Genomic DNA, 54,525 nt, shown 5'->3' with positions numbered 1-54,525 from the left:
ACCGTCACGTTCGTCGAGGACGGCACGGAGAAGGTGCTCGCCGCCGCCGGCAACGGGCCGGTCGACGCCTTCACGAACGCCCTCGCCGAGCTCGGGGTGGAGGTCGACGTCCTGGACTACGCCGAGCACGCGCTGTCGACCGGTGGGGACGCGACGGCCGCGGCCTACGTCGAGTGCGAGGTGGCCGGGCAGGTGCTGTGGGGCGTCGGGATCGACCCGTCCATCACGACGGCGTCCTTCCAGGCCATCGTCTCCGCCGTCAACCGGGCGGTCCGCTAGCGGTGAGCGCCCCGGCGACCTGGCGGATGGACCTGCCCGAGGGGTGGGTCGCCTGGGAGCCGGGGACCTCCGACGCGGCGTCCCTCGCCGCCGACGCGACGACGACGGCGCGTGCCGCCGCGGCCCTGCGTCGCCGCATCCGCGTGGTCGAGAAGGAGACCACGCTGCTGCCCGGGGACGTCCGCCACGTCGGGGTGCGGATGACCGAGCCGCGGAGCGGGCAGGTGAGCGCAGGTCTGTACCTCACGCAGTGGCCGCGCCCGGTGACCGACGGCAAGCAGCTCACTGCCCGCCGTCACCTCGACGCGCTCCGGGCCGCGGAGCCGGCCCCGCACCGGGTCCACCGGCACCGCGAGGTGTCCGTGGAGCAGGTCCCGGCGGGCCAGCTCGTGCTGCGCAACGAGGTCTGGCGGCCGCAGCGGAAGCTGGGCTGGGTGGTCGAGCTGGAAGCGACGATCTTCCCGAGCCGGACGGACACGATGTTCGAGCTGACGGTTCGCTCCCGTCACCTCGACCTCCAGCCGCAGCTCATGGCCGAGCTCAGCCTCATGGCCCACGGCTTCCGGCTTGCGTGACCCTGTCCCGGGGTCGCGGACCGCTCAGCCGGCCTCCACCTCGGGCGGGGCGACCGGCCAGATGACGCGGGTGCGCCACGTCTCGGGGTCCGGGTCGGACTGGGGCCCGGCCTCGTAGAGCTCCCAGCTCTCGTCCTGCACCCGCACGTGGTGCTCCTCCGTCCAGCGCTCGATCTCCCGGTAGGTCTCGCGGAGCGCCTCGTAGCGGCCCCGGTGGGTGGCCTCGACGGCCCGTGCGGCCGGGAGCGTGCCGGTCACCAGGTCCCCTCCGCCGCTCCAGGGCTCGGTGAGCGGGAAGCCGGCCTCGACGTCGACGACGTCGGTGGGCTCGCCGCGGTAGCGCGCGAACGGCGCACCACCGATGTGGGCGCCGGCACGCTCGACCTCGGCGGCCACCGCGTCGAACACCTCCGCGAGGAAGGCGGGCAGCTCCGCCATCGGCACCCGGCGGCGCACGCCGGCGGTGGGTCGTTCCTCGACGTCGATGAGCGAGATCTCGGTCATGGTTCCTCCTGGGTGTCTCAGCCGTGGGCGTACTGGGGGAGCAGGCCGGCGAGCTCGGCGCCCCACGCGCGGGCACGGTCGAGCTCACCGGGCAGCAGCGGCCCCTCCGCGTCCTGGACGTAGAAGCTCTCCGGGGCCGCGACGAGGCGGGCTCCGAGGCGCTGCAGCACCTTCGCGGCCTTGCGACCCGCGTGGCCCGGCAGGTTGGGGCGACGGACGTGGGTGTCGAACGCGGCGGCGCGCACGTCGAGCGCCTGCGAGTCGGCGAGCCACTCGCGGATGCCCCGGTCGACCACCAGGCCGCCCCGCTTCGCGGCGTCCTCCCGCGTGCTGGGGCGACTCATGCCCAGCGCGTGCGTGGGGCCGCCGACGACGAGCAGCTCGACGTCGAGCTCGTGGGGCAGTGGTGCGGAGCCGACGTCGAGGAGCTCGACCTCGAGTCCGCGTCGCATCCCGTCCGCCACGGCTTCCGCGACGGCCCTGGTGTTCCCCAGTTCCGACTCGTACACGACGGCGGCATCCATCGTGCTCACCTCCTTGCGAGCCGAGCAGGCGCTGTGCCTTCCTCGACGGTAGCGCCCCGACGGGCCGGGGAGAAGGGGCTTTCGTCCTCGGCCGCGCGCTGCGTCGCACCGCGCCTACCGGCACCTCGCGGCCGCTGCCCGGCGAGCCGGTTCGCCGTCGTCTCCCGACCCGCGCGACAATGGGCCGGTGAAGCTCTACCGGGACGAGGCCGTGGTGCTGCGCACCCACAAGCTCGGTGAGGCAGACCGGATCATCACGCTGCTCACCCGTCGCTACGGGCGGGTGCGCGCGGTGGCCAAGGGCGTGCGCCGCACGAGCTCGAAGTTCGGGGCGCGGCTGGAGCCGTTCTCCCTCGTCGACGTCCAGCTCCACCTCGGCCGCAGCCTCGACATCATCACCCAGGTGGAGAGCCAGGCCGCGTACGGCCGCTCCCTGGGGTCGGACTACTCGCTCTACACGACCGCCACCGTCATGGTGGAGACGGCCGAGCGGCTGACCGAGGTGGAGGACGAGCCGGCACCGCAGCAGTTCCTCCTGCTCGTCGGCGCACTCCACTCCCTGGCCACCCGCCGCCACCCGGCGAGCCTCGTGCTCGACTCCTACCTGCTGCGGGCGCTGGCCGTCGCGGGCTGGGCGCCGAGCTTCGAGGACTGCGCCCAGTGCGGCACGGCCGGACCGCACCACGCCTTCCACGTCGCCCAGGGCGGGGCGATGTGCGACCGGTGCCGACCACCCGGCTCCTCGGCGCCGGCCCCCCAGACCCTCGAGCTGCTCGGTGCCCTCCTGTCCGGTGACTGGCCGGCAGCCGAGGCCTCGACCCAGCGCGAGCGCGACGAGGCCTCCGGGCTGGTGGCGGCCCACCTGCAGTACCACCTCGAGCGGCAGCTGCGGTCGATGCGTCACGTGGAGCGCGTGTGAGCCCGGTCCCGCCGCCCCCGCACCCCTCCGGTGCCCGCGCGCCCCGGATCGACGCGCGGTTCGTGCCCAAGCACGTCGCCATCGTCATGGACGGGAACGGCCGCTGGGCCAACGCCCGTGGCCTGCCCCGCGTGGAGGGGCACAAGGCGGGGGAGGCGAGCCTGCTCGACGTCGTCGCCGGTGCCATCGAGATCGGCGTCACGCACGTCTCGGCCTACGCGTTCTCCACCGAGAACTGGAAGCGGTCCCCGGAGGAGGTGCGCTTCCTCATGGGCTTCAACCGTGACGTGCTGCGCCGCCGCCGGGACGTGATGAACGAGTGGGGGGTGCGGGTGCGCTGGGCCGGGCGCCGCCCGCGGCTGTGGAAGTCGGTCATCTCCGAGCTCGAGGAGGCCGAGCGCCTCACCCGCGACAACGACGTGTGCACGTTGACGATGTGCGTGAACTACGGCGGGCGGGCCGAGATAGCCGACGCCGCCCGTGCCCTCGCCCGCGAGGTCGCAGCCGGGCGGCTCGACCCGGAGAAGGTCTCCGAGCGGACCATCGCCCGGTACCTCGACGAGCCCGAGCTGCCGGACGTCGACCTCTTCCTGCGGACCTCCGGCGAGCAACGGATCTCCAACTTCATGCTCTGGCAGTCCGCCTACGCGGAGATGGTGTTCCTCGAGGAGCACTGGCCCGACGTCGACCGCCGCAGCCTGTGGCGCGCTGTCGAGATCTACGCCTCCCGCGACCGCCGCTACGGCGGCGCCGTCGACGCAGCAGCCCCCTAGCCCCCCAACCCCACCCCCCATTTCGCGCCGAGAGCGGAGTTGTTACGCCCCGCCGCGCCCCCCACGCGTCGAGAGCGGAGTTGTTGCACCCCGCCGTGTCCCCCTTCGCGTCGAGAGCGGAGTTGTTGCGCCCCGCCGGCGATACCGCCGCGTCCCGCTTCCGGCCGGGAGCGGGTTGTCGTTCCGCCGTCTGCTGTCTGCAACAACCCTGCTCTCGGCGAAAGGGGGAGTTACGGTGGCGCGCCCGGTTGCAACAACCCTGCTCTCGACGAAAGGGGGGAGTCACGGTGGCGCGCCCGGTTGCAACAACCCCGCTCTCGGCGAATGGGAGGGGGCGCGGCGGCGCGCGGCCGCCCCGCGAGGGAGGCCGGGGTTACGGCAGGACGTCCTCGTCGGCCTGCTGGGCGCGGCGTCGGCGCAGCACGACGGCGGCGACGATCCCTGCAGTCAGGGCGACGAGCGTGGCGATGCCCCACGGTGAGCCGGCTGCGGCTGCCAGCGCCGCGTTCCACACCGCGAACCCGACGGTCGAGTAGATCGCGGCCCAGGCAACCGCTCCGGGAACCTGCGCGAGGGTGAAGCGGACCCACCCGATCTGCAGGATCCCGGCTCCCGCCATCACCATGCTCTGGAAGCCGACGGTGAGGTAGGCGAGGGGCACGATGACCAGGCCCCACCGCCGGATCGCGTCCACGCCGCGCTGGGCGCCGTCGCCGTTGAGCGCCCGGTGCGCACGCAGCCGCCACCCGCCTGTCGGGTGGGTGCGTCGTAGCGTCTGCACGGTGGCGATCCGGCCGAGCCAGTAGATGCCCTGCCCGCGCACCATCGCGCCGAAGAGGAGGAAGGCGAAGACCAGCCAGAAGGGCCAGCCGGTGAGGAACTCAGGCACGGTCGTCCGAGCGTGAGCACTCCGCGCACACGCCGAACAGGTCCAGGGTGTGCTCGATGGCCGTGAACCCGTGCGTGGCGGCCATCTCCTCGGCCCAGGTCTCGACCCCGCCGCCGCTGATCTCCACGGTCGTGCCGCACCGGCGGCACACGAGGTGGTGGTGGTGCTTGACGCTCTCGCAGCGGCGGTAGAGGGTCTCGCCGTCGTCCGCGCGGAGCACGTCGACCTCACCGGACTCGACCAGCGCCTGGAGAGTGCGGTACACCGTGGCCAGCCCGACGGTGTCGCCGGCGGCGCGGAGCGACTCGTGGAGCTGCTGAGCGCTGCGGAAGTCGTCGGTGCGCTCGAGCAGGTCGCTGACCGCGGCGCGCTGCCGCGTCATCCGGGGTCTCATGGTGCCTCGCGAACAAGCTCGACGTCGTCCTGGACGTCCGGGTGCGGGTCGGCCGCGGGACGGCGGCGCCCGAGCAGGGGACGTGCCAGCGATACTACGCCGAAGGCCCCGATCGCCAGGACGACGATGGTCGCTCCGGGTGACAGCGGGTGGACGTAGGTGACGGACAGCCCCGCGACGCTCACCGTGACGCCGATGCCCATCGCCAGCGCCATCGTCGCCCGGAAGGAACGGGTGACGAGCTGGGCGGTGGCCACGGGCACGATCATCAGGGCCGAGACGAGCAGGACCCCGACGACGCGCATCGCCACGGAGACCGTCAGCGCGGCCACGACGGCGACGACGACGTTGAGCAGCCGCACCGGCAGCCCGCTGGCCCGGGCGAACTCCTCGTCGTGGGACAGGGCGAACAGGGCGGGCCGCAGTCCCACACCGACCGTGAGGATGGCGACCGCCAGGGCGATGGTCAGCCACAGGTCGGTGAGCGTCACGGAGGCGATGGACCCGAACAGGTACCCGTTGAGGTTGGCGGTGGTGCCCCCGGCGATGCCGATGAGCAGTACGCCGCCGGCGATCCCGCCGTAGAAGAGGAGCGCGAGGGCGAGGTCGCCGCTCGTGCGGCCCCGCTCCCGGACGACCTCGATGAGGACGGCGCCGACGATCGAGGCGACGACGGCGCCCGGGACGGCGAGCGCGTCGTGCGGCGTCAGGTCCAGTGCCCCACCGACGAGCCAGCCCATCGCGACGCCGGTGAGCGCCATGTGCCCGATGCCGTCCCCGAGCAGAGCCAGCCGCCGCTGGACGAGGTAGGTGCCCATCACGGGGGCGACGAGCCCGACGAGCACGGCCGCGATCAGCGCCCGCTGCATGAGCGGGCTCGCCAGCATGTCGAGGAGCGTGCTCATGAGAGCTCGAGACGCAGCTCGGGGCTGTGCGGGTCGCCCGAGGTCTCGTCGTCGTGCGGGTGGAGGTGCTCGTGGTCCGGGCCGCTGTGATCGGCAGCCGCGCGTGGTGGGGGGCCGTCGTGGACGACGCGCCCGTGGCGCAGCACGACGGCGCGCTCGAGCAGGCCGGCCAGCGAGCCGAGCTCGTGGAGGACGACGAGCACACTGGTGCCCCGCTCACGCAGCCCGGTGAGGGTCGCGGCCAGCGCCTCCTGGGAGTCGCGGTCGATCCCTGCGAGGGGCTCGTCGAGGACGAGCAGGTCCGGGCGGCGCACGAGCGCCCGGGCGATGAGGACTCGCTGCTGCTGCCCACCCGAGAACACGCTGACGGTCTCGCGTGCCCGGTCCGCGAGCCCGACCTCGTCCAGGGCCGAGAGCGCGAGCTCGCGCCACCCGCGCGGCGGCCGCAGCCTGCGGTTGTCGAGCAGCCCCGAGCAGACGACCTCCAGCGCCGTGGCCGGGGTCCCCGAGGCCGCGCCGACGCGCTGCGGGACGTACCCGACCCTGCGCCACTCGACGTGCCGGTGGTCCGCGGCGACGTCCGTGCCGAAGAGCTCGACCCGCCCGGCGCTCACGGGCGCGATGGTGAGGAGGGCCTTGACGAGCGTGGACTTGCCCGAGCCGTTGGCGCCGAGCAGCGCGACCATCTCGCCGTCGCGCACGTCGAGGTCCACGCCCTGGAGGATCCTGGCGTTCCCCAGGGTGACGTGGAGGTCGCGCACGTGCACCGGCTGTGCCATGGGACCGTATGCTGTCACGTCCCGAGGGGCGGTGGTCGGTGCGGTCATGCCGTGCATCCCAGGGCCGTCTGCAGGGCGCCGAGGTTGGCGCGCATGACGTCGAGGTAGTCCGCGCCCTCGTCCTGCTGGTTCTCCAGCGGGTCGAGCACCGCCGTCCGCAGCCCGAGGTCCTGCGCGAGGGCCTCGCTGACGGCCGGGCTGAGCAGCGACTCGACGAAGATCGTGTCGACGTCGTGCTCGGCGACGACGTCGGCGATCTCGGCGAGCCGCGCGGGGGAGGGCTCGGAGTCGGGGTCGATCCCGGACAGGCCCTCCTGCCGCAGTCCGTGGTCGGCGGTGAGGTAGCCGTAGGCCTCGTGGGCGACGACGATCGTGTCGCGCTCGCAGGAGGCGAGCCCGGCGTCGAGCTCGTCGTCGAGCGCCCCCAGCTCGGCGACGAGGGTGTCGGCGTTCGCCCGGTAGGCGGCGGCGCCGTCGGGGTCGAGGTCGGCGAGCTCGTCGGCCAGCGCCTGGGCAACCTCGGCGAGCCGCGCAGGGTCGAGCCAGAAGTGCGCGTCCACCGGCTCGGAGCCGGTCGCGGTCTCGTCGGCGTGCTCGTCACCGGCGTGCTCGTCGTCGTGGTCGTGCCCGGTCTGTCCGGTGGTGAGGAGCTCGGTGTGCTCGGCGGCGTCGAAGGCGGGCACCCCCGTGACGTCGACGGCCTCGTCGACGGCGGTCTGGAAGCCGGCGAGGTAGACGACGAGTCCGGCCTCGGCCATGTCCGCGACGGTCCGCGGGGCCAGCTCGACCGTGTGCGGGTCGACACCCGGCGGCGTGAGCGAGGAGACGGTCAGCCGGTCGCCGCCGATCTCCTCGGTGACGTACTGCAGGGGGTAGAAGCTGGTGAGCACGGTGGGGGCGGTGCCGTCCCCACCCGCCGTCGCGCCGTCGTCGCCGTCGTCGGCCTGGAAGGCGGCGCACCCACCGAGGGCGAGGGCGGCGACGACGAGTGCGGGCAGTGCGCGGGAGCGGCTCATGAGACCGATTCTCAAGTGGAGTGAGAATCATTGTCAACTCGACGGCCGTGGGTGGTCGCCGACGGCATGCGTGCGCCACGGGTCCGCGCTCGCGAGGCCGCCTGCCCGAGGCGCCCAGCGGGGCAGGTAGGTTAGTGCGGTGCTCGCACCAGCCAGGTGCGGGACTGCCCAGTTCGCACCAAGCCAGGTGCGGGCCAACCGAGACTGGAGTGATTGACGTGGCCGCAGCGCCTTCCCGACTGGATTCCGTGATCAACCTCGCCAAGCGGCGAGGTTTCGTCTTCCCCAGTGGGGAGATCTACGGCGGCACCCGGTCCGCGTGGGACTACGGGCCCCTGGGTGTCGAGCTCAAGGAGAACATCAAGAGGCAGTGGTGGCGCACCATGGTCCAGGCGCGTGAGGACGTCGTCGGCCTGGACTCCTCGATCATCCTGCCCCGCCAGGTGTGGGTCGCATCCGGGCACGTCGGGGTGTTCACCGACCCGCTCACCGAGTGCCTCTCCTGCCACAAGCGCTTCCGCGCCGACCAGATGATCGAGGAGTTCGAGGAGAAGAAGGGCCGCGCACCCGAGGGTGAGCTGGCCGAGATCTCCTGCCCGAACTGCGGGACCCGCGGCAAGTGGACCGAGCCGCGCGACTTCAACATGATGCTCAAGACCTACCTCGGCGCGGTCGAGGACGAGTCCGGGCTGCACTACCTGCGTCCCGAGACCGCCCAGGGCATCTTCGTGAACTTCGGCCAGGTGATGACGGCTTCGCGCAAGAAGCCCCCGTTCGGCATCGCGCAGATCGGCAAGTCCTTCCGCAACGAGATCACCCCCGGCAACTTCATCTTCCGCACGCGGGAGTTCGAGCAGATGGAGATGGAGTTCTTCGTCGAGCCCGGCACCGACGCCGAGTGGCACCAGTACTGGATCGACGCCCGCACGGACTGGTACGTCGATCTCGGCGTCACGCGCGAGAACCTGCGTCTCTACGAGCACCCGCAGGAGAAGCTGTCCCACTACTCCACGCGCACCGTGGACATCGAGTACCGCTTCGGCTTCTCCGGCAGCGAGTGGGGTGAGCTCGAGGGCATCGCCAACCGCACCGACTTCGATCTCAAGACCCACACCGAGCACTCCGGGCAGGACCTGTCCTACTTCGACCAGGGCAAGAACGAGCGCTGGGTGCCCTATGTCATCGAGCCGGCAGCGGGCCTCACCCGCTCGCTCATGGCGTTCCTCGTCGAGGCCTACACCGAGGACGAGGCCCCCAACGCCAAGGGCGGGGTCGACAAGCGCACCGTGCTACGGCTCGACCCGCGGCTCGCGCCCGTCAAGGCCGCGGTCCTGCCGCTGTCCCGCAACGAGCAGCTCTCCCCGGTGGCGCGCGACCTGGCCGCCGAGCTGCGCAAGTACTGGAACGTCGACTTCGACGACGCCGGTGCGGTCGGCCGCCGTTACCGTCGCCAGGACGAGATCGGCACCCCGTACTGCGTCACGGTCGACTTCGACACCCTCGAGGACCAGGCCGTGACCATCCGTGACCGCGACACCATGGCCCAGGAGCGCGTCGCGCTCAGCCAGGTCCAGGGCTACCTCGCGCAGCGGCTCGTCGGCGCCTGACCTGGGCATCCTCGCCCACCGGGCGTGACGGCCGTGCCGTTGCGCCCGGTGGTCCCGCCCATGCCCCCCGGTGCGGTGTGACGGGGGCAGCCGCACGTCACCGGACGCGGACGACGGCGACGACAGGGCACTCGTGCAGCACTCCGTGCGCCACCGACCCGAGGCACAAGCCGGCCAGCGTGGAACGGCCCCGGCTGCCGACGACGAGGAGGCTCGCGTCAGCACTCTCGGCGGTGAGCGCCTCGACGGGGTGACGGGCGACCTCTCGGACGTCCACCGCCACCTCGGGGTAGCGGACGGCCCAGTCCTCGGCCAGCTCCGCCAGCGCCATGGCCTGCTGCTCGGCGGCCGCAGACAGGGCACGCCGCAGCCGGGGGTCTCCGAGGCCGTCGCCGCGAACGTGTCGCGCATGCACGAGTCGGACGCCGACGGCCAGCCGGGAGGCCTGGGTGAACCCGAACTCCACGACGCGGAGGTCGGTGTGACCGGGGTCGACGCCGACGACGACCGGCCCGTCGGGTACCGCCTCCGTGTCCCGGACGACGACCACGACGCCGTGCGCGCGAGCCGCGACCTTCTGCGACACCGACCCGAGCAGCCGACCGGAGATCCGGCCGAGCCCGCGTCCACCGACCACGACGGCGCTCGCGTGGTGCGGTGCCCGAACGAGCGCCACGGCCGGGTCCTCGAGGAGGATCTCGCTCGTCACCTCGAGCTGGGGGTGACGCTCCCGTGCACGCGCGCGGCAGCGTTCGACGGTGTCGGTCCCGAGCTCGTCCACGTCGATCTCGGGGCCGACCCCCAGGCCCTCGGCCTGCAGCGGGAAGCAGTGCAGCACGTGCAGACCGCACCCGGTCGCGGCCGCCTCCTCCGCAGCCCAGTCGACGGCTCGGCCGTCCTTCTCCGAGCCGTCCACGCCGACGACCACAGCCTCGTCGGGTTGCTGCGCCATGGCGACCTCCTCGTCCCGTGCAGAGGATGACATCCCGGCCGGGCGGGGGCAACGGTGGTCGCCCGGCAGCCGCGGCTGCAGCCGCACGGACAGGACCTTGACCCCTTGTGCGGGCCCACGCGGAGGCGAAGGCTGGAACCCCTCAGCTGCCCGACCTCAGGAGGGACCTCGCATGACCACCTCACGCAGAGCCTGGGCGGTGACCGTCCTCGCTGTCGCCTGTGTGCTCGCCCTGGGGGCCTGTGCCGCAGGCACGAACGTCGAGGAAGGGCCCGGCGGCTACGGCTTCTGGTACGGACTGTGGCACGGCATCATCCTGCCGGTCACCTTCGTCGTCTCGCTGTTCACCGACACGGTGAGCATCTATGACGTGGAGAACAACGGGAACTGGTACGACGCCGGTTTCGTCCTGGGCCTGGCGCTCTTCTCCGGCCCGGCGATGGCGCTGCGCGGCCGGAGCGGCTGACCGGCGGTCGGCCCCGTTCACAGGACGACCACGGTGGCGACGGCCAGGTAGATGGCCACGGTGAGGACGTCCTGGATGACCGTGGCCAACGGCCCGGCACCGAAGGCGGGGTCCTTGCCCAGGCGCTGGATCAACCACGGCAGGGCGAGTGCGATGACGCTCGCCAGGGACGACGCGGCCAGCAGGGCGATCGCCACGGCGGTCGCGACGTGCCAGTCACCCCACAGGGTGCCCACCAGCGGCAGCGCGAGCGCACCGAGGATGAGGCCGAGAAGCAGTCCGGTGACGATCTCCCGCAGAGCCACCCGGTGCAGCCGGATGCCGAGGGAGAGCCCTCGGATGACGAGCGTCTCGGTCTGGGTCCCGACGGCGTCGGCCATGTAGACGACGCCCGGGACGAAGTAGGCGATGAGCACCTCCTCGGCGAGCTGCTCCTCGAATCGACCGACCACCCCGGCGGCAACCAGCGCGCCGACGAGCCCGAGGAGCAGCCAGGGCAGCCGGTGACCGAGCCGTCGGAGCACCGGTTCCACGGTGGTCGTCTGGGCCGCCGACGCCGAGCTCGTGAACCCACCGATCCGCACCATGTCCTCGTCGTGCTCCTCGAGAAGCACACCGAGCAGCGCGGTGGCGGGCACGAGTCCGATGAACCGGCCGCCGTCGTCGGTCACGGCAAGCGTGGGTTCCTCGTGCTGGACAGCCAGCCACGCCGCACGCTCCTGGTCGGTTCCCGGCCCGACGACCGGAGGGTGGACGTCCATGATCTCGACGACGGGGGTCGTGGACGGCTCCGCGAGCATCCGTTCGAGCGCAACGAGGCCGAGCAGGTGGTCCTCCTCGACGACGGCGACCACGGCGGCGCTGTCGTAGCTGCACCCCCGCATCCGGTCGAGCACCGCCGTGACCGTGTCGTCGGGACCCGCGAGGGGCACGTTGCGGGAGACGTGACTCGCTGCCGTGCGCAGTGTGGTCTCCGGGGGAGTGTCGACGTCGACCATCGTGCACCTCTCGCAGACGGCGCTTGAGAACAAGGGGGACAACGGCACAATCGTCTCTCGCGGCCCACGCCCCGTGCTCGGTTTCCGCCACCCGATGCTGTGCCGCGACGGGGTCAGCGGCTCGAGACGGGATCGCCCGCTGTCCGGCTCCGGCCGCGGGTGGTGACCGCGTTAGCCCGGGCGCGCGAGGGAGGACCTGACAGGCTGGGGCAGTGACTGCACTGCAACGCCTCCGCGAGCGTTTCTGGTTCCTTCCCGCCGTCCTGTGCCTGCTGGCCGTGGTGGTGGCCGAGCTGCTCATCTGGGTGGACCGCACCGTCGAGCTGTCCATGCCCGGCTGGGCCGAGGTCCTGCTCTACCGGGTGGGGGAGAGCGGCAGCCGCGACATCCTCGGGGCGATCGCCGGTTCGTCCCTGGCCGTCGCGGGCACGACCTTCTCGATCACGATGGCGGTCCTGGCGCTCACCTCCTCCAGCTACGGGCCCCGGCTGATCCGCAACTTCATGACCGACCGGGGCAACCAGGCCGTGCTCGGCGTCTACGTCGCCACCTTCCTCTACGCGCTGCTCGTGCTGCGGTCGGTCCGCGCCATCGGGGACCCCGGCGACCCGGAGGCCGAGGTGTTCGTGCCGCACCTGGCGGTGAACTTCGCGGTGCTGCTGGCCGTGCTGAACGTCGTCGTGCTCATCTACTTCATCCACCACATCTCCGACTCGATCCAGATCTCCACGATCGCCCGGCGGGTGCGCAACGAGCTGCACCGGACGATCGAGCGGCTCTACCCCGAGGACGTGGGCCGCGACGAGCGCGAGGTCGACGGCGACGACTCCCTGCCGGACCGGCTCGAGGAGGAGGGCGTCCCGGTGCACGCCACCCGGCCCGGGTACGTCACCTCGGTGCGGGACGAGGACCTGCTCGCGACGGCCGAGGAGGCCGGCGTCCTGGTGAGCCTGTCGGTGCACCCGGGGCGCTACGTGCTGGAGGGCAGCGTGCTGGCCCTCGTCCACCCACCCGGCGAGGTGGGGGACGACCTGCTCGACGCGGTCCGCTCGGAGATCACCGTGAGCGACGCCCGCAGCCCCTACCAGGACATCTCGTTCGCGGTGCAGCAGCTGACCGAGCTGGCGGTGCGCGCGCTGTCACCCGGCACCAACGACCCGTTCACGGCGATCAACGCCCTGGACGACCTGTCCTCCGGCCTGTCGCTGCTCGCGCAGCGGGAGATGCCGTCCACCCACCGCTACGACTCGGCCGGCGTCCTGCGGGTGCACGCCCCGTACGTCGGGGCGGTCACGCTCACCTCCGAGGTGCTCGACAACGTCCGCTGGTACGCGGCCACCTCCCCGGCCGTGATGTACGCCGCGCTCACCCTGGTCCGCCGGGTCGGCCGCAGCGCCGCTCACCGCGCGGTCCGCGCCCGGCTGCTCACCCAGGTGAGGCTGCTCGAGGAGGCCTTCGAGCGCGCGGACCACCAGGAGCACGACGTCGAGGAGTTCGGTGCCAGGGCACGGGAGGCGGTGCGGGAGCTCACCCGGGTGTGACCCGTCCGCCGGCGACGTGTCGCACCGGGCCCGGCCCGGCCCCGTGGCTACTGTGGAGCGGGGCACCGTCCTGCCCGGGCGGCGTCGTGTCGCTGCCCACGCCCGCCGAACCGGAGTGATCACGTGGCCCTTGCGCCGTCCGTCCACGTCCACGACTCGGGTTCCGAGATCCCGCCGGAGCAGGCGCGCCGGGCACGCATCGTGCTCGCCGCGCTCGTCGTGCCGCTCCTCCTCGCGACCCTCGCCGGGCTGCTGTGGCTGTGGCCCACGGGGCAGAGCCCGGTCGGGTCCCAGCAGCTCCTCGCCGACGGCATGTCGATCGAGACGGCGGAGATCGTCGAGGTCACCGGGGAGCAGGGCGCCGAGGTCCGCGCCGAGCTGCTCACCGGGGTCGGGGAGGGGCAGGTCATCCCGGTCCAGGTGCCGCCCGAGGTGCTGGACAACGGCGCCGACGTCGGTGACCGCGTCCGCCTGCTCTTCTCCACGTCCGCCCTCGGCTCGGGCGTCCCCTACATCTTCTGGGACTTCGAGCGCACGGTGCCGGTGGCGTGGCTGGCAGTCCTCTACGCCGTCGTCGTCCTCCTCGTGGCCCGCTGGCGCGGCCTGGCGGCGATGGCGGGGCTCGCCGCCTCGCTCGCCGTCGTCGTCGTGTTCGTGCTTCCCGCGCTCATGACGGGAGCCCCACCGCTCGCCGTCGCGCTCGTCGGGGGCAGCGCGATGATGTTCTTCTCGGTCTACCTCGCCCACGGCCTGTCCATCCGGACGACGACGGCGCTCCTCGGGACATTCATCGGGCTCGCCGTGACCACGGGGCTGGCGATGTGGGGCACCCGGGCCGCGAACCTCACGGGCGCCACGTCGGACACCTCGCTCATGCTCCAGGGCACCTTCCCCGGCCTGCGGCTGCAGGACCTGCTGCTGTGCGGCATCGTCATCGCCGGGCTCGGTGCCCTCAACGACGTGACGATCACCCAGGCCTCGGCCGTGTGGGAGCTGCACGCCGCGGACAGCACCATGCCGCGGCGCCGGCTGTGGCTCGGTGGGATGCGGATCGGCCGGGACCACATCGCCTCCACCGTCTACACCCTCGCCTTCGCCTACGTCGGCACCGCGCTGCCGGTGCTCCTCATGGCCGCGTCCTACGACCGCGCGTTCGTCGACACGCTCATGGCGGGGGAGATCGCCGAGGAGGTCGTGCGGACCCTCGTCTCCTCCGTCGGGCTCGTGCTGGCCATCCCCGCGACGACGGCGATCGCCGCGGCCCTCGTGCGCACGAGCGCCGGCCGCGGGCCACTCCTCGCCGCTCGCCCGGCTCGCCCGGCTCCCCGGGTGTCCTCTGAGCTCCCCCCGCGCCGCGCCTCGGAGTGAGGAGATCCGGGGAGGTCGGCGACCGGCGCGCGCCGTGGGCGACCGGCGTGACGGCGCCCACGGTGACGGGGCCGGGCGGCTCGGGCGACAATGGGCCGGTGAGTGAGCTGCGGATCGGACCCATCACGGTCGGGAGCCCGGTGGTGCTGGCCCCGATGGCCGGTGTCACCAACCCGCCCTTCCGTCGCCTGTGCCGTGAGGCCGGTCTCGCGGCGCTCGACGACGACGCCCGCGCCACCGCGCGGCCCGGGCAGCACGCCCCGGCCGGGCTCTACGTCACCGAGATGGTGACCTCCCGTGCGCTGGTCGAGCGCAACCCCGAGACGATGCGGATGGTCGACCCCGACCCGCAGGAGCCGGTGCGCTCGGTGCAGCTGTACGGCGTCGATCCCGTGACGGTGTCGGCGGCCGTGCGGCTCCTCGTCGAGGAGGACCGCGCCGACCACGTCGACCTCAACTTCGGCTGCCCCGTGCCCAAGGTGACCCGTAAGGGCGGGGGAGCGGCGCTGCCGTGGAAGCGGGACCTCTTCGAGGCGATCGTCAGCGGTGCCGTCGACGCCGCCCGGCAGGGCGGGCGCCACCGCGACCGTGAGGTGCCGGTGACCGTCAAGATGCGCATGGGCATCGACGACGACCACCTCACCTACCTCGATGCCGGCCGCATCGCCGAGAACGCCGGCGTCTCCGCCGTCGCCCTGCACGCCCGCACCGCCGCCCAGCACTACTCCGGCGAGGCGCGGTGGGAGACCATCGCCCGCCTCAAGGAGGCGGTGCGCAGCGTGCCGGTGCTCGGCAACGGTGACATCTGGTCGGCCGAGGACGCCGTGGAGATGGTCGAGCAGACGGGGTGCGACGGCGTCGTCGTCGGCCGCGGGTGCCAGGGGCGTCCGTGGCTGTTCACCGACCTCGTCGCCGGGTTCGCCGGCTCGCAGCTGCGGGTGCGACCCGGGCTGGCCGAGGTCGCCGTCGTGATCCGACGCCACGCCGAGCTCATGGTCGAGTACTTCGAGAACGAGACCAAGGCGCTGCGCGAGCTGCGCAAGCACATGGCGTGGTACCTCAAGGGCTACGTCGTCGGGGGAGAGGCCCGGCGCCAGCTCGGCCTGGTGAGCACCCTCGCCGAGCTCGACGAGCGGCTCGCCGCCCTCGACCTGACCCAGCCCTACCCCGGCGAGGGTGCCGAGGGCCCGCGCGGTCGTGCCGGGTCGCCGCGCACGCCCCACCTGCCCGAGGCGTGGCTGGAGAGCCAGGACATCGACGAGCGCCTGCGTCAGCTCCTCACCGAGGCCGAGCTCTCCATCAGCGGCGGCTGACCCGCCCGACCTCCTCCGCCGCCACCCCCCACCTGGCGCCGAGAGCGGAGTTGTTGCGGCGGCTCGTGCACAACAACTCCGCTGTCGGCGCCGAGGGATGGGTGCGAGGCGGGGGCTGGCGCCCGTGCCGGCGCCGGCACCGGCGCCGCCACCGGCACCCCCCCTTCGCCGAGAGCGGGGTTGTTGCGGCGGCTCGCGCGCAACAACCCCGCTCTCGGCGCGAAGGGGGAGGGGTGGGCGCGAGGGGATGGGGCGTCAGCTGCGGGTGCGGTAGATGCGCATGGTGATCGGTGCGAACACCGCGGTGAGCACCGCCGAGGCGACGAGCACCCACGCGACGTCGGAGAACGTCCCCCCGCCGCCCATGAGACCGCGCACCGCCGTCACCAGGTGGCTCACCGGGTTGAGCTCGACGACGGTCTGCAGCACCGAGGGCATCGTGCGCGGGTCGACGAAGATGTTCGACGCGAAGGTCAGCGGCATGAGGACCAGCATCGACACGCCCATGACGGCGTTCGGGCTGCGCATGAGCAGACCCAGGATGGTGAAGATCCAGCTGAGCGAGAACGCGAAGACCAGCAGGAGGAGGAGCGCCAGCACGACGCCGGTCGCCCCGCCCTGCGGCCGGTAGCCGAGGAGCAGGCCGAGCACCAGGGTGACGCAGGAGGCGATGGTGTACCGCACCGTGTCCCCCAGGAGCGCCCCGACGATCGGTGCGGGCCGCCAGATCGGCAGCGAGCGGAAGCGGTCGAAGACGCCCTTGGTGATGTCGGTGTTGAGCGTGAAACCGGTGTAGACACTGACGACGAGCACGGTCTGCACCATGATCCCGGGGAGCAGGAACTGCAGGTAGGTGCGGGTGTCCCCGGCGATCGCCCCACCGAAGAGGTAGGTGAACATCAGGGTGAAGATAACGGGCGTGAGCGTCACGTCGAAGAGCTGCTCGGGAACGTGCTTGATCTTCAGCAGCGCCCGGTGGGCGAAGGTGAGGGTGGTGCTGACGGCGGAGGCCCGGTCGGGCCTGTCGGTGACGGCGACGGCCTCACGCAGCGCGGTGTTGGAGCCGATGTCGAGGGACCTCATGAGGTGGCCTCCGCTGTGCTGTGCTGGTGGTCGGACGTCTCGTCGGGCGGGTTGCCCGTGAGCGCGAGGAAGACCTCGTCCAGGCTCGGCTGGCCGAGGCTGAACTCAGGCACGTCGATGCCGGCGGCGTGCAGCGCCGTCAGCGCGCGGGCCGGGGAGTCGGGCGCCTCCTCGGGCACGCGGGCGGAGAGCCCGAGCCCGTCGGGGAGCTCGGTCACCGGGGTGCCGAGCACGTCGCCGAGGACGGCGCTCGCGGCGTCCCGCTGGGACCGCTCGGCCAGCCGGAGGGTCACCGTCCCCGTCCCCACGGAGGCCTTGAGCTGTGGCGCGGTGCCCTCGGCGATGAGCTTGCCGTGGTCGATGACGGCGATGCGGTCGGCGAGCTGGTCGGCCTCGTCGAGGTACTGGGTGGTGAGCAGGACGGTCGTCCCCTCCGCGACGAGCAGCCGGACGATGTCCCACACCTGGTTGCGGCTGCGCGGGTCCAGCCCGGTGGTCGGCTCGTCGAGGTACAGGACCTGAGGGCTCATCACCAGGCTGGCGGCGAGGTCGATGCGCCGCCGCATGCCCCCGGAGTACGTCTTCACGGCCTTGCCGGCGGCCTCACTGAGGTCGAAGGCGCCGAGCAAGTCCGCCGCCCGCCGCTTGGCGCGCGCGCCGCTGAAGCCGTAGAGGCGGGCCAGCAGCATGAGGTTCTCGGCGCCGGTGAGGTCCTCGTCGACCGAGGCGTACTGGCCGGTGAGACCCACGCTCGTGCGGACGGCGTCGGCGTCGGTGCGGATGTCGTGGCCCAGGACGCGGGCGGTGCCGGCATCGGGCGCGAGGAGGGTGGCGAGCATCCGCACGACCGTCGTCTTGCCGGCGCCGTTGGGTCCGAGGAGGCCGAAGACGGTGCCGCGCTGGACGGTGAGGTCGACGCCGTCGACGGCGGTCGTGTCCCCGAATCGTTTGACGAGGCCCTCGGCCTCGATCGCTGGAGCAAGGTCCATGGCGGCTCCTTCCGACTGGTGTGCCGCGGGTAGAGACCGCCGCTGCGGGCAGAACTCATCGGACCGGACGAAATCTACGCCGGTGGGTGAGATGGGAGAAGCGGATATCTCGGGCGCCGTCGGGCCCGCGGACATGCCGAGAGCCGGGCTCTGGGGGAGCCCGGCTCTCGGCGTGACGGACCGGGCGAAGTGGCCCGGTCCGACGTGTCAGCTCTGCTCGCGCAGCCAGACGGTCGTGTCGGACGGGACACCGCCGTCGGTCAGCGGGCCGCTGGCGAGCAGCACCTCCGCGCCCTCGGGGAGGGTGACGGGCTCGGTGCCGAGGTTGGCGACGACGACGACGGCGGGACGGTCACTCGCCGTGTTGCGCACCGCGACGACGTCGTCCCCCGCCTCGAGCAGCTCCAGCCCGCCCTGACCGAGGCCGAGCTCGGACCGCAGGGCCAGGATGTCCCGGTAGAGCCGCAGCGTCGAGCCCTCCTGCTGCTCCTGGACGTCGGGGGCGAGCCCCGCCCACGACTCGGGCTGCGGCAGCCACGTCCGCCCAGTGGGGGAGAACCCCAGGCCCGGGGCGTCCGAGCGCCACGGCAGCGGCACCCGGCAGCCGTCGCGCCCCTTCTCCGCGTGACCGGTGCGCCACCACGCCGGGTCCTGGCGCAGCGAGTCGTCCAGGGTCGTGTGCTCGGGCAGGCCCAGCTCCTCGCCCTGGTACACGTAGGCGCTGCCGGGCAGGCCCAGCATGAGCAGCGAGGCCGCGCGGGCCCGGCGCAGGCCGAGCTCGGCGTCGGGCTGGGGGTCCTCCGCGCCGATGCCGTTGGGACCCTTGCCGGTCTCGTCCAGCCCGAGACGGGAGGCGTGCCGGACGACGTCGTGGTTCGACAGCACCCAGGTGGTCGGGGCGCCGACGGCGTCGTTCGCGGCGTAGGAGCCGGTGATCGACTCGCGCAGGGCGGCGGGGCTCCACCGCGTGACGAGGAAGTTGAAGTTGAAGGCCTGGTGCATCTCGTCCGGCCGCACGTAGAGCGCGAGCCGCTCGAGCGGCTCCACCCAGGCCTCGGCGACGAGGATGCGGTCGCCGTCGTACTCGTCGAGCACGGCGCGCCACTCGCGGTAGATCTCGTGCACGCCGTCCTGGTCGAACATGGGGCTGCGGCCGGTCTGCGCGTCGTCGCTCGCGTCGGGGACGATGACCTCGTCCTCGGCCGCGGCGAGGCCCTCCTCGACGTCGGTTCCCTCGACCATGCGGACGTGCCCGGCCCAGTCGGGCAGTCCCGGCGCCTTGACCAGGCCGTGCGCGACGTCGACCCGGAAGCCGTCGACACCCCGGTCGAGCCAGAACCGCAGGATGTTGCAGAACTCCTCGTGGACCTCCGGGTGGTCCCAGTTGAGATCCGGCTGGCTGGTGTCGAAGAGGTGGAGGTACCACTGCCCGTCGCGCTCCCACGCACTGCCCGGGGCGTCGGGCCGGTCGCTCACACGCGTCCAGGCGGAGCCCCCGAAGACGGACTGCCAGTTGTTCGGCGGCTCCTCGCCGTGCTCGCCGTTGCCCTCGCGGAACATGTAGCGCGCGCGGGCGGCCGAGCCGGGACCGTCGGCCAGCGCCTGGCGGAACCAGACGTGCTCGTCGGAGGTGTGGTTGGGCACGAGGTCGACGATGACGCGCAGCCCCAGCTCGTGGGCACGCGCGACGAGCCGGTCGGCGTCGGTCAGGGTGCCGAAGATGGGGTCGACGTCGCGGTAGTCGGCGACGTCGTAGCCCGCGTCCCGCTGCGGGGAGCGGTAGAAGGGGGAGAGCCAGACGGCGTCCACCCCGAGCCGCGCGAGGTGGTCCAGACGCTCCGTGATACCGGGGAGGTCGCCGATGCCGTCGCCGTCGGCGTCCCCGAAGGAGCGCGGGTAGACCTGGTAGATGACGGCGGTCCGCCACCACTCGGGGGCGTCGGTCGGTCGGTGGATCACCTGACCGGCCGTGGAAGACAGGGGCGCACGGGAGGAGGTCACAGGCAGTCAATCTCTCGGGTGTAGGTGCAGGTCCGCAGTACGCTACCCGCGCTCCGCGCGCGGGGCCGCCGCGGTCGAGCCGCGGACGATGAGCTCGGCGACGAAGAGCAGCTCGCTGCGCGGCGCCTGCGAGCCCTTGATCTCCGCGACGAGCGAGGTCACCGCGGCGTGGCTCATCGCGTCCACGGGCTGCCGCAGCGTCGTCAGCGGCGGGTCGGTGAACGCCATGAGAGGGGAGTCGTCGAAGCCGACGACGGAGACGTCCTCCGGGACCGACAGCCCTCGGCCCCGCGCGGCACGGACGGCGCCCAGGGCCATGAGGTCCGAGCCGCAGATGATGGCGGTGCAGCCCTGGTCGAGGAGGATGCCGGCGGCCGCCTGGCCCCCCTCGAAGGTGTAGAGGGTCGGGACGATGGGGGCGGCACCCTCGGGGACGAGCTCCGCCGTCGCCCGCTCGAAACCGGTCCGCTTGCGCTGGGCGGGGACGAAGCGGTCGGGGCCGATCGCCAGGCCGATGGTGACGTGGCCCTGGGAGACGAGATGGCGCACGGCCAGCTCCATGCTGCCGGCGTCGTCCGTGGAGAAGGCGGGAGCGTCGAGCTCCCCCGTGTAGCCGTTGACGAGCGCGAAGGGGATGGTGCGGGCCTGGAGCCGCTGGTAGCGGTCGATGTCCGCCTGGGTGTCGGCGTGGAGGCCGGAGACGAAGATGATGCCGTCCACGCCGTGGTCGAGGAGCATCTCGACGTACTGGTCCTCGGTCGTCCCGCCTGGGGACTGGGTACACAGCAGCGGGATGTAGCCGAGCGTCGACAGGACGGACTCGATCGACTGCGCGAAGGCCGGGAAGACCGGGTTGGACAGCTCCGGCACGATGAGCCCGATGAGGCCGGCCGACCGTGCACGCAGTCGCTCGGGGCGTTCGTAGCCGAGCATGTCCAGTGCGGCGAGCACCGCCTTGCGTGTCTCGCCTGCCACCTCCGGCTTGCCGTTGAGCACGCGGGAGACGGTCGCGGTGCTGACACCGGCCTGCTCGGCAACGTCAGTCAGTCTGGTGCGGCCCTGCATCACAGACTCCTCCCTCATTCTCGAGCGCTCATCGTACGTGGCTGTAAGCGTTGCCTGAAAGTTACTGTAACGTGTTGCATCCTACCCGCCGCAGACATACGCTGCGGTGAAATGGCACAGCGACGCGGCTAGGACGCCGGGATGTCGCCTCGGCCACCTGACAGAGGAGAGAAGCAGATGCGCCGAAGCATCGTCATCACCGCAGCCGCTGCCCTGACCCTGGGCCTGGCTGCGTGCGGCACCGAGGCCGAGGAGCCGGACACCGCCGCGACCGACGCCCCGACCGGCACCGCCGAGGAGACCACCGAGCCCGTCGGCGCCGGCGGCACCCTGACCATCTGGGTGGACGACACCCGCGAGGCGGCCGTGGCCGCCGCCGCGGAGGCGTTCGAGGCCGAGACCGGCGCCACCGTCGAGCTCGTGCAGAAGAACTTCGACGACATCCGACCGGACCTCCTCGCGCAGGTCCCCACCGGGGAGGGCCCCGACATCACCGTCGGCGCGCACGACTGGCTCGGCGAGCTGACGACCAACGGCGTCGTCGCACCGGTCGAGCTCGGTGACACGGCGGCGGAGTTCGAGGACGTCGCCGTCGAGGCCTTCACCTACGAGGGCCAGGTCTACGGCCTGCCCTACGCGATCGAGAACATCGCGATCTTCCGCAACGCCGAGCTGGTCGACGAGACCCCGGCGACCTTCGACGAGATGATCGCGATGGGCCAGGAGTCCGGTGCCCAGTACCCGTTCCTCGTCCAGATCACCGAGGTCGGCGACCCCTACACGATGTACCCGTTCCAGACCTCCTTCGGCGCCCCCGTCTTCGAGACGAACGAGGACGGCAGCTACACCGCCGAGCTCGCGATGGGCGGCGAGGAGGGCAACGCCTTCGCGCAGTGGCTCGCCGAGCAGGGCGCGGCCGGCACCCTGAACACCTCGTGGGAGTACGACATCGTGGTGGAGGCCTTCGCCAACGGTGAGGCTGCCTACCTCCTCGGTGGCCCGTGGATGCTGTCCTCCTTCGAGGGCATCGACGTCGCGGTGGACCCGATCCCCACGGCCGGCGGCGAGCCCGCTCAGCCGTTCACGGGCGTCCAGGGCTTCTACGTGAGCGCGCAGAGCGACAACGCGCTGCTCGCCACCGACTTCCTCGTCAACTACATGGCGACCGAGGAGGCCCAGATCGCGCTGTACGAGGCGGGCGACCGCACCCCGGCGCTCACCTCGGCGGCCGACACCGTGTCCGAGGACCCGATCGCCGCGGGCTTCCGCGAGGTCGGCGCCACCGCCGTCCCGATGCCGTCCATCCCCGAGATGGGCGAGGTCTGGAACTTCTGGGGCGTGACCGAGGGACAGATCATCGCCGGCCAGCTCGACCCGGTCGAGGGCTGGGAGAAGATGGTCTCCGACATCCAGGCCGCGATCGGCGGTTGACCACTCGGTGTGGCGCGTCCGGAGCTCTCGGGCGCGCCGCACCGCGGCTGCCTAGTTCCCAGCACCTGAACGAGCCGGAAGGCCACTGATGTCCCAGCCCCAGGCACCTCGCATGTCGACGGCCGACGGCCACGCGAAACAGCTCCGACCCCGGCGCACGCCCCACTCCAGGACGTACTCGCCCGGGTTCTTCGTCAAGGTCGCCCTCATGGCGCTCGTCAACGCGCTCGGCGTCTTCATCATCATCCAGGCGTGGGGCGTGGAGTCCTGGGGTGTGCTCGGCTCGATGCTCGCCCTGCTGGTCGTGGCGGACTACGTCTACTTCGCGCGGCGCACCCTGCCGATGAAGTACATCCTGCCCGGGCTCGCCTTCCTCCTCGTCTACCAGATCTTCACCGTCGCCTACACGGGTTACGTCGCCTTCACGAACTACGGGCAGGGCCACAACTCGACGAAGGGCGATGCGATCGAGGCGCTGCTCATCCAGAACGAGCAGCGCGTCGAGGGGTCGAGCTCCTACCCGCTCGCCGTCGTCGAGCGCGACGGGGAGCTCGGCTTCGCGGTCGTCGACGACGGCGTGGTCCGCGCCGGCACGGCGGAGGAGCCGCTGGGTGGTGTCGACGGCGCCGTCACCGACGGCGCCACGATCACCGAGGTCCCCGGCTGGGACCTGCTCGACAGGCAGGAGATCCTCACCCGGCAGGCGGAGGTCGTCGGTCTGCGCGTCCCCGTGTCCGACGACGCCGAGCAGGGCTCGATCCGGACCCAGGACGCCCGGAGCGGTTTCGTCTACCGGTCGGTCCTCGAGTACGACGAGGCCGCCGACACGATGACGAACCTCGAGACCGGTGTCGTCTACACCCCCAACGACAACGGTCAGTTCGAGGCCGCCGACGGGACGACGCTCAACGTCGGGTGGCGGGTCGCCGTGGGGTTCGACAACTTCACCACCGCCTTCGGTGACTCCCGGTACGCCGGGCCGTTCCTCCAGGTCCTCGTGTGGACCTTCGCGTTCGCGATCATCACCGTGGGGTCGACGTTCTTCCTCGGCCTGTTCTTCGCGCTCGTGCTCAACGATCCCCGCGTGCGCTTCCGCAGGATCCTGCGCGCCCTGCTGATCCTGCCGTACGCCTTCCCGGCGCTCATGTCCTACCTGCTGTGGCGGGGCATGCTCAACACCGACTTCGGCTTCGTCAACCAGGTGCTTCTCGGCGGGGCCGAGGTCCCGTGGCTCACCAACGAGTGGCTGGCGCGCGCCGTCGTCCTCGGTGTGCAGCTGTGGGTCGGCTTCCCGTACATGTTCCTCATCACCACCGGCGCGCTGCAGTCCATCCCCGAGGACGTCATGGAGGCGGCCCGCATCGACGGGGCAGGCCGCTTCCGCATCTTCCGGTCGATGACCCTGCCGCTGCTGTTCATCGCGGTCGCCCCGCTGCTCATCTCGTCCTTCGCGTTCAACTTCAACAACTTCAACGGCATCGAGATGCTCACCGAGGGCGGGCCACGCTTCCAGGACACCTCCGTGCCCGTCGGCGCGACCGACATCCTCATCACGATGGTGTACTCCGTCTCCGGGCTCGACGGCCGAGCGGCGACGAACTACGGCCTCGCCTCGGCGCTGTCGCTCATCATCTTCCTCATCGTCGCGACGATCTCGGCCCTCACGTTCCGCAAGACCCAGGCGCTGGAGGACATCAACTGACATGGCGACCACGACAGTCCCCGCGCAGCGCGGTCCCGACGTCCAGCAGAACCGCCCCAGCCGCAAGCGGTGGTGGGGTGAGGTGGGCTGGCGCTACGTCGTCGCCGCCGTCGCGATCGTCTACGCCGTCTGGCCGATCGTCTACATCCTCTCCGCGTCGCTGGCCGAACGGGGCACGCTCACCGGGTCCAACCGGCTCTTCGGGGAGATCAGCCCGAACAACTACGCGAGCCTCGCGGACACCTACTTCTGGACCTGGCTCGGCAACACCCTGTTCATCGCGACGACGACGGCGGTCGGCACCGTGCTCATGGGCGCGGCGGCCGCGTACGCCTTCTCGCGTTTCCGCTTCCGCGGCCGGCGCACCGGGCTCATCGCGCTGCTCATCGTCCAGATGTTCCCGCAGCTGCTCGCGTTCGTCGCGATCTTCCTGCTGCTGCTGGTCCTCGGCGACGTCTGGCCCGTGCTGGGCCTGAACTCCCAGGTGGCGCTCATCATGGTCTACCTCGGTGGGGCGCTGGGCGTGAACACGTTCCTCATGTACGGCTTCTTCAACACCGTGCCGAAGGAGCTGGACGAGGCCGCCAAGATCGACGGTGCCAGCCACGCGCAGATCTACTGGACGATCATCCTGCGGCTCGTCGTGCCGATCCTGGCGGTGGTCGCGCTGCTCTCGTTCATCTCGACGTTCTCCGACTTCCTGCTGGCCAAGCTGATCCTCCAGTCGGAGTCCCAGTGGACGCTGGGCGTGGGTCTGTACGGGTGGGTCTCGGACCAGCTGTCGGCGAACTGGGGTCTGTTCACCGCCGGCGCGATGATCGGCGCGATCCCGATCGTGGCGATCTTCCTGTTCCTCCAGCGCTACATCGTCTCCGGCCTCACCGCCGGTTCCGTCAAGGGCTGAGCGCCGGCCACCCGCTCCCTGTCGTCGCCGAGCGCGGGACTGTTGCGCGGTCAGCGGCGCGCGCGGGGGTCGCGCTCGCGCGCCTGGGGCTCCAGCCAGAGCCACGCCGTCGTGCTCGGGGGCAGGACCGGCGTTCCGCCGGACCCGGACGTGAGCGGACCCGAGGCCAGCAGGAGCTCCCGGTCGGAGGGGAGGGGGACGCCGTCGTCGCCGAGGTTCGCGATGACGAGCATCTCGCCGCTGAGGAAGGCGAGGACGGTCTCGGGCACGGGGCCGCCGCCCATGTCCTCCACCCAGGCGAGCGCGGCGAGCCCGAGCCGGTGGTCGGTGCGGAGCCGTAGCGCGGCACGGACGGTCTCGAAGTGCGAGCCGCTGACCCCGCGCTGCTCCTCGAGCAGCGCGGTGGCGCGCGCGGTGCGCTCCAGGTCGGCGCCGGGGCTCGTCTTGACCGGCAGCCCGAGCTCGATGCCCTGCCGCAGGTAGACCGCCCCGGGCATGGCGAGCACGACGAGCGCGCTGGCCAGCGCGAGATCGGGGGAGCCCGCCTCCAGGACGTCGGGAACGAGCCACGCCCCGGTGGTCCCCAGGGCGTCCCGGATGCGCAGGCTCTCGGTGACCGAGTCGATGAGCTGCGCCGGGCGGTCAAGGTGGAGGAGGTCCGCGTCGACGAGGTGGTGCAGCCAGTCCTCGTGGAGCATCTCCGCGGCGCGGGACTGCACGGCCGGGCTCAGCCGGCTGGAGAGGATCGGGTCCTCGAAGCGGGCGTGCTCGGCGAGCAGGGCGTGCAGCTCGCGGTACCGGGCGTGGGACACGGGCTCGGTCTCGGTGACCGGCCCGAGGTCCAGGCCGTCGGCTCCGCGGCTCAGCCAGTAGCGGGCGCACGCCTCCTGGCGCGGGTCGTGCGGGTCGATACGCAGCACGACCCGCAGCCCGGTACGGCGTGCCCGGGTCAGCACGTCGCCGACCCCGGTGATGACGTCCTCGCCCGCCTCGCTCGGCAGTGGCGGGCAGCCGATCCGGACCGCCTGGACGCCGAGGCGGGAGACGGCGCGCAGCTGCCGGGCGCGGGTGGCGACGTCCTCCATGGTGGAGACGGCGCCCAGCAGCGGTGGTTCGTTGACGTACACGACGGCGGAGCGCCACCACTCCTGGGTGCCGCGCAGAGCCCGGTGGACCAGGCGGGTGGTCACCGTCCCTACCGGTGGCGCGGCCTCCGTGGGCGCGCTGGGTGTGGGATCGGACATGGCGACCATTGTGGCACTACGACCGGCCGGGCGAACGCCGATGACCGAGCCACTCCGGGCGCAGCACGGACATGATGACCTGGTCGACGCGGGCGTCGTCGAAGCGCAGCGCCTCGCGCTCGCGACCCTCGACGACGAAGCCCGCCTTCTCGTAGACGCGCAGGGCCCGCGGGTTGAAGGCGTAGACACCCAGGGCGATGCGGTGCAGGGGCAGGTGCGTGAACGCGTGGTCGAGGAGCAGGCGGGTCGCCTCGGTCCCCAGGCCGCGGTCGCGGCCGCGCGGGCCGATGAGGATGCGGAAGTTGCAGGACTCGTTGCCCGGGTCCCAGTCGTTGAGGACCACCTCGCCCACCCAGGTGCCGGTCGTGTTGTCGACGACCATGAGGTCGAGCCGGTCCTCGCGGGTCGCCAGGCTCGTGTACCACCGGCGGATGGTCTGCTCGTCGTGCCGGGGGAGGTCCCTCGAGCTGTGCGCGCTGCCGGTGAGACGGACGACCTCCGGGTCAGTCAGCGCCTCGAGCACGTGCGGAAGGTCCTCGTCCAGGTAGGGGCGCAGCGTCGTCAGCGGCCCGGCGAGGACGGGCTTGTGTGCCCACGGTGCATCCATGGAGTGACTGTGCGGGCGTCGCCGGTGTTTTTCAACCCCGCCGCGCGACCTCCTCCTGCGGCCGCGTGAGCACCGTCACGGCGACAGCCTATACCCCCAGGGGTATAGTTGGAGGCATGACGACACCATCACTCGCAGACCGGCTGCGCGCCCTGTTCGGCCGCCGCCGCGACGGCAGCACCCTCGGTTCCTCCGTCAGCGCCGCTCGCGCGGTCGAGCTCGTCCGCGACGGGGCCGCCCTCGTCGACGTCCGGGAGAGCCACGAGTGGAAGGCCGGGCACGCCCCCCAGGCGATCCACGTCCCGCTCGGGAAGCTCGACACCGCGCCCCGGCGACTGTCGGCGACCACGCCTGTCCTCGTCGTGTGCGCGAGCGGGATGCGCTCCCGCACGGGCGCGAAGAAGCTGCGCGACGCAGGCTTCGACGCCGCCAGCATCTCCGGCGGGATGACCGCGTGGGAGCAGTCCGGAGGGGCGGTGCGCCGATGAGCGCCGACCTCACGTCGAACGACCGCCCGCGCAGGCGCATCGTCATCGTGGGTGGGGTCGCAGGCGGCATGAGCGCCGCTGCGCGTACCCGGCGCCTGGACGAGCACGCCGAGATCGTCGTCCTCGAGCAGGGTGACTACGTGAGCTTCGCCAACTGCGGCCTTCCCTACCACCTGTCCGGCGAGATCGGCTCCCGGGAGGACCTGCTCCTGCACACCCCGGCCTCGCTCGCCCGGACCCTCAACCTGGACGTCCGCACCGGGCACCGGGTGACCGCGATCGACCGCGCCCGCCGTGAGGTGAGCGTCGTCAGTGCCGGCTCGACCGACCGGCTGGGGTACGACGCCCTCCTCCTGGCACCGGGCGCCGTCGCCGTCCGCCCGCCCATCGACGGGCTCGACCACCCGGTCGTCCACTCCCTGCGCACCATCCCCGACCTGGACACCGTCCAGGAGGCGGTCGCCAGGCTGCTCGAGCGCTGGGAGCCGGGTTTCGACGCCCCGCAGGCTGTCGTCGTCGGTGCCGGTTTCATCGGCCTCGAGGCCGTCGAGGCGCTGGCGGCCCGTGGGCTGCGCGTCCACCTCGTCGAGCTCGCGGACCACCTCCTGCCCCCGCTGGACGCCGAGCTCGCCCCACTGCTCGCCGAGGAGCTCACCTCCCACGGTGTCGACCTGCACCTCGGCGTCTCCGCGCAGGCGGTCACCGACTCGCAGGACGGGACGACGACGGTCACGCTCTCCGACGGGACCGTCGTGCCGGCCGACCTCGTCATCGTCAACGTCGGGGTCCGCCCCGCCGGCACGCTCGCCGAGCAGGCGGGCCTGGAGCTCAGCCCCCGCGGGGCGATCCGGGTCGACGGCGACCAGCGCACGTCCGACCCGTACATCTGGGCCGTCGGTGACGCCGTCGAGGTCCGCCAGGCCGTCACCGGCGCCCTCGGTACGGTCCCGCTCGCCGGTCCCGCCAACCGTCAGGGCCGGCGTGCCGCCGACTCGATCTGCGGCCACCGCACGACCCCGCAGCAGGAGGTGCTCGGGACGGCCATCGTCCGGGTCTTCGGGCTGACCGCGGCGGTCACGGGAGCGAACCAGGCCGCCCTGCGCTCCGCGGGCATCGATCACGAGGTCGTCCACCTCCACCCCGGCCACCACGCCGGGTACTTCCCCGGGGCCGAGCAGGTCCACCTCGTCGCGAGCTTCGCCCCGGACGGACGCCTGCTCGGTGCGCAGGCCGTGGGCCGCGCGGGTGTGGACAAGCGGATCGACGTCCTCGCCACCGCCCTGCGCGCCGGGATGACCGCCGACGACCTCGCCGAGCTCGAGCTCGCCTACGCCCCGCCCTACGGCTCGGCGAAGGACCCCGTGAACATGCTCGGCTTCGTCGCCCAGAACGTCCTGGACGGCACGATGCCGCAGTGGCAGGCCACCGACCTCGACGAGGTGCGCGCCGAGTCACTCGTGCTCGACGTCCGCTCGGCCGACGAGTACGGCAACGGCCATCTCGACGGCGCCCTCCACGTCCCGCACACCGAGCTGCGGCAGCGCCTCGACGAGGTGCGGTCCGCCGCGGACGGCCGCCCGGTCGCCGTGCACTGCGCCAGCGGTGTCCGGTCCTACCTGGCCACCCGCATCCTGCGCGGTGAGGGGATCGACGCCCGCAACCTCTCCGGGGGCTGGCTCACCCTCCTCGCCGTGCGACCCGACGTCCTGCTCTCACCCGCCACCGTCTGACCGACACCATCCCAAGGAGAACACCCATGTGCAGTCCCATTCGTTGCGCCACCTGCGGCAATGTCACCTGGACCGGCTGCGGCATGCACGTCGACGAGGTCATGGCCGACGTGGATCCGTCGGCGCGGTGCACGTGCCGCTGACCCTCTCGCAGGCCGTGGAGGCGAGGCGGGACGAGGCGCTCGCCCAGCTCTCCACGGCCACCGGCGACGCGTCGCTGTGCGCAGTCTCGCGGAGCGGCACGCCACGGCCCGCGATGAAGTACCACGAGGGCGCCGTCGCGGCCCTCACCGACGTGCGCCGTCGGCTGGGGGAGTCTGCCGAGCCGGCCGACGCCGCGGTCGGCCGCGTCCGTGAGCGCTGGGAGGCGCGCCGCGACCAGGCTGCGGTGTCGGCGTCGCCGACCTGGCAGGCGTACCTCGACGGCGCGGTCGACGCGCTCGACGGCCTGCCCCGCGCACCGGAACCCGAGGGAGCGGGCCCCGCGGCTGCCGCACCCACGAGTGCCGACGCCCTCAGCGACGTCGAGCGGCTCACCCGCGTCCCGGGTCCCGACCGGCCGCTACCGGCGAACCTCGCGCTCTCCAGCGCACGCCCCCACCGCCACTGGTCGCGTCGCCGGACGGCGGTGACGGTCGTGCTCGCGCCCGTCCTCCTCCTCCTGCTCGTCACCGAGGGTGGGGGCTGGGACCCGCCGCGTGCTCCGCCGTGGACCTTCCTCGTCGCGGCCACGGCCACCGGCGCGGCGGCGATCCTCGCGACCTACCTGCATGCACCCGGCGGCTGCCGGGGGAGCCGCGGTGGACTCACGCCGTGCGCCGTCGTCCCCGTGATGACGGTCCTGGCCGCCGGGTGGCTCCTCGGCGCGGAGCCGCACGCGGTGCCCTCGGCGCTCGCGGCGCTCGCCGCCGTGACGTTCGGCCTGGCCCAGCGACTGACCGGCGCGGCCTGCAGCGCCTGAGCCACGCCCCGAAATATCTGCCGCGCTTTGCTGTTGTCATACCCGTAGGGGTATTCTTCCCACTCTTGGAGGCACCACATGACCACCGTCAACCTCACCGCCGGCACCTTCGTCGACACCATCCGTCAGGACGGGATCGTCCTCGTCGACTGGTGGGCGTCCTGGTGCGGTCCCTGCCGCATGTTCGCCCCGGTCTACGAGAAGGCTGCCGGGGCGCACGAGGACATCGTCTTCGCCAAGGTCGACACCGAGGCCGAGCAGGGTCTCTCCGGCCAGGCCGGCATCACGTCCATCCCCACGCTCATGGCCTTCCGGGACGGCATCCTCGTGTTCTCCCAGCCCGGCGCGCTCCCCGCCCCGGCGCTCGAGGAGGTCATCACCGCCGTCCACAGCCTCGACATGGACAAGGTCCGCGAGGAGCTGGCCGCGCAGGAGACCCAGCGCGAGAGCGCCTGACCCCACCCCACCACCGCGAACTGGAGACGACATGAGCTACGGCATCAGCACGACCGTCAAGATGGCGTTCGACGAGACCGTCACGGCGCTGCGTCAGGCGCTGTCCGAGCAGGGCTTCGGCATCCTCACCGAGATCGACATGGCCGCCACCCTGAAGAACAAGCTCGACGTCGACATCCCGCCGCAGGTCATCCTGGGCGCCTGCAACCCGCCGCTGGCGCACCGTGCGCTCCAGGAGGAGGAGTCGATCGGCCTGCTCCTGCCGTGCAACGTCGTCGTCCGGTCAGCCGGGGAGACGAGCACGGTGGTCGAGGCACTCGACCCGCAGATCATGGTCGGGGTCACCGACAACGACGGGCTGCGCCCGGTGGCCGACGACGCCACCGGCCGCCTGCGCGCCGCACTGGCCGCCCTGGACGCGGCATGACCGCGGACGGGCCGGTGCTCAGCGGACCGGCTCCGGCGACCGGCCAGGCCGAGGCCCGTGGCTTCGAGCTGGACCCGCAGGAGATGGGCAAGGTCGTCAACCGCCTCAAGCGTGCGCAGGGTCAGCTGGCCGGCGTCGTGCGCATGCTCGAGGAGGGCAGGGACTGCGAGGACGTCGTCATGCAGCTCTCGGCCGTCTCCAAGGCGCTCGACCGGGCCGGCTTCGCGATCATCGCCTCGGGCATGAGGCAGTGCCTCGTCGAGTCGAAGGGCGAGGAGACCGTGGACGTTCAGAAGCTGCAGAAGCTCTTCCTGTCCCTCGCCTGAGCCACACCGCCGTCTCCCGGGCGTCGTCCGGGGCCGGGTCGCAGCCCAGTAGGCTCGGACCGTGGCCCTTGAAGAGATGGAGCGTGCCCCGTACGGCGCCGCGGACCGTGAGCGCTGGTGGCAGGAGGAGCCGAAGAACCCCAACCGCACCGCCTTCGAGCGGGACCGGGCGCGGGTGGTGCACTCCTCGGCACTACGCCGGCTGGGTGCCAAGACGCAGGTCCTCGGGCCCTCCAGCGACGACTTCGTCCGCACCCGCCTGACGCACTCCCTCGAGGTGGCGCAGGTGGGGCGGGAGCTGGGCAAGGCGCTGGGCTGCGACCCGGACGTCGTCGACACCGCCTGCCTCGCGCACGACCTCGGACACCCGCCGTTCGGTCACAACGGCGAGCGCGCCCTGGACGACGCGGCCGCGGACATCGGCGGGTTCGAGGGCAACGCCCAGACGCTGCGCCTGCTCACCCGGCTCGAGCCCAAGGCGTTCACCGACGACGGCAGCCCGGTCGGTCTCAACCTCACCCGGGCCAGCCTCGACGCCGCGACGAAGTACCCGTGGACGGTGGCCGAGGCGCCGAAGAAGCCCGGTGGTCGCCCCTCGCGCAAGTTCGGCGTCTACGCCGACGACCTGCCCGTGTTCACCTGGATGCGGGCAGGCGCCCCGGACAGGCGGCTGTCCATCGAGGGGCAGGTGATGGACCTGGCCGACGACATCTCCTACTCGGTGCACGACGTCGAGGACGCCGTCGTCGGCAACCGGCTCGACCTCGCCCTGCTGCGGCGCGCGGACCAGCAGGACGCCGTCGTCGCCCAGACCCGGCAGTGGTACAACCCGCCCGTGCCCGACGACCTCCTGGGCGCCGCACTGGACCGGCTCGTCACGCTGCCGGTGTGGCTGGAGTCCTGGAGCGAGAGCCGGCGCGACCGCGCGGCACTCAAGGACATGACCAGCCAGCTCATCGGCCGCTTCTCCAACGCTGCGCACGACGCGACCCGGGAGCGGTTCGGGGACGGCCCGCTCACCCGGTACGACGCGAACCTCGTCGTCCCGGACGACACCCTCGCCGAGATCGTCGTGCTCAAGGGCGTCACTGCCCACTACGTCATGGCGCCCCGGGAGCACGAGCCGCTCTACCTCCAGCAGCGCGCCATGCTCACCCGGATCGCCGAGGCGCTCGTCGCCGCAGGGCCGGCCGAGCTCGAGCCGACCTTCGTGGCCGACTGGCACGACGCGGACGACGACGGCGCCCGCCTGCGCGTCGTCATCGACCAGGTCGCCTCGCTCACCGACCACAGCGCCTACGCCTGGCACCGGCGGCTCTGCGGCTGACGGGCCGCCGGCTAGCGACGGCGCAGCAGACCGGCCACCGGCCGCTGCTGCTCCCCCTGCTGCGCCGAGAGCACGAGGAGCACCCCGGTCAGCGCCGGTGTGACCCACTGGAAGGTACGGAGCCGGCGCTGTGCCCGCTTGAGCTTGGTCGACGCACCGGCGCGTGGCTCGGTCACCCCGTGCGTGCCCTCGTCGGCGAGCTTGGCGACCTTGCGGCCGAGCAGCCCGCTGTAGGCGGTGCTGAGGACGGCCACACCCGTGACGACGGTCTTGACCGCGGTGTTGGTCTGGGTCTCGGGCTGCTTCTTGAGACGGGCCTCGTTGCCGGCGATGAGGCCGAGCCCGCCGTAGACGTGGGCGGCGATCGCGGCGGCGTTCAACGGCGCCCACCGGGCCCAGCCCGCGGACGACAGCGTCAGTCGCTCGCGCGGGTTGTCGGCTTCCGCGGCGGCGCCGTTGAGGCCGACCGCTCCCATGAGGGAGCCACCGAACCACGCGGCCAGACCGAGGTCGTGCAGGCTGCGGACAACCGTGTTGCGTTGAGACATCACATGCTCCTTGCTCGGGCTTGAGGGGACCCGAGTGTCTCGCGGCCCCGGAGTCCGCGCGCGGCGGGCGGCGGTCCTCCACCGGCGGTGGCGGTGCGGTGACGGAGCGTGCCCGTCGTGCGCGCGCCCCGCCGGCGGCTCGCGACGACCTAGACTCTGAGCGTGGCGGGACTGATCAAGCGGGAGGACATCGCAACCGTTCGTGAGCGCGCCCGGATCGAGGAGATCGTCGGCGCCCACGTGACCTTGCGGCAGGCCGGCGTCGGCTCGATGAAGGGGCTGTGCCCCTTCCACGACGAGCGCACGCCCAGCTTCCACGTCCGTCCCCAGCTCGGCCTGTGGCACTGCTTCGGCTGTGACGAGGGCGGGGACGTCATCTCCTTCGTCCAGCGGATCGACGGCCTGTCCTTCGCCGAGGCGGTGGAGTACCTCGCCGGCCGCACCGGGATCCAGCTGCGCTACGAGGACGGTGGCGGCGCCGCCCGCCCCGGCGGGGAGCACGGCAGGCGCCAGCGGCTCATCGACGCGCACCGCGTCGCCGAGGAGTTCTTCCGCGAGCAGCTGCTCACCCCGCCGGCGCAGGTCGGGCGGCGCTTCCTCGCCGAGCGCAGCTTCGACGAGCAGGCCGCCGCCACCTTCGGTGTCGGCTTCGCCCCCCAGGGCTGGGACGGCCTGCTTCGCCATTTGCGCGGCCGTGGCTTCACCGAGCCCGAGCTCATCGCCTCCGGGCTCGTCAGCCAGGGCAACCGCGGCATCTACGACCGCTTCCGGGGACGTCTCGTGTGGCCCATCCGCGACGTCACCGGCGACACCATCGGTTTCGGCGCCCGCAAGCTCAGCGACGACGACCAGGGCCCGAAGTACCTCAACACCCCCGAGACCCAGATCTACAAGAAGTCCACCGTCCTGTACGGGCTCGACCTCGCCAAGCGGGCGATCGCCAGGGAGAAGCGCGTCGTCGTCGTCGAGGGCTACACCGACGTCATGGCGGCGCACCTGTCGGGCGTCGGGACGGCGATCGCCACGTGCGGGACGGCCTTCGGACCGGACCACGTGCGGGTGGTCCGCCGGCTGCTGGGGGAGAGCGGCGACGCGGCGTCCGGGCTCATGCTCGCCTCCGGTGCCACCCGCGGGGGCGAGGTCATCTTCACCTTCGACGGTGACGCCGCGGGCCAGAAGGCCGCCCTCCGCGCGTTCGGCGAGGACCAGAAGTTCGCCTCGCAGACCTTCGTCGCCGTGGAGCCCAGCGGGATGGACCCCTGCGACCTGCGCCAGCAGCGGGGCGAGGCCGCGGTCCGCGAGCTCGTCGACCGCCGGGAGCCGTTGTTCGCCTTCACCATCCGCTCGGTGCTGCGGCAGATGAACCTCGACACCGCCGAGGGACGGGTCGCCGGCCTGCGGGCCGCCGCGCCGGTGGTCGCCGGGATCCGGGACCGCGCTCTCCGCGCGGAGTACGCCCGCGAGCTGGCCGGCTGGCTCGGGATGGACGAGCAGTCCGTCCGGCAGGCCGTCGCGGGAGCCGGACGCAGCGGCGGCGGTGGTCAGGGCGGCGTCGCGGGGCCGGGTCGTCCCGAGCAGGGTGGTCCGCAGCGGGGCCAGTACGGCACCGGGGCACCGCGTGGCGACGACGGCGCACGGTCGGCCGCGCCCGCCCGGCCCGCGGCCCGGCCGGGGCGGGAGGACCCCGTGGCACGGTTGGAGCGTCAGGTGCTCGAGGTGGTGCTCCAGCTCCCGCACCTCGCCCTGGGAGCCGGCTTCGACGACCTCCCCCCGGACACCTTCACCGTGCCGGCCTACCGCGGGGTCCACGACGCGATCCGTGCCGCGGGCGGCACCCGGGCCTACGGAGCGGAGCTCGACCGGGCCTCGGCGCAGCACGGCCGGGCCGACGGTGAGCGCCACGCCGCGACGTGGTGGACCGAGACGCTCCGCGAGAACGCCGTCGGTCCGGTCGGCGGGGTCATCACCGAGCTCGCGGTGTCCCCGCTGCCGGAGGACCGCCCCGAGGCGCTGGGCAACTACGCCAGGGGAGTGCTCCTCTCGCTCATCCAGATGGGGCTCACCCGCCAGATCGCGGACCTGCGCGGGAAGCTGCAGCGCACCGAGCCCGACGGCGAGGAGGCCGTGCGGATCTTCGCCGAGCTCGTGGCCCTGGAGAACCGCCGTCGGGCCCTGCGCGCCGAGGACTGAGCGCCCACCGGGTCAGCGGTCCCAGCCGCGCTCCACGTCGACGAGGAGCGCCCGGTGGTCGGAGATCCCGGTCGCCACGGAGCGCGCCTCGCCGGTGCTGACGACCGACCCCTCGGCGAGGATGTGGTCGATCTGCCGGTCCGGGTGGGAGATCGGGAAGGTGAGGGCGTCGGCCAGGGACCGCCAGCCGGTGAGTACCGTGGGCCGCGAACCGATCATGTTGAGGTCACCCATGAGCACGGCCGGCCGGGGCAGCTCGGCGATGGCGTCGACGATCCTCTGCAGCTGCACCGGGCTCCAGTCGGGGATGAAGGTGAGGTGGGTGGAGACGGCCGTGAGCGGGCCGTCGGGGGTCTCGACGACGGCGGCGACGGCGACGCGCGGCTCGTCGATGACCATCGTCGGCTCCTCGGAGTCGGAGAAGGAGACGGGCACGGGCCCGTGCATGGCCTCCAGCGGGATGACGGTCCAGGAGCTCACCGGCCAGCGGCTCAGGAGCGCGACGCCGTACCCGGCGGTGCCCGGCTGGAGCTCACCCGTGGCGGCGGACCACGTGTCGGGCAGCCCGGCGAGCGTCGCTGCGAAGCGGTGCTCCGGCGCCCCCATCGCCTCGGCAGCGATGCGCGTGAGGTCGGCGCCGTGCGACCGCGGCTGGTCCCGGTCCACCTCCTGGAGGGCGAGGATGTCGGCGTCGAGGGTGGCGACGGCGCGTGCGTACCGGTGGAGGTCCACCTCGTCGTCGGTGAGGGAGCGGCCGTGAAGAATGTTGAAGGTCGCCAGGCGCATGACCTCGATTGTGGCCTCTCGCGGTGCATTCGCGCACACCGTCGTGTAAACCCGAGGCATGGCAGAAGACGAACGCGAGGCCCTCCAGGACGGCCTTCGCATGGCGGCCGCGGCCCTCACCGAGGCCGAGATCCCCTTCGCGCTGTGCGGCAGCTACGCGGCCTGGGTGCGCGGTGCTCCCGAGCCGGAGCACGACGCCGACTTCGTCATCAAGGAGGAGCACATCGAGCAGGCGCGCGAGGCGATCGCCGGCGCCGGGCTCGACGTCCACGAGCCCGCGGAGAACTGGCTGTTCAAGGCCTACCACAAGGGCCAGCTCGTCGACGTGCTCTACCGGATGTGCGGGGAGCCGGTGGGGGACGACCTGTTCGAGCGCGCCGACCTCCTCGAGGTGCTGGCGGTGCGGATGCCGGTGCTCAGCGCCACCGACGTGCTCTCCTCCAAGCTGCGCACGCTGGGGGAGCACTACTGCGACTTCGGGAAACTGTTGCCGCTCACCCGCGCCCTGCGCGAGCAGATCGACTGGCAGCGGGTGCAGGACGAGGTGTCCTACAGCCCCTACGCGCGGGCGTTCCTCAAGCTCATCGAGGACCTGCAGATCGTCGAGCCGGTCCGGACGGCGTGAGTCTAGAGGCACTCCTCCGGGTCCTCGGACGACTCGATGACCGCCCGCAGGCGCGCCTGGCTGATCTCGTAGTCCGCCGCGAGGGTTGCACGCCAGGAGTGCCGGTTCGTCCGCCATCCCCTGCTCGCGTCCAGCGCAGCCTCGGCGGCCAGGTCGATGGTCATGGTGTCCGCCCTCGTCTGGGGTTACGGCACCGCCCGATGCCGATCGACAGCAGTCTCCAACACCGGCGGCCGGCACCGCGTCCCCCGTGACGAGGAGTGCCCTCCCTCGTGCGACGTGGCGTCCCTGGTGCCGAAGGAGGAGGCGGTGTCCTCGGCGGAGAGCGCCTTGCCGCTCGGTCACGCGTGCCCAGGTGCGGCGCGTACCCACGGCCGACGTCGCCGCCGAGCGGATCCAGTCGCATCGCCGCGCGTTGGAGAGTGCGCCGCGCACACGAGCTGCTAGAGGTACTCCAGGGGTGCCTCGGACGAGTCGATGACCGCCTGGAGTCGCGCCTGGCTGATCTCATGGTCCGCGGCGAGCTCGTCGCGCCACGAGTGCCGGAGTGTTGTCGGCCATCCTCTGGCTGCGTCGAGCGCAGCCTCGATGCCACGTTCTACTCCCATGGGTCCGCCCTCCGCATGGTGTTCGTCGGCACCGCCCGATGCCGACAGGTCGCTAGTTTCCAGCAGGAGGCACCGCGAAGCAACTCCTTGCCAGAAGCCAGGTCGGCTAGACGTACTCCTCGGGCTCTGCCGAGCCGTCGATCGCGACGCGGAGGCGTGCCTGCTGGAGCTCGTAGCTCGCCGTCAACGTGTCACGCCACGACCGGGCGCGGCTGATGTCCGCTGCCAGTGCCGGGCTGTACGTCGTGGTCTCCATGGTCTGCCTTCCTGCTGGGCGCCGGCGCCGCCGCCCGCGGAGCCGATCAACACCAGTCCCCAACATAGCCTCCACCAGGGCGACTTTTCGGCCACAGGTCAACACTTCACCCGTCCGCAGGACCCCGTCTGGTCCTAAAGTCGTAGCCGACGCCAGGCAGGCCTCGCTGTGTGGCTGCGCTGACCGCTGTCGCCCGCGCTGGCCATGCCGAACCCGCGCAGTGTTCCGGGAAGGCCGGTGCCCCAGGTGGGGCTTGAACCCACGACCGACGGATTATGAGTCCGCTGCTCTGACCGGCTGAGCTACTGGGGCGTGGTGCGACGGGCTCGCCGCACGGCCACGCAATCCTAGCCGGGCCTCGGATACGGTGAGGACGTGCCCATCTTCCGCCGCGCTGCCCGCCTGCCCGACGCCGTCGCCGCCCACCTGCCCCCCGGCGACAAGGCGCTCGCGTTCGCCCCGCTGAGCGGCGGCTCGTGGGCCGTCGTCGCGCGGGACGCGCTGCTGCTCGTCGGCGAGGACGGGCTCGGGCAGCGCAGCGCCTGGGATGAGGTCGAGAACGGCGCCTGGGACGGCGACACCGGCACGTTCACCATCACCTGGGCCGACCGCGAGCGGCCCGACCAGCCGCTCGTCCTCGACTCCGACGACGTCGCGGTCTTCACCTCCGCGCTCCGTGAGCGGGTCCAGGCCTCGGTCGTGCACCACGAGACGATCACCGTGGACGGCACCCGGGTGCGGGCGACGGTGCGGCGGCGGGAGGACGGCAGCCTCTACTCCCAGCTCACGGCCTTCGGTCCGCTGCGCCGGAGCGAGGACGTCGAGCGCGAGCTCGACGAGCTGGAGCGGCGCGTCCGCGAGGCCGTCGGCATCGGCTGAGCCAGGTGCGGCCGAACTCACAGTCGGTCCGGGCTGCGGCGACTCCCGGTCGCCACCCCGGCTTTGTTACAGTCGACCGGCACGATCCCGCGTAGCTCAATTGGCAGAGCATCCGACTGTTAATCGGACGGTTACTGGTTCGAGTCCAGTCGCGGGAGCCGCCAGGCCCGGAACCGACACGGTTCCGGGCCTTCGTGCGTCCCCGGACCCGGCTGCGCTCGCGCCCGGCTGCCTCGGCGCGCACCATGGCTGAGCCGCCGGAACGACGACCTCGCCCCGGCGGACACGACACCCACGGGAGGCACACGCATGGCACAGATCCCCACCGTCACGCTCAACACCGGCACGACGATGCCCATCCTCGGCTTCGGCGTCTTCCAGGTGCCGCCGGAGGAGACCGAGAAGGTCGTCACCGACGCGCTCGCTGCCGGGTACCGCCACCTCGACACGGCGGCCGGATACCGCAACGAGGACGCCGTCGGGCGCGCGATCGCCGCCAGCGGCATCCCTCGTGAGGAGCTCTACATCACGACCAAGCTGTGGAACCACGACGGCGGCGAGGAGGGCACCCGCCGCGCCTTCGCGACCTCGCTGGAGAAGCTCGGTCTCGACTACCTCGACCTCTACCTCATCCACCAGCCCTTCGGTGACTACTACTCCTTCTGGCGCGCGATGTCCGAGCTGCACCGGGAGGGCACCGCTCGCGCGATCGGCGTCTCGAACTTCTTCCCCGACCGCCTCGTCGACCTCGTCCAGCACACCGACGTCGTCCCGGCCGTCAACCAGATCGAGACCCACCCCTTCTACCAGCGGACCACCGACCAGGAGGTCATGGCCGGTCTGGGCGTGCAGCTCGAGTCCTGGGGGCCGCTCGCCGAGGGCAAGAACGACATCTTCAGCAACCCGGTCCTCACCTCGATCGGGGAGGCGCACGGCAAGACGGTCGCCCAGGTGACCCTGCGCTGGCTGGTCCAGCGCGACGTCGTCGTCATCCCCAAGTCCGTGCGCCCGGAGCGGATGGCGGAGAACATCGACATCCTCGACTTCGAGCTGAGCCAGGAGGAGATGGGACGGATCGCCGAGCTCGAGACCGGCCGCTCCGTCGCGCTGGACCACCACGACCCAGAGGTCGCCAGGAAGCTGGGCGGCGTCCGGCTCGGCTGAGGGAACGGTCGGCGGGCCGCTCCGCCGTCGTCGCTCCGGCGACGGCGGAGCGACGCCCCGCCCCTGGTAGCATCGTGCCCGCGCAATCCCGCGTAGCTCAACGGCAGAGCATCCGACTGTTAATCGGACGGTTGCTGGTTCGAATCCAGCCGCGGGAGCAGAGAGGGCCCCGTCAGGCGTTTGCCTGACGGGGCCCTTCCTCACTCAGCGCTCAGCCGGTGGTGAGGTGCCGGCGGGCGACGAGCCCACCGCCGCCCGCCACCAGGAGCAGCGCGACGAACAGGGCGGTGAGCTCCGCACCCGTCACCGGGAGACCCCCACGGCCCGGACCGTCCGGTCCGCCTGCGGCCGGCGGCGTGGCGCCGTCGGTCGGCCCGTCCGTCGGGGCCGGGGTCGGCGGCTCCGTCGGCTCCTCGGTGGGCTCCGTCGTCGGCTCCTCGGCAGCGGCCACGAGCTGGCCCACGCCCCACCGCTCGGTGCTCTGGTAGCCGAGCACGGTCGGGTTGGCCCAGTTGCGGATGGAGGTGCGGGTCGCGACGCCGTCGACGGTGCTTGCGTCGTTCACCTGGAAGTCCAGGCCGTGGAACGTCCCGAGGCCCCCCTCCTCGAGGAGGCTAATGGCCGCCTCGACGACGTAGCCGTCCTCGGTCACGGACGTCACGCTCTCCACCCGGTTGGCCTGGAACGCCTCGTCGCCGGTGCCGAAGGACACGTACAGGGGTCGGACTATATGAGTTCGACAACGTTGTCGATATCGGGGTCGTTCCGGTCGGTCGTGCGCGATCTCGAAGAGCGACCATGAAGCCTCACGGGCAGCAAGCTCCCGGTGCCTCCGCGTGTCGGTGCGGCCCGCTAGCCTGGCTCGCGACGGTGAGGGAGCCGTCAGGCGGAGAGGAGAACGCATGGATGCGGACGTCATCGTCGTCGGGGCCGGACTGGCCGGTCTCGTCGCCACCGCCGAGCTCGCCGGTGCCGGGCGCCGGGTGGTGCTCGTGGACCAGGAGCCGCTGCAGAACCTCGGCGGGCAGGCGTACTGGTCCTTCGGTGGACTCTTCCTCGTCGACTCACCCGAGCAGCGCCGCATGGGCGTGCGGGACGACCGGGAGCTCGCGTGGCAGGACTGGGCGGGCACAGCGGGCTTCGACCGGCCGCGGGAGGACCTGTGGCCCGAGCGTTGGGCGCGGGCCTACGTCGACTTCGCCGCGGGGGAGAAGCGCGCCTGGCTGTACTCGCTCGGGGTGCGCTTCTTCCCGGTGGTCGGCTGGGCGGAGCGCGGCGGCACGCTCGCCACCGGCCCGGGGAACTCCGTGCCGCGCTTCCACATCGTGTGGGGGACCGGACCGGGGCTCGTGGCACCCTTCGCCCGTCAGGTGCGCGCCGCCGTCGACGACGGTCGGGTGACCCTCGCCCCGCGCCACCGCGTCACCCGGCTCACCATGAGCGGCGGTGCCGTCGACGGCGTCGCGGGGCAGGTCCTCGCGCCGGACGGCTCCCCCCGCGGGGTGGCCACCAGCCGAGACGTCGTCGGTGACTTCGAGCTGCACGCCCAGGCCGTCGTCGTCACCTCCGGTGGCATCGGCGGGAACGAGGAGCTCGTCCGTCGCTGGTGGCCCGAGTCCCTCGGCGTCCCGCCGCAGCGCATGCTCACCGGCGTGCCGGCCTACGTCGACGGCTCCATGCTCGAGGTGGCCGGCGAGGCCGGTGCGAGCCTGGTCAACCGGGACCGCATGTGGCACTACACCGAGGGCATCGAGAACTACGACTCGATCTGGCCCGGCCACGGCATCCGGATCCTTCCCGGGCCGTCGTCGCTGTGGCTCGACGCAGCGGGCCGACGGCTGCCCGCGCCGCTGTTCCCCGGCTTCGACACCCTGGCCACGCTGCGTCACCTGCGCACCACCGGGCACGACCACAGCTGGTTCGTCCTGACCCAGCGCATCATCGAGAAGGAGTTCGCACTCTCCGGCAGCGAGCAGAACCCCGACCTCACCGGCAAGGACGTGCGGCGACTGCTCGAGCGCCTGAAGTCCGGAGCCCCGGGCCCGGTCGCCGCGTTCATGCATCGCGGACCGGACTTCGTCGTCGCAGACTCCCTCGAGGAACTCGTGGCGGGGATGAACCGGATCGCGCCCGAGGCGCCACTCGACCGCGACGTCGTCGCCCGGGAGGTCCACGCCCGGGACCGGGAGCTGGGGAACGAGTTCACCAAGGACTCCCAGGTGACGGCGCTGCGTCAGGCGCGGGCCTACCGCGGGGACCGCCTCATCCGGGTCGCGTCCCCGCACCGCCTGCTGGACCCCGCGGCCGGGCCGCTCGTCGCGGTCAAGCTGCACGTCCTCACCCGCAAGACCCTCGGCGGCATCGAGACCGACCTCGACGCCCGGGTCCTGCGGCCCGACGGCGCGCCCCTGCCCGGGCTCTTCGCCGCGGGGGAGGCCGCCGGGTTCGGCGGTGGCGGCATGCACGGCTACCGCTCGCTCGAGGGCACCTTCCTCGGCGGGTGCCTGTTCTCCGGCCGCCAGGCGGGACGAGGGGCGATCGCCGCGACGGCGTGAGGAGCCGGCCCGGGACGGGAGGCGACCACGGGCCACCTGGCCGCGCTGCAGGAGCTGGCCACCGCCGTCGTCGTCGACCGGCGCCCGACGTAGCCGGCACCACTCGCGGCAGGTTCGGAGCACGCTGCCCGGCGTGGGAAACTGGTGCCCATGGCTATGCGAGAGATCCGCGTCGTCGGCGACCCCGTCCTGCGCACCCCGTGCGAACCGGTCACGGACATCGACGACCGCGTCAGGTCGCTGGTGGAGGACCTTCTCGAGACCGTCGACCACGAGGGCCGGGCGGGCCTCGCGGCCAACCAGATCGGCGTGAGCCTGCGGGCGTTCTCGTGGAACATCGAGGAGGACATCGGCTACGTCCTCAACCCGCGCCTCGTCGAGGTCTCCGAGGAGGAGTACCAGGACGGCGACGAGGGCTGCCTGTCCGTCCCCGGGCTGTGGTTCCCCACCGAGCGTGCCTGGTACGCCCGGGTCGAGGGGATCGACCTGGACGGCAAGAAGGTCGTCGTCGAGGGGGAGGAGCTCATGGCCCGCTGCCTGCAGCACGAGGTCGACCACCTCGACGGCATGCTCTACATCGACCGTCTGGAGCGCGCGCAGCGCAAGAAGGCCATGCGGGCCATCCGGGAGATGATCTGAGTCTCATCGCGCGCCACCACCGGCAGTCGTCGTCTATGGTGGCTGCTGGTCCGACCCTCGGACCCTCACCTCGGGGAGGGTGTGTGCTCAACGCCTGGAATCTCACTGCGCGCTACGACTGCGACCTGCGTCGGCAGGCCAGCGCGCTGTGTTGTCGCCACTGAGCACCTGCGGGACGGCTCGCACCTGAGCTGAGCCACGGACGTTCCGGCACCGCCGCCGGCCTGCCTTGCCTTGCCCTGCTGCCGACCTTCGGCTGCCCGGGCGTCCTCGTCCCGCGCCGTGACGCGCCCGCCTGCGCGCGTCCCCCTCGTCACTCCCGCGTACCCGGAAAGGCAGCCATGTCCACGACCTCAGCTCCCGCTCGACGGCGGTTGCGTGCCCCGTCCTTCACCGCCCAGATCCTCCTCGCGCTCGTCGTCGGCGTCCTGCTCGGCTGGTGGGCGCTCGCCATCGGCGAGACGCCGTCCGGCGAGCCCAACGGCCTCGCCGTCGCCCTCGACACCATCGGCTCGGCGTTCGTCAGCCTGCTGCGGGCCACCGTGCCGCCGCTGGTCTTCACCGCGATCGTCGCCTCGATCGCCAACCTGCGCGGTGTCGCGAACGCCGCCCGCCTCGCCGGCCAGACGCTGGTGTGGTTCGCGATCACCGCGGCCGCCTCGGTGGTCATCGGGATCGGCCTCGGCCTCGTCATGCGGCCGGGCGTCAACACCACCGTCGGCGCCGACGCCGCAGCAGAGCCGGGCCGCACCGGAAGCTGGCTCGACTTCCTCGGCGGCCTCGTGCCCGCGAACTTCCTCGGCCTGCAGACGTCCGCGTCGCTCAACCAGGACGGCGGCGAGATCACCGGGGTCAGCAGCTCGCTGAGCTTCAACGTGCTGCAGATCCTGGTCATGGCGCTCGTCGTCGGCATCGCCGCGCTCAAGGTCGGCGACAAGGCCGAGCCGTTCCTCTCGGTCAACCGCTCCCTGCTCGCGATCATCCAGAAGGTGCTGTGGTGGATCATCCGCCTCGCCCCGCTCGGCACGCTCGGGCTCATCGGCCGGGCGATCGCCACCTACGGGTGGGACGCCCTGACGCCGCTCGGCACCTTCGCCGGTGCCGTCTACATCGGCCTGGCGCTCGTGCTCGTCCTCGTCTACCCCGTGGTGCTCAAGACCAACGGGCTGTCGGTGCTGCGGTTCTACCGGGGCGCGTGGCCGGCGATCCAGCTCGGCTTCGTCTCCCGCTCCTCCATCGGCACCCTGCCCCTGACGCAGCGGGTCGTCGAGCGCAACCTCGGCGTGCCGTCGTCCTACGCCTCCTTCGCCGTGCCGCTGGGCTCGACGACCAAGATGGACGGCTGCGCCTCGATCTACCCGGCGCTCGCCGCGATCTTCGTCGCCCAGTTCTTCGGCCTCGAGCTGGCGGTCACCGACTACCTGCTCATCGCGTTCGTGTCCGTCGTGGGTTCCGCGGCGACGGCGGGCCTCACCGGCGCACTCGTCATGCTCACGCTGACGCTGTCGACGCTCGGTCTGCCCCTCGAGGGTGTGGGACTGCTCCTCGCCATCGACCCCATCCTCGACATGGGCCGCACCGCGACCAACGTCGCCGGGCAGGCGCTCGTGCCGACCGTCGTCGCCAAGCGCGAGGGGATCCTCGACGTCGAGCAGTACAACTCGGCCGAGGCGGCCAACCTCTTCACCGACGAGGAGCACGCGACCACTGCTCCTGAGAACGTCAGCGGACGTCCGCAGAGCGCAGCCCAGCCGGAGCCGGTCCGGTCCTGAGCGGGCTCGTTCCACCGCCGGCAGGGCGGCCCGACCTGGGCGTTCCTGCCGGCGGTGTGGCATGATGAGCACCGTTATGCCGTGACCATGCGGTTCGCCTGGTTCAGCTGAGGTCGTAGGGGAAGACGTACCTCAACCGGAACCAGGAGGGTCGACATGAGTGGTGCCAGCACCCGCGGCGTCATTTTCGTGCACTCTGCGCCCAGGGCGCTGTGCCCGCACATCGAGTGGGCGGCAGGCACGGTGCTCGACGGCCGGGTCTCCCTGGAGTGGACGGAGCAGCCCGCCGCGCCCGGGCTCTTCCGCGCCGAGTACTCGTGGGTCGGGCCGGTGGGGACCGGGGCGCGCCTCGCCTCCGCGCTGCGTGGGTGGACCCACCTGCGCTACGAGGTCACCGAGGACCCCGCACCGGGCGTCGACGGTGGGCGCTGGTCGCACACACCCGAGCTTGGGATCTTCCACGCGCAGACCGACGCGCACGGCAACGTCGTCGTCCCCGAGGACCGCATCCGTGCCGCCCTCGAGTTCGCCGCGGACCCCGCCCGGATGCGCCACGAGATGAACCTGGCGCTCGGTCAGGCCTGGGACGACGAGCTCGAACCCTTCCGCTACGCCGGCGCCGGTGCCCCGGTGCGCTGGCTCCACCGCGTCGGCTGAGCCCCCTCCCACCCCACCCCCTCGCCGAGAGCGGACTTGTCGCCGAGAGCGGACTTGTCGCTGAGAGCGGACTTGTCGCCGAGAGCGGACTTCTTGCCGAGAGCTAATTTGCCGTGTCGTGAAACTCCGACCGGTTGCCCTCGACCCGAGGATCTCACCGTCGTCAGCGATGTCCGTCGTCGGCGACAACTTCGTTATGGGCCACAACTCTGCTGTCGGCGACATCTCTGCTGTCGGCGATATCTCCGCTGTCGGCGACAACCCGGCTGTGGGCGACAACCCGGCTGCCGGCAACAACCCGGCCGCCGGCGACAACTCGGCCGTCGGGGACAACCTAGGTGTGTGCGACAACTCGGCCGTCGGCGATAAGTCCGCTGTCGGCGATAAGTCCGCTGTCGGCGGGAGGGGGGGCCGGGGTCAGGCGTTGCGGACGGCGAGGGCGACGTTGTGGCCGCCGAAGCCGAACGCGTTGTTGAGGGCGACCGCGTCCCCGGACCGTAGCTCGCGGGGGGTGTCCCGCACGAGGTCGATGTCCAGGCCCGGGTCCATCTCGGTGACGTTGATGGTCGGCGGCGCGGTGCGCTCGCGCAGGGCGAGCACGGTGAAGATGGTCTCCAGCGCGCCGGCGCCGCCGAGCAGGTGCCCGGTCATCGACTTGGTCGCCGAGATCGTCACGTGGTCGGCCTCGTCGCCCAGCCCGCGGCGGATGGCCGCCGCCTCGATGCCGTCACCCACCGGGGTGGACGTCGCGTGCGCGTTGACGTGGATGACGTCGCGACCGCTCACTCCGGCGTCCTCCAGGGCCAGGCGCATGGCACGCTCCTGCCCGGCACCGCTGGGGTCCGGCGGCGCGATGGCGTAGGCGTCGGACGTCATGCCGACTCCGCAGACCTCGCCGTAGACCCGGGCGCCCCGGGCGGCTGCGTGCTCCGCGCTCTCCAGGACGACGATACCGGCGCCCTCACCCAGGACGAAGCCGTCGCGCGTGACGTCGTAGGGGCGCGAGGCCCCGGCCGGGTCGTCGGTGCGGGTGGACAGCGCCTGCATCTTGGCGAAGGCGGCGATGGGCAGCGGGTGGATGGCGGCCTCGGTGCCACCGGCGACGACGACCTCGGCCCGGCCCGAGCGGATCATGTGCACCCCGTAGGCGATCGCCTCGGCGCCCGAGGCGCAGGCGGACACGGGGGAGTGCGCCCCGGCCCGGGCGCCGACCTCGAGGGAGACGTACCCGGCGGGGGAGTTGGGCATGAGCATGGGGACCGTGAGCGGCATGACGCGCCGCGCGCCGCGCTCCTTGACGGTGTCCCAGGCGTCGAGCAGGGTCCAGACGCCGCCGATCCCGGAGGCGACGACGGCACCCAGGCGCTCGCCGTCGACCTCGGGCGACCCGGCGTCCGCCCAGGCCTCGCGCGTCGCGATGACCGCGTACTGGGCGCTGGGGTCCATCTTGCGGGTCTCGGTGCGCGGCAGGACGTCGGACGCGGGCACCGCGAGCTGGCCGGCGAAGTCGACGGGGATCTCGTAGCGCTCGGCCCAGTCGTTCTCGAGCGTGCGCACCCCGGAGCGGCCGGCGAGGGCACCGGCCCAGGTCGAGGACACGTCGCCGCCGAGCGGCGTGGTCGCTCCGAGACCGGTGATGACGACGGTGGGGGTAGCCATGACTGCTCCTTGAGGGGTGAGGTCGACCGGGGCGGCGCGGCGGCCGCCCCGGTCGAAGGGGTCAGGCCTGCTGGGCGCCCTGGATGAAGGAGACCGCGTCCTGGACGGTTGCGAGGTTGGCGACCTCCTCGTCGGGGATGCGGACCTCGAACTTCTCCTCGGCCAGCGTGACGATGGTCATCATCGACAGGGAGTCGATGTCGAGGTCGTCGGTGAAGGACTTCTCCGGCAGGACGGAGTCGGCGGGCAGGCCGGTCTCCTCGTTGACGATCTCCGCCAGTCCGGCCAGGATCTCCTGCTCGCTGTGTGCCATGCGCGTTGCTCCAATTCGTGTGGGGTTGGTCGAGAACAGTGTGGTCTACGACGTGCTCGCCGCCGCCGGCGACTCGCGCGTCAGGGCAGGGCCACCACCTGGGCGGCGTAGGCGAGCCCGGCGCCGAACCCGATCTGCAGGGCAAGCGCCCCGGACTCCACCGCGCCCTCCCGCTGCAGCCGTTCGGCGGCCAGGGGAATGGAGGCGGCCGAGGTGTTGCCGGTCTCGGCGATGTCCCGGGCGATGACCACGGACTCGGGCAGGCCAAGCTGCTTGGCGAGCTGGTCGATGATCCGCATGTTCGCCTGGTGCGGGATGAACACCTCGATGTCCTCGGGCCGGAGCCCGGCGGCCTCGATCGCGGCGCGGGCCACCTTGGCCATCTCGAAGCTCGCCCACTTGAACACCGTGGGGCCCTTCTGGCGCAGCGTCGGCCACGAGGTGTCGGTGCCGTCGCGGAAGGTGAGCCAGGAGTGGGTCTGGTAGATCGCGTCCGCCTGCCCGCCGTCGGAGCCCCACACGGTGGGGCCGATCCCCGGGGTGTCGGACGGGCCCACGACGGCGGCGCCCGCGCCGTCGCCGAGGATGAAGGAGATCGTGCGGTCGGTCGGGTCGATGAAGTCGGACATGCGCTCCGCCCCGACGACGAGCACGTAGTCAGCGGCTCCGGCCCGGACGAGGGCGTCGGCCTGGGCGATGCCGTAGCAGTAGCCCGCGCAGGCGGCGGAGATGTCGAAGGCCGCCGCGGGTGTCGCGCCGATGCGGTCGGCGATGATCGTGGCCAGCGCCGGCGTCTGCTCCAGGTGGGTCACCGTGGCGACGATGACGGCGCCCAGCTGGGACGCCTCGACCCCCGAGGCCTCCAGCGCCTTGCGCGCGGCTTCCTCGGTCATCGCGGCGATGGTCTGCTCCTCGGTGGCCCGGCGGCGCTCGATGATGCCCGTGCGCTGGCGGATCCACTCGTCGGAGCTGTCGATCGGCCCGACGATGTCGTCGTTGGGGACGGCGAGGTCACCCCGCACTCCACCGATGCCGAGGATCCGGGAGTAGGTGGTCGGCTGCGCCGAGCGCAGGACGGGCCGGGTCACCGGACACCCCCGTGCTCGCGGACGAGCTCCCGTGCGGCGTCGAGCTGGTCGGGGGACTTCAGGGCGAGGGTCTGCACGCCGGGCAGCGTACGTCGGGCGAGCCCCGAAAGGACACCGGCGGGGGCCAGCTCGATGGCGGCGGTGACGCCGAGGTCGAGCATCGTGCGGCAGCACAGGTCCCACCGGACCGGTCGGGCGACCTGGGCGACGATGCGCTCGAGGGCGTCGGTGCCGGTGTGGACCGAGTTGCCGTCGGCGTTGGACAGCAGGGTGGCGCGCGGGTCCGCGGGGGTCAGGGAGCCGGTGGCGGCCCGGACCTCGGCGACGGCGGGGGCCATGTGCTCGGTGTGGAACGCACCGGCCACCTCGAGGGGGATGACGCGGGCCTTGGCCGGCGGTGCCTCGGTGAGGGCGGCGAGCTGCCCGAGCGTCCCGGCGGCGACGACCTGGCCACCGCCGTTGACGTTGGCGGCGGTGAGCCCATTGGCGAGGATCGCGTCCTCCACCTCGTCGGAGTCTCCGCCGACGACGGCGCTCATCCCGGTGGGGGTGACGGCGGCGGCTGCGGCCATGGCCCGTCCGCGGATCCCGACGAGCGTGAGCGCGTCGTGGGCGCTCAGCGTCCCGGCGACGGCGGCTGCGGCCAGCTCACCGACGGAGTGGCCCGCGGTGACGTCGACCGCGGAACCGTCCTCCCCGACGAGGGCCTGGAACGAGAGCAGGGACGCGGCCACGATGAGCGGCTGCGCGTAGCGGGTGTCGCGGATGGTCTCGGCGTCCGCCTCGGTCCCCAGCTGTCGGAGGTCGGCCTGGGCCGCCTCACTGAAGGCGTCGAGCGACTCGGCGAGTCCGGGGAGCTCCAGCCAGGGGCTGAGCATGCCGGGGGACTGGGCGCCCTGACCAGGGCAGAGGATGGCGAGCACGGATTCCACTCTGCCAACAAAGCCGGGCCTGCCCACGGCTACGACGCCTACCAACTCGTTTCACGAGCGTTGTGGGGCATCGACAAACCGGTGCGTGTCGGCGTGCGATGCGTGGGAGGTGGGTCACACTCCGGCGTGGTCACCTGCGGGAGCGGAGAGCCGGCCGACCGTGAGGGCGACCTGGAGGACGAAGGCCTCGCGCGGCGTCGTCGCGTCCCAGCCGACGGTCTGGGAGACCCGTCGCAGCCGGTACCGCACGGTGTTGGGGTGGACGTAGAGGGCGCGGGCGGCGGCCTCGAGCGAGCGGCCGACCGCGAGGTACTCCCCGAGGGTCTCGAGGAGGGGGCCACCGGCCGCGGCCAGCGGGCGGTAGATCTCGGTGAGCAGGGTGCGGCGGGCGAGCGGGTCGCCGTTGACGAGTCGTTCGGGCAGCAGCTCGTCGGCCTCGACGAGCTCCGGCGCGTCCGGCCACGCCGGGGCGGCGAGCAGACCGGCCAGCGCGGCGCGTGCCGAGCGGCCCGCATCGGCGATGTCAGCCACCTCGGGTCCCAGCACGACCGTGCCCGGGCGCAGGCGTGGCATGAGCGACTCGGCCGCCGCCCGCAGCTCGTGCCCGCCCAGCACGATGACGAGTCGGTCGCCCTGGATCCCGACGAGCGCGTCGTGGGCCGCCCGGCGGCAGGCGCGGCGCAGCTCGGAGGTGCTCCGCTCGTCGAGCGGGCTGCGGGTGGTGCCGACGAGGACCACCGCCGACCCGGTCCCCGACCACCCCAGCGCCGCGGCCCGGGAGCGCAGCGAGCCGTCGGTGTCGCCGCGGATCAGCGAGTCGACGACGAGCGCCTCGAGGCGGGCGTCCCACGCGCCACGTGCCTCGGCCGCGCGGGCGTAGACCTCGGCCGCGGAGAAGGCCACCTCGCGGGAGTAGCGCAGCACGGCGTCACGGAGGTCGCGCTGCTGGCCCGGCGCCGCGAGCTGGACGGCATTGTCCTCGACGACCTCGACGACGAGCCGCACGAGCTGGAGCGTGTGCTGCAGCGAGATGGACCGCGTGAGCTCGGGAGGGGCCGCCCGGAAGATCTCCGCCGCGTTGTAGGTGGCGGCCGACGAGCTCTCGTACCAGGTGATGAAGGCGGAGATGCCGGACTGCGCGACGAGGCCGATCCACGACCGGTCCTCGGCAGCGAGCTCGCGGTACCAGGGGATCTCGGCGTCCAGCCGCTTGAGCGCGGCCGACGTGAGGAGGTCGGTGCCGCCGCGCAGGCGCCGGACGACGTCCGAGCTGCCGTGCTGGTCGGCGGTCGGGGCGGGGGCCATGACGCGAGCATAGGCGAGCGCTTGTGGGAAGCCGACAACCTTGGCGGGGCGCGGATCTCCGTGGCCCGGAGCGACGCGGTCGACCGCGTCAAAGTGAGGGCTCAGCGCTGAGCCGATATGGTCGGTCCATGGCTCTCCTCGCGCGACTCAAGGCGCTGCTCACCCGACGCCGCCCCATGCGGCGGCCGGGGACCCGGCAAGCCACCACCGCTGCCCGTAGCGCCGACCTGCCGAGGGAGGACACCCTGCGGGCCCGGCTGGTCGAGGACCCCAACGACATCCAGGCCTTCCGCGAGCTCGCGGAGCTGGTGCGCAGGAGGGCCGACTCGGTGGAGCCGGTCGACCCGCTTGTCGCGGAGCACGAGCAGGTGACCCACCACATGTCGGCCGACGTCGCGATCTGGGCGCTGGCCGAGGAGCTCGCCGGCAACCCGCGGGCGTGGTTCCCGCTCATCGAGCTCGCCCGGCTGTCCCTGCACGACGACCACGAGGGCGCGATGCGCCGGCTCAACGCCGCGTGCGAGCGCGAGCACACGGGGCTGGCCGTGGCCGAGGGCGTCCGCACGCTCCGCGAGGCGGACCTGCCCGGCGACGGCCTGGGGCTCGGCGTGGGGCAGTGGTCGCCGCGTGAGCACATCCCGGAGGCCGGACGTCAGATCGTCCTGGCGGCCCTGGACGCCGAGCGACCGCACGACGCCCGCCGGCACCTCGAGGAGCTCAAGGGCCGCGACGACGCCGAGACCCACGCCGTCGTCGCCGAGCTCACCCCCCGCGTCGAGGCCGCCGAGCGCACCTGACGGCGTCCGCCGCGTCCGGAGCTCGACGCCGCAGCCGGGCCTCCCGCCGGGGACGTCCGTCCCTCCTTGGTGAACCTGCGCGCTGGTTCACTGGTGCCACACCGCACACGGTGCTCACCACCCGAGGGCCTTGCCCTTCCGGTCCTCGGCCCGAACAAGGAGGACCCCCATGGCCGACACCATGCGCGCCGCCGTCGTCCCGGAGCTCGGCGCCCCGCTAGAGGTCAAGGAGCTCGACATCCCCCAGCCCGGGCCCTACGACGCCCTGGTCAAGGTGGAGTACACCGGTGTCTGCCACACCGACCTCCACGCCGCCCACGGCGACTGGCCGGTCAAGCCGGTCGCGCCGTTCGTCCCCGGCCACGAGGGTGTCGGGACCGTGGTGGCCGTCGGTGACCGCGTCGAGCGGGTCAAGGTCGGCGACACCGTCGGCAACGCCTGGCTCGCCAGCGCCTGCGGCGAGTGCGAGTACTGCCAGACCGGCTGGGAGACGCTGTGCGAGGCGCAGCAGAACAGCGGCTACTCCGTCGACGGCTCGTTCGGGCAGTACATGCTGGTCGACTCCCGCTACTGCCCGGTCATCCCCGACGGCGTCGAGCCGGCCGCGGCCGCACCGATCCTCTGCGCCGGCGTGACGGTCTACAAGGGTCTCAAGGTCACCGACACCAAGCCCGGGGAGTGGGTGCTCATCTCCGGGATCGGCGGCCTGGGCCACATCGCCGTGCAGTACGCGGTCGCCATGGGTCTGCGGGTGGCCGCGGTGGACGTGGACGACAGCAAGCTCGAGCTCGCCCGCAAGCACGGCGCGGAGGTGGCGGTCAACGCCCGCACCAGCGAGGACCCCGCGGCCGAGATCAAGGCCGCGACCGGCGGCGTGCACGGCGCCCTGGTCACCGCCGTCAACGCCCACGCCTTCCCGCAGGCCGTCGCCGCCCTCCGGCGGGGTGGCACCGTCTCCCTCGTCGGCCTGCCGCCGGAGCAGTTCCCGCTCGACATCTTCACCACGGTGCTCTTCGGGCTGACGGTCCGGGGCTCGATCGTCGGGACCCGCAAGGACATGGCCGAGGCGCTGGACTTCTTCGCCCGCGGCAAGATCAGCCCGACCTACACGGTGCGGCCGATGGACGACATCAACGACATCTTCGCCGAGATGGAGGCCGGCGCGATCGACGGCCGCGTCGTCATGAGCATGACGTAGCCCCCCACAAACGCCGAGAGCGGAGTTGTTTCGTGAAACAACTCCGCTCTCGGCGCTATGTGGGGCGGGGCGAGGGACGGTTAGGAGTCGCCGCCTGCGGTGCCGGACTCGCCGGCGTTGACGTCCCAGAGGCGGTACTTCTCGACGGCCTGACGCGGGGCGTCCGCGTCGACGGCGCCCTGGGCCGCGAGGGCCTGCAGCGCCTTGACCACCATGGAGTGGGAGTCGATGAGGAACTGGCGGCGGGCCGCCGGGCGGGTGTCGGAGTAGCCGAAGCCGTCCGCGCCGAGGACGTGGTAGTCGCCCGGCACCCACTGGCGGATCATGTCCGGGACCATGTGGTCCCAGTCGCTCGAGGCGATGTACGGGCCGCCGGCGTCACGCAGCTTGGCGGTGACGTAGGCCTCGCCGTGGTCACCGGCCGGCTCCAGCAGCCGCTTGCGCTCGACGTCCAGCGCCTGGCGGCGCAGCTCGCCCCAACTCGTCACGGACCACACGCCGGCCCGCACACCCCAGTCCTCGGCGAGGATCTCGCGGGCGTGCAGCGCCCACGGCACCCCGACGCCCGAGGCCATGAGCTGCACCCGGGGGCCCTCGCCCTCGGAGGCCGCGATGCGGTGGACGCCCTTGAGGATGCCCTCGACGTCCACGTCCTCCGGCTCGGCCGGCTGGTGCATCGGCTCGTTGTACACCGTGAGGTAGTACATGACGTTCGGGTCACGCGGGTCGTCCGCGCCGTACATCCGCTGCAGGCCGTCACGCACGATGTGGCGGATCTCGTAGGCGTACGCCGGGTCGTAGTTCACGAACGCCGGGTTCGTCTGGGCGAGCACGAGGGAGTGCCCGTCCATGTGCTGCAGACCCTCACCGGCCAGCGTGGTCCGCCCGGCGGTGGCACCGATGACGAAGCCGCGGGCCAGCTGGTCCCCGGCCGCCCAGAAGGCGTCACCGGTGCGCTGGAAGCCGAACATCGAGTAGAAGATGTACACCGGGATGAGCGGCTCGCCGAGGGTGGCGTAGGACGTGCCGACCGTCTGGAAGACGGCGGCCGAGCCGGCCTCGTTGATGCCCATGTGCATGATCTGGCCGGTCTCGGACTCCTTGTAGGAGAGCATGAGGTCGGCGTCCACGGCGGTGTAGTTCTGCCCGTGGGTGTTGAAGATCTTCGCCGTCGGGAAGATCGCGTCCAGGCCGAAGGTGCGGGCCTCGTCCGGGATGATCGGCACGATCCGGCTGCCGATCTCCTTGTCCTTCATCAGCTCCTTGAGGAGGCGGACGAAGGCCATGGTCGAGGCGACCTCCTGCTTGCCCGAGCCGCTCTTGAGCACCTCGTAGGGCTTGTCGCCGGGCAGCGGCAGCGAGTCCTTCGCGGCGCGGCGCTCGGGCAGGAAGCCGCCCAGCGCGCGACGGCGCTCGAGCATGTACTGCAGCGCGGGGTCGTCGTCCTCGGGCCGGTAGTACGGCGCGTTGTACGGGTCCTCGAGCTGCTCGTCGGGGATCGGGATGCGAAGGGCGTCACGGAGCATCTTGAGGTCCGTGGTCTTCATCTTCTTCATCTGGTGCGTGGAGTTGCGCCCGGCGAAGCTCGGGCCGAGGCCGTATCCCTTGACCGTCTGGGCCAGGATGACCGTCGGTGCCCCGGTGTGGTCCATCGCGGCCTTGTACGCCGCGTAGATCTTGCGGTAGTCGTGGCCACCGCGCTTGAGGGCCCAGATCTCCTCGTCGGTCAGGTCCTTGACGAGCTCCTTGGTCCGCGGGTCGCGGCCGAAGAAGTGCTCGCGCACGTAGGCGCCGTCGTTGGCCTTGTAGGTCTGGTAGTCGCCGTCGAGCGTCTCGTTCATGAGGTTGACGAGCGCACGGTCCTTGTCGGCGTTGAGCAGCGAGTCCCACTCACGGCCCCACAGCACCTTGATGACGTTCCAGCCGGCACCCCGGAAGAACGCCTCGAGCTCCTGGACGATCTTGCCGTTGCCGCGCACCGGGCCGTCGAGGCGCTGGAGGTTGCAGTTGA

Annotated in this window: 56 protein-coding genes and 3 tRNA genes (2 of these 59 running past the window's edge); 31 read left to right on the top strand and 28 right to left on the bottom strand. The window is 72.2% G+C overall.

Going from position 1 to position 54,525, the window contains the following annotated elements:
* Both leuA and VR894_RS09805 read left to right on the top strand, forming a co-directional pair.
* Positions 1-279 carry the 3' portion of a 2-isopropylmalate synthase gene (leuA, locus tag VR894_RS09810; RefSeq protein ID WP_324651198.1) on the top strand. The gene continues 1,479 nt to the left of window position 1, outside the view, so only the last 279 of its 1,758 coding nucleotides appear in the window; its start codon lies off the left edge, out of view; its stop codon occupies positions 277-279.
* A 2-nt stretch (positions 280-281) separates the two neighbouring features.
* The gene (locus tag VR894_RS09805) at positions 282-854 is read left to right on the top strand and encodes a hypothetical protein (protein WP_324651197.1); all 573 of its coding nucleotides are present in this window, start codon (positions 282-284) and stop codon (positions 852-854) included.
* 24 nt (positions 855-878) lie between these two features.
* Here the strand turns inward: VR894_RS09805 and VR894_RS09800 are convergent, their stop codons facing one another.
* Together VR894_RS09800 and VR894_RS09795 are read right to left on the bottom strand one after the other, a co-directional pair.
* A complete protein-coding gene (locus VR894_RS09800; protein ID WP_324651196.1) occupies positions 879-1,358 on the bottom strand; it encodes a GyrI-like domain-containing protein in 480 nt (159 codons plus the stop codon).
* A gap of 17 nt (positions 1,359-1,375) precedes the next feature.
* Complete coding sequence (locus VR894_RS09795) at positions 1,376-1,882, bottom strand: flavodoxin family protein (protein ID WP_324651408.1); 507 nt, start codon at positions 1,880-1,882, stop codon at positions 1,376-1,378.
* 187 nt (positions 1,883-2,069) lie between these two features.
* Between VR894_RS09795 and recO the strand changes: the two genes are divergently transcribed.
* Positions 2,070-2,801: a DNA repair protein RecO gene (gene recO / locus VR894_RS09790; RefSeq protein WP_324651195.1), complete on the top strand. Its 732-nt coding sequence runs from the start codon at positions 2,070-2,072 to the stop codon at positions 2,799-2,801.
* The gene (locus VR894_RS09785; RefSeq protein WP_324651194.1) at positions 2,798-3,574 is read left to right on the top strand and encodes an isoprenyl transferase; all 777 of its coding nucleotides are present in this window, start codon (positions 2,798-2,800) and stop codon (positions 3,572-3,574) included. Before recO ends, VR894_RS09785 begins: the two co-directional genes overlap by 4 nt.
* 373 nt (positions 3,575-3,947) lie before the next feature.
* On the opposite strand, the gene VR894_RS09780 is transcribed toward VR894_RS09785, so the two are convergent.
* The 5 genes from VR894_RS09780 to VR894_RS09760 are packed head-to-tail and all read right to left on the bottom strand — an operon-like array spanning position 3,948 to position 7,557.
* Positions 3,948-4,463 (bottom strand): hypothetical protein, encoded by a 516-nt coding sequence (locus VR894_RS09780; RefSeq protein WP_324651193.1) that lies wholly within the window; start codon positions 4,461-4,463, stop codon positions 3,948-3,950.
* Positions 4,456-4,845: a Fur family transcriptional regulator gene (locus VR894_RS09775; RefSeq protein ID WP_324651192.1), complete on the bottom strand. Its 390-nt coding sequence runs from the start codon at positions 4,843-4,845 to the stop codon at positions 4,456-4,458. Before VR894_RS09775 ends, VR894_RS09780 begins: the two co-directional genes overlap by 8 nt.
* 8 nt (positions 4,846-4,853) lie before the next feature.
* Entirely contained in the window at positions 4,854-5,762 is a 909-nt protein-coding gene (locus tag VR894_RS09770) for a metal ABC transporter permease (RefSeq protein WP_324651191.1), read from the bottom strand.
* Positions 5,759-6,541, bottom strand: coding sequence for a metal ABC transporter ATP-binding protein (locus VR894_RS09765; RefSeq protein WP_324651190.1), 783 nt, complete (start codon positions 6,539-6,541; stop codon positions 5,759-5,761). The genes VR894_RS09770 and VR894_RS09765 overlap by 4 nt, the downstream gene beginning before the upstream one ends.
* A 44-nt stretch (positions 6,542-6,585) precedes the next feature.
* A complete protein-coding gene (locus tag VR894_RS09760; RefSeq protein ID WP_324651189.1) occupies positions 6,586-7,557 on the bottom strand; it encodes a metal ABC transporter substrate-binding protein in 972 nt (323 codons plus the stop codon).
* A gap of 218 nt (positions 7,558-7,775) precedes the next feature.
* On the opposite strand from VR894_RS09760, the gene VR894_RS09755 reads away from it, so the two are divergent.
* Entirely contained in the window at positions 7,776-9,164 is a 1,389-nt protein-coding gene (locus VR894_RS09755; RefSeq protein ID WP_324651188.1) for a glycine--tRNA ligase, read from the top strand.
* A gap of 97 nt (positions 9,165-9,261) precedes the next feature.
* On the opposite strand, the gene VR894_RS09750 is transcribed toward VR894_RS09755, so the two are convergent.
* Positions 9,262-10,116 carry a universal stress protein gene (locus VR894_RS09750; RefSeq protein ID WP_324651187.1) on the bottom strand — a complete coding sequence of 285 codons (855 nt, stop codon included), beginning with the start codon at positions 10,114-10,116 and terminating at the stop codon, positions 9,262-9,264.
* A gap of 172 nt (positions 10,117-10,288) precedes the next feature.
* Between VR894_RS09750 and VR894_RS09745 the strand changes: the two genes are divergently transcribed.
* Positions 10,289-10,582, top strand: coding sequence for a hypothetical protein (locus tag VR894_RS09745; RefSeq protein WP_324651186.1), 294 nt, complete (start codon positions 10,289-10,291; stop codon positions 10,580-10,582).
* Positions 10,583-10,599: 17 nt separating this feature from the next.
* Here VR894_RS09745 and VR894_RS09740 read toward each other — a convergent pair whose 3' ends face one another.
* Positions 10,600-11,580 carry a magnesium transporter gene (locus VR894_RS09740; RefSeq protein WP_324651185.1) on the bottom strand — a complete coding sequence of 327 codons (981 nt, stop codon included), beginning with the start codon at positions 11,578-11,580 and terminating at the stop codon, positions 10,600-10,602.
* 212 nt (positions 11,581-11,792) lie between these two features.
* On the opposite strand from VR894_RS09740, the gene VR894_RS09735 reads away from it, so the two are divergent.
* The 3 genes from VR894_RS09735 to dusB all read left to right on the top strand — a co-directional run bounded on the left by VR894_RS09735 (position 11,793) and on the right by dusB (position 15,802).
* On the top strand, positions 11,793-13,121 hold the full coding sequence (locus tag VR894_RS09735; protein ID WP_324651184.1) for a DUF2254 domain-containing protein: 1,329 nt from the start codon (positions 11,793-11,795) through the stop codon (positions 13,119-13,121).
* A 123-nt stretch (positions 13,122-13,244) separates the two neighbouring features.
* Positions 13,245-14,489 carry a YibE/F family protein gene (locus VR894_RS09730; RefSeq protein WP_324651183.1) on the top strand — a complete coding sequence of 415 codons (1,245 nt, stop codon included), beginning with the start codon at positions 13,245-13,247 and terminating at the stop codon, positions 14,487-14,489.
* A 47-nt stretch (positions 14,490-14,536) separates the two neighbouring features.
* Complete coding sequence (gene dusB / locus VR894_RS09725; protein ID WP_416380832.1) at positions 14,537-15,802, top strand: tRNA dihydrouridine synthase DusB; 1,266 nt, start codon at positions 14,537-14,539, stop codon at positions 15,800-15,802.
* Between the two features lie 255 nt (positions 15,803-16,057).
* Here the strand turns inward: dusB and VR894_RS09720 are convergent, their stop codons facing one another.
* From VR894_RS09720 to VR894_RS09705, 4 genes are all read right to left on the bottom strand, one after another.
* Positions 16,058-16,885 carry an ABC transporter permease gene (locus VR894_RS09720; protein WP_324651181.1) on the bottom strand — a complete coding sequence of 276 codons (828 nt, stop codon included), beginning with the start codon at positions 16,883-16,885 and terminating at the stop codon, positions 16,058-16,060.
* Positions 16,882-17,874 (bottom strand): ATP-binding cassette domain-containing protein, encoded by a 993-nt coding sequence (locus VR894_RS09715; protein WP_324651180.1) that lies wholly within the window; start codon positions 17,872-17,874, stop codon positions 16,882-16,884. The genes VR894_RS09720 and VR894_RS09715 overlap by 4 nt, the downstream gene beginning before the upstream one ends.
* Before the next feature lie 207 nt (positions 17,875-18,081).
* Positions 18,082-19,833, bottom strand: coding sequence for a glycoside hydrolase family 13 protein (locus VR894_RS09710; protein WP_324651179.1), 1,752 nt, complete (start codon positions 19,831-19,833; stop codon positions 18,082-18,084).
* Positions 19,834-19,917: 84 nt separating this feature from the next.
* Positions 19,918-20,940 carry a LacI family DNA-binding transcriptional regulator gene (locus VR894_RS09705; RefSeq protein ID WP_324651178.1) on the bottom strand — a complete coding sequence of 341 codons (1,023 nt, stop codon included), beginning with the start codon at positions 20,938-20,940 and terminating at the stop codon, positions 19,918-19,920.
* Between the two features lie 177 nt (positions 20,941-21,117).
* Between VR894_RS09705 and VR894_RS09700 the strand changes: the two genes are divergently transcribed.
* The 3 genes from VR894_RS09700 (at position 21,118) to VR894_RS09690 (ending at position 24,977) form a co-directional block, all read left to right on the top strand.
* Positions 21,118-22,371, top strand: coding sequence for a sugar ABC transporter substrate-binding protein (locus VR894_RS09700; protein ID WP_324651177.1), 1,254 nt, complete (start codon positions 21,118-21,120; stop codon positions 22,369-22,371).
* Between the two features lie 112 nt (positions 22,372-22,483).
* Complete coding sequence (locus VR894_RS09695; RefSeq protein WP_324651176.1) at positions 22,484-24,073, top strand: ABC transporter permease subunit; 1,590 nt, start codon at positions 22,484-22,486, stop codon at positions 24,071-24,073.
* 1 nt (position 24,074) lies between these two features.
* Positions 24,075-24,977, top strand: coding sequence for a sugar ABC transporter permease (locus tag VR894_RS09690; protein ID WP_324651175.1), 903 nt, complete (start codon positions 24,075-24,077; stop codon positions 24,975-24,977).
* A 50-nt stretch (positions 24,978-25,027) separates the two neighbouring features.
* Here the strand turns inward: VR894_RS09690 and VR894_RS09685 are convergent, their stop codons facing one another.
* Both VR894_RS09685 and VR894_RS09680 read right to left on the bottom strand, forming a co-directional pair.
* Positions 25,028-26,221, bottom strand: a complete 1,194-nt coding sequence (locus VR894_RS09685) for a hypothetical protein (RefSeq protein WP_324651174.1) — start codon at positions 26,219-26,221, stop codon at positions 25,028-25,030.
* Between the two features lie 16 nt (positions 26,222-26,237).
* Positions 26,238-26,828 (bottom strand): GNAT family protein, encoded by a 591-nt coding sequence (locus tag VR894_RS09680; protein WP_324651173.1) that lies wholly within the window; start codon positions 26,826-26,828, stop codon positions 26,238-26,240.
* Between the two features lie 116 nt (positions 26,829-26,944).
* Between VR894_RS09680 and VR894_RS09675 the strand changes: the two genes are divergently transcribed.
* The 7 genes from VR894_RS09675 (at position 26,945) to VR894_RS09645 (ending at position 32,543) form a co-directional block, all read left to right on the top strand.
* Positions 26,945-27,316: a rhodanese-like domain-containing protein gene (locus VR894_RS09675; RefSeq protein WP_324651172.1), complete on the top strand. Its 372-nt coding sequence runs from the start codon at positions 26,945-26,947 to the stop codon at positions 27,314-27,316.
* A complete protein-coding gene (locus tag VR894_RS09670; protein WP_324651171.1) occupies positions 27,313-29,046 on the top strand; it encodes an FAD-dependent oxidoreductase in 1,734 nt (577 codons plus the stop codon). Before VR894_RS09675 ends, VR894_RS09670 begins: the two co-directional genes overlap by 4 nt.
* Before the next feature lie 133 nt (positions 29,047-29,179).
* Positions 29,180-30,007 carry a hypothetical protein gene (locus tag VR894_RS09665; protein WP_324651170.1) on the top strand — a complete coding sequence of 276 codons (828 nt, stop codon included), beginning with the start codon at positions 29,180-29,182 and terminating at the stop codon, positions 30,005-30,007.
* Positions 30,008-30,085: 78 nt separating this feature from the next.
* Positions 30,086-30,463 (top strand): thioredoxin family protein, encoded by a 378-nt coding sequence (locus VR894_RS09660; protein ID WP_324651169.1) that lies wholly within the window; start codon positions 30,086-30,088, stop codon positions 30,461-30,463.
* Between the two features lie 31 nt (positions 30,464-30,494).
* A complete protein-coding gene (locus VR894_RS09655) occupies positions 30,495-30,890 on the top strand; it encodes a DUF302 domain-containing protein (protein ID WP_324651168.1) in 396 nt (131 codons plus the stop codon).
* 83 nt (positions 30,891-30,973) lie between these two features.
* Positions 30,974-31,216 carry a metal-sensitive transcriptional regulator gene (locus VR894_RS09650; protein ID WP_324651406.1) on the top strand — a complete coding sequence of 81 codons (243 nt, stop codon included), beginning with the start codon at positions 30,974-30,976 and terminating at the stop codon, positions 31,214-31,216.
* Between the two features lie 76 nt (positions 31,217-31,292).
* Positions 31,293-32,543 (top strand): deoxyguanosinetriphosphate triphosphohydrolase, encoded by a 1,251-nt coding sequence (locus tag VR894_RS09645; RefSeq protein WP_324651404.1) that lies wholly within the window; start codon positions 31,293-31,295, stop codon positions 32,541-32,543.
* Positions 32,544-32,554: 11 nt separating this feature from the next.
* On the opposite strand, the gene VR894_RS09640 is transcribed toward VR894_RS09645, so the two are convergent.
* Complete coding sequence (locus tag VR894_RS09640; RefSeq protein WP_324651167.1) at positions 32,555-33,091, bottom strand: hypothetical protein; 537 nt, start codon at positions 33,089-33,091, stop codon at positions 32,555-32,557.
* Positions 33,092-33,253: 162 nt separating this feature from the next.
* Between VR894_RS09640 and dnaG the strand changes: the two genes are divergently transcribed.
* Positions 33,254-35,281: a DNA primase gene (gene dnaG, locus VR894_RS09635; RefSeq protein WP_324651166.1), complete on the top strand. Its 2,028-nt coding sequence runs from the start codon at positions 33,254-33,256 to the stop codon at positions 35,279-35,281.
* Between the two features lie 12 nt (positions 35,282-35,293).
* Here dnaG and VR894_RS09630 read toward each other — a convergent pair whose 3' ends face one another.
* Positions 35,294-36,067, bottom strand: a complete 774-nt coding sequence (locus tag VR894_RS09630; protein WP_324651165.1) for an endonuclease/exonuclease/phosphatase family protein — start codon at positions 36,065-36,067, stop codon at positions 35,294-35,296.
* Positions 36,068-36,125: 58 nt separating this feature from the next.
* On the opposite strand from VR894_RS09630, the gene VR894_RS09625 reads away from it, so the two are divergent.
* Positions 36,126-36,692 (top strand): hypothetical protein, encoded by a 567-nt coding sequence (locus VR894_RS09625; RefSeq protein WP_324651164.1) that lies wholly within the window; start codon positions 36,126-36,128, stop codon positions 36,690-36,692.
* A gap of 2 nt (positions 36,693-36,694) precedes the next feature.
* Here VR894_RS09625 and VR894_RS09620 read toward each other — a convergent pair whose 3' ends face one another.
* The 4 genes from VR894_RS09620 to VR894_RS09605 all read right to left on the bottom strand — a co-directional run bounded on the left by VR894_RS09620 (position 36,695) and on the right by VR894_RS09605 (position 37,868).
* Complete coding sequence (locus VR894_RS09620; RefSeq protein WP_324651163.1) at positions 36,695-36,856, bottom strand: hypothetical protein; 162 nt, start codon at positions 36,854-36,856, stop codon at positions 36,695-36,697.
* Between the two features lie 279 nt (positions 36,857-37,135).
* Positions 37,136-37,300: a hypothetical protein gene (locus VR894_RS09615; protein ID WP_324651162.1), complete on the bottom strand. Its 165-nt coding sequence runs from the start codon at positions 37,298-37,300 to the stop codon at positions 37,136-37,138.
* Between the two features lie 106 nt (positions 37,301-37,406).
* On the bottom strand, positions 37,407-37,556 hold the full coding sequence (locus VR894_RS09610) for a hypothetical protein (RefSeq protein ID WP_324651161.1): 150 nt from the start codon (positions 37,554-37,556) through the stop codon (positions 37,407-37,409).
* 238 nt (positions 37,557-37,794) lie between these two features.
* Positions 37,795-37,868 (bottom strand) — tRNA-Ile (locus VR894_RS09605).
* A gap of 63 nt (positions 37,869-37,931) precedes the next feature.
* Between VR894_RS09605 and VR894_RS09600 the strand changes: the two genes are divergently transcribed.
* The 4 genes from VR894_RS09600 (at position 37,932) to VR894_RS09585 (ending at position 39,757) form a co-directional block, all read left to right on the top strand.
* A complete protein-coding gene (locus VR894_RS09600; protein WP_324651160.1) occupies positions 37,932-38,435 on the top strand; it encodes a hypothetical protein in 504 nt (167 codons plus the stop codon).
* A gap of 85 nt (positions 38,436-38,520) precedes the next feature.
* A tRNA-Asn gene (locus tag VR894_RS09595) sits at positions 38,521-38,593 on the top strand.
* Positions 38,594-38,744: 151 nt separating this feature from the next.
* Positions 38,745-39,599 carry an aldo/keto reductase gene (locus VR894_RS09590; RefSeq protein ID WP_324651159.1) on the top strand — a complete coding sequence of 285 codons (855 nt, stop codon included), beginning with the start codon at positions 38,745-38,747 and terminating at the stop codon, positions 39,597-39,599.
* A gap of 86 nt (positions 39,600-39,685) precedes the next feature.
* Positions 39,686-39,757 (top strand) — tRNA-Asn (locus VR894_RS09585).
* A gap of 53 nt (positions 39,758-39,810) precedes the next feature.
* On the opposite strand, the gene VR894_RS09580 is transcribed toward VR894_RS09585, so the two are convergent.
* Complete coding sequence (locus VR894_RS09580; RefSeq protein ID WP_324651158.1) at positions 39,811-40,311, bottom strand: sugar-binding protein; 501 nt, start codon at positions 40,309-40,311, stop codon at positions 39,811-39,813.
* A 190-nt stretch (positions 40,312-40,501) separates the two neighbouring features.
* Here VR894_RS09580 and VR894_RS09575 point away from each other — a divergent pair, with 190 nt between their 5' ends.
* From VR894_RS09575 to VR894_RS09560, 4 genes are all read left to right on the top strand, one after another.
* Positions 40,502-42,154 (top strand): FAD-binding dehydrogenase, encoded by a 1,653-nt coding sequence (locus tag VR894_RS09575; RefSeq protein WP_324651157.1) that lies wholly within the window; start codon positions 40,502-40,504, stop codon positions 42,152-42,154.
* A gap of 150 nt (positions 42,155-42,304) precedes the next feature.
* The gene (gene def, locus VR894_RS09570; RefSeq protein WP_324651156.1) at positions 42,305-42,793 is read left to right on the top strand and encodes a peptide deformylase; all 489 of its coding nucleotides are present in this window, start codon (positions 42,305-42,307) and stop codon (positions 42,791-42,793) included.
* Between the two features lie 341 nt (positions 42,794-43,134).
* Positions 43,135-44,565: a dicarboxylate/amino acid:cation symporter gene (locus tag VR894_RS09565; RefSeq protein WP_324651155.1), complete on the top strand. Its 1,431-nt coding sequence runs from the start codon at positions 43,135-43,137 to the stop codon at positions 44,563-44,565.
* A 156-nt stretch (positions 44,566-44,721) separates the two neighbouring features.
* A complete protein-coding gene (locus VR894_RS09560) occupies positions 44,722-45,222 on the top strand; it encodes a DUF3145 domain-containing protein (RefSeq protein WP_324651154.1) in 501 nt (166 codons plus the stop codon).
* A 417-nt stretch (positions 45,223-45,639) separates the two neighbouring features.
* Here the strand turns inward: VR894_RS09560 and fabF are convergent, their stop codons facing one another.
* The 5 genes from fabF to VR894_RS09535 all read right to left on the bottom strand — a co-directional run bounded on the left by fabF (position 45,640) and on the right by VR894_RS09535 (position 50,519).
* Positions 45,640-46,881 (bottom strand): beta-ketoacyl-ACP synthase II, encoded by a 1,242-nt coding sequence (gene fabF / locus VR894_RS09555; RefSeq protein ID WP_324651153.1) that lies wholly within the window; start codon positions 46,879-46,881, stop codon positions 45,640-45,642.
* 61 nt (positions 46,882-46,942) lie between these two features.
* The gene (locus VR894_RS09550) at positions 46,943-47,194 is read right to left on the bottom strand and encodes an acyl carrier protein (RefSeq protein WP_324651152.1); all 252 of its coding nucleotides are present in this window, start codon (positions 47,192-47,194) and stop codon (positions 46,943-46,945) included.
* Positions 47,195-47,274: 80 nt separating this feature from the next.
* Entirely contained in the window at positions 47,275-48,282 is a 1,008-nt protein-coding gene (locus VR894_RS09545) for a beta-ketoacyl-ACP synthase III (RefSeq protein ID WP_324651151.1), read from the bottom strand.
* Positions 48,279-49,205 (bottom strand): ACP S-malonyltransferase, encoded by a 927-nt coding sequence (locus VR894_RS09540; RefSeq protein WP_324651150.1) that lies wholly within the window; start codon positions 49,203-49,205, stop codon positions 48,279-48,281. Before VR894_RS09540 ends, VR894_RS09545 begins: the two co-directional genes overlap by 4 nt.
* 123 nt (positions 49,206-49,328) lie before the next feature.
* Positions 49,329-50,519, bottom strand: coding sequence for a helix-turn-helix domain-containing protein (locus tag VR894_RS09535; protein ID WP_324651149.1), 1,191 nt, complete (start codon positions 50,517-50,519; stop codon positions 49,329-49,331).
* Between the two features lie 128 nt (positions 50,520-50,647).
* Here VR894_RS09535 and VR894_RS09530 point away from each other — a divergent pair, with 128 nt between their 5' ends.
* Together VR894_RS09530 and adhP are read left to right on the top strand one after the other, a co-directional pair.
* Positions 50,648-51,316, top strand: coding sequence for a hypothetical protein (locus VR894_RS09530; RefSeq protein ID WP_324651148.1), 669 nt, complete (start codon positions 50,648-50,650; stop codon positions 51,314-51,316).
* Positions 51,317-51,485: 169 nt separating this feature from the next.
* A complete protein-coding gene (gene adhP / locus VR894_RS09525; protein ID WP_324651147.1) occupies positions 51,486-52,514 on the top strand; it encodes an alcohol dehydrogenase AdhP in 1,029 nt (342 codons plus the stop codon).
* Between the two features lie 80 nt (positions 52,515-52,594).
* On the opposite strand, the gene aceE is transcribed toward adhP, so the two are convergent.
* A protein-coding gene (gene aceE, locus VR894_RS09520; RefSeq protein WP_324651146.1) for a pyruvate dehydrogenase (acetyl-transferring), homodimeric type crosses the window boundary here: on the bottom strand, positions 52,595-54,525 show its 3' portion. 811 nt of this gene lie beyond the right edge of the window; the window shows 1,931 of its 2,742 coding nt (coding positions 812-2,742); its start codon lies beyond the right edge, outside the window; the stop codon is at positions 52,595-52,597.

Origin of the sequence: Georgenia sp. H159, assembly GCF_035607575.1 — a bacterium.
Taxonomy (GTDB): domain Bacteria; phylum Actinomycetota; class Actinomycetes; order Actinomycetales; family Actinomycetaceae; genus Oceanitalea.
The sequence above is the reverse complement of the archived record's forward strand: the minus strand, read 5'-3'. Positions and strand labels throughout refer to the sequence as shown.

What these genes read in the sequence shown, in the direction of transcription:
- VR894_RS09800 (WP_324651196.1), bottom strand. Translation starts at nt 1,358, where the DNA reads ATGACCGAGATCTCGCTCATCGACGTCGAGGAACGACCCACCGCCGGC.
- VR894_RS09795 (WP_324651408.1), bottom strand. Translation starts at nt 1,882, where the DNA reads ATGGATGCCGCCGTCGTGTACGAGTCGGAACTGGGGAACACCAGGGCC.
- VR894_RS09775 (WP_324651192.1), bottom strand. Translation starts at nt 4,845, where the DNA reads ATGACGCGGCAGCGCGCCGCGGTCAGCGACCTGCTCGAGCGCACCGAC.
- VR894_RS09770 (WP_324651191.1), bottom strand. Translation starts at nt 5,762, where the DNA reads ATGAGCACGCTCCTCGACATGCTGGCGAGCCCGCTCATGCAGCGGGCG.
- VR894_RS09765 (WP_324651190.1), bottom strand. Translation starts at nt 6,541, where the DNA reads ATGGCACAGCCGGTGCACGTGCGCGACCTCCACGTCACCCTGGGGAAC.
- VR894_RS09760 (WP_324651189.1), bottom strand. Translation starts at nt 7,557, where the DNA reads ATGAGCCGCTCCCGCGCACTGCCCGCACTCGTCGTCGCCGCCCTCGCC.
- VR894_RS09750 (WP_324651187.1), bottom strand. Translation starts at nt 10,116, where the DNA reads ATGGCGCAGCAACCCGACGAGGCTGTGGTCGTCGGCGTGGACGGCTCG.
- VR894_RS09745 (WP_324651186.1), top strand. Translation starts at nt 10,289, where the DNA reads ATGACCACCTCACGCAGAGCCTGGGCGGTGACCGTCCTCGCTGTCGCC.
- VR894_RS09740 (WP_324651185.1), bottom strand. Translation starts at nt 11,580, where the DNA reads ATGGTCGACGTCGACACTCCCCCGGAGACCACACTGCGCACGGCAGCG.
- VR894_RS09720 (WP_324651181.1), bottom strand. Translation starts at nt 16,885, where the DNA reads ATGAGGTCCCTCGACATCGGCTCCAACACCGCGCTGCGTGAGGCCGTC.
- VR894_RS09715 (WP_324651180.1), bottom strand. Translation starts at nt 17,874, where the DNA reads ATGGACCTTGCTCCAGCGATCGAGGCCGAGGGCCTCGTCAAACGATTC.
- VR894_RS09705 (WP_324651178.1), bottom strand. Translation starts at nt 20,940, where the DNA reads ATGCAGGGCCGCACCAGACTGACTGACGTTGCCGAGCAGGCCGGTGTC.
- VR894_RS09700 (WP_324651177.1), top strand. Translation starts at nt 21,118, where the DNA reads ATGCGCCGAAGCATCGTCATCACCGCAGCCGCTGCCCTGACCCTGGGC.
- VR894_RS09695 (WP_324651176.1), top strand. Translation starts at nt 22,484, where the DNA reads ATGTCGACGGCCGACGGCCACGCGAAACAGCTCCGACCCCGGCGCACG.
- VR894_RS09690 (WP_324651175.1), top strand. Translation starts at nt 24,075, where the DNA reads ATGGCGACCACGACAGTCCCCGCGCAGCGCGGTCCCGACGTCCAGCAG.
- VR894_RS09685 (WP_324651174.1), bottom strand. Translation starts at nt 26,221, where the DNA reads ATGTCCGATCCCACACCCAGCGCGCCCACGGAGGCCGCGCCACCGGTA.
- VR894_RS09680 (WP_324651173.1), bottom strand. Translation starts at nt 26,828, where the DNA reads ATGGATGCACCGTGGGCACACAAGCCCGTCCTCGCCGGGCCGCTGACG.
- VR894_RS09675 (WP_324651172.1), top strand. Translation starts at nt 26,945, where the DNA reads ATGACGACACCATCACTCGCAGACCGGCTGCGCGCCCTGTTCGGCCGC.
- VR894_RS09670 (WP_324651171.1), top strand. Translation starts at nt 27,313, where the DNA reads ATGAGCGCCGACCTCACGTCGAACGACCGCCCGCGCAGGCGCATCGTC.
- VR894_RS09660 (WP_324651169.1), top strand. Translation starts at nt 30,086, where the DNA reads ATGACCACCGTCAACCTCACCGCCGGCACCTTCGTCGACACCATCCGT.
- VR894_RS09655 (WP_324651168.1), top strand. Translation starts at nt 30,495, where the DNA reads ATGAGCTACGGCATCAGCACGACCGTCAAGATGGCGTTCGACGAGACC.
- VR894_RS09650 (WP_324651406.1), top strand. Translation starts at nt 30,974, where the DNA reads ATGGGCAAGGTCGTCAACCGCCTCAAGCGTGCGCAGGGTCAGCTGGCC.
- VR894_RS09645 (WP_324651404.1), top strand. Translation starts at nt 31,293, where the DNA reads ATGGAGCGTGCCCCGTACGGCGCCGCGGACCGTGAGCGCTGGTGGCAG.
- VR894_RS09640 (WP_324651167.1), bottom strand. Translation starts at nt 33,091, where the DNA reads ATGTCTCAACGCAACACGGTTGTCCGCAGCCTGCACGACCTCGGTCTG.
- VR894_RS09630 (WP_324651165.1), bottom strand. Translation starts at nt 36,067, where the DNA reads ATGCGCCTGGCGACCTTCAACATTCTTCACGGCCGCTCCCTCACCGAC.
- VR894_RS09625 (WP_324651164.1), top strand. Translation starts at nt 36,126, where the DNA reads ATGGCAGAAGACGAACGCGAGGCCCTCCAGGACGGCCTTCGCATGGCG.
- VR894_RS09620 (WP_324651163.1), bottom strand. Translation starts at nt 36,856, where the DNA reads ATGACCATCGACCTGGCCGCCGAGGCTGCGCTGGACGCGAGCAGGGGA.
- VR894_RS09615 (WP_324651162.1), bottom strand. Translation starts at nt 37,300, where the DNA reads ATGGGAGTAGAACGTGGCATCGAGGCTGCGCTCGACGCAGCCAGAGGA.
- VR894_RS09610 (WP_324651161.1), bottom strand. Translation starts at nt 37,556, where the DNA reads ATGGAGACCACGACGTACAGCCCGGCACTGGCAGCGGACATCAGCCGC.
- VR894_RS09590 (WP_324651159.1), top strand. Translation starts at nt 38,745, where the DNA reads ATGGCACAGATCCCCACCGTCACGCTCAACACCGGCACGACGATGCCC.
- VR894_RS09575 (WP_324651157.1), top strand. Translation starts at nt 40,502, where the DNA reads ATGGATGCGGACGTCATCGTCGTCGGGGCCGGACTGGCCGGTCTCGTC.
- def (WP_324651156.1), top strand. Translation starts at nt 42,305, where the DNA reads ATGGCTATGCGAGAGATCCGCGTCGTCGGCGACCCCGTCCTGCGCACC.
- VR894_RS09565 (WP_324651155.1), top strand. Translation starts at nt 43,135, where the DNA reads ATGTCCACGACCTCAGCTCCCGCTCGACGGCGGTTGCGTGCCCCGTCC.
- VR894_RS09560 (WP_324651154.1), top strand. Translation starts at nt 44,722, where the DNA reads ATGAGTGGTGCCAGCACCCGCGGCGTCATTTTCGTGCACTCTGCGCCC.
- fabF (WP_324651153.1), bottom strand. Translation starts at nt 46,881, where the DNA reads ATGGCTACCCCCACCGTCGTCATCACCGGTCTCGGAGCGACCACGCCG.
- VR894_RS09550 (WP_324651152.1), bottom strand. Translation starts at nt 47,194, where the DNA reads ATGGCACACAGCGAGCAGGAGATCCTGGCCGGACTGGCGGAGATCGTC.
- VR894_RS09535 (WP_324651149.1), bottom strand. Translation starts at nt 50,519, where the DNA reads ATGGCCCCCGCCCCGACCGCCGACCAGCACGGCAGCTCGGACGTCGTC.
- VR894_RS09530 (WP_324651148.1), top strand. Translation starts at nt 50,648, where the DNA reads ATGGCTCTCCTCGCGCGACTCAAGGCGCTGCTCACCCGACGCCGCCCC.
- adhP (WP_324651147.1), top strand. Translation starts at nt 51,486, where the DNA reads ATGGCCGACACCATGCGCGCCGCCGTCGTCCCGGAGCTCGGCGCCCCG.